Raw genomic sequence first — 44,710 nt, 5'->3', positions numbered from 1 at the left:
GGCGGCACCCCCAGGACCGACCCGGGCCCCACCGGCGAGGCCGGGCGGAGCGAGGGGGCCGACCTCGCCGCCCGCCCCACTCCCGTGCCGGGCGGCGTCGGACCGATGACGATCGCCCTGCTGATGGAGAACACGCTGCGGGCCGCCGCCTGGGCGAAGCACTCCGCATGAGCGGTACGGCCCCCTCCCTCTCCCTCCCCGCGACGTCGTTGCCGAACTCTGCCGACACGTCGAGGAGTTGGCTGCCCGCAGGAGCGACGAGGGGCGGCTCGACCCCGGCCTGGGCACCGGCACCGGCACCGGCTTCGGCCGCGTGGACCGCGCCCCCACGACGGCCTCCGGGAACCTGATCAAGATTGGCCGCCGCGACATCGAGAAGACCGGGCCGTCGGCCCGTACCCATGGTCATGGGGTCGCCCCGCCCCTGACATGGCCGACATTCGAAGAACAGGCAGCCTCATGAACGCATCCGCTTCCATCGGCGTCACCGGCCTCGGAGTGATGGGCCGCAACCTGGCCCGTAACTTCGCCCGGAACGGTTACACCGTCGCCGTCCACAACCGCTCCGCCGGCCGCACCCGCGCGCTGGTGGACGAGTTCGGCCACGAGGGCTCCTTCGTCCCGGCCGAGACGGCCGAGGAGTTCGTGGCCGCGCTCGCCCGCCCCCGCCGCCTCATGATCATGGTGCAGGCGGGCGCCGCCACCGACGCCGTCATCGAAGAGTTCGCCCCGCTCCTCGAGAACGGCGACATGATCATCGACGGCGGCAACGCCCACTTCGCCGACACCCGCCGCCGCGAGGCCGCGCTGCGCGAACGCGGCCTGCACTTCGTCGGCGCGGGCATCTCCGGGGGTGAGGAGGGCGCTCTCAACGGGCCGAGCATCATGCCCGGCGGCTCGGCGGAGTCGTACGCCGTCCTCGGCCCGATGTTCGAGAGCATCAGCGCCAAGGTCGACGGCGAACCCTGCGCCACCCACATCGGCACCGACGGCGCCGGACACTTCGTCAAGATGGTCCACAACGGCATCGAATACGCCGACATGCAGCTCATCGCCGAGGCCTACGACCTGCTGCGCCAGGTCGCCGGGTACAGCCCCGCCGAGATCGCCGACGTCTTCCGCACCTGGAACGAGGGCCGCCTCGGCTCCTATCTGGTCGAGATCACCGCCGAGGTCCTCGCCCACACCGACCCGCACACCGGTGGCGCGTTCGTCGACATCGTCGATGACGCCGCCGGGCAGAAGGGCACCGGCCGCTGGACCGTGCAGACCGCCCTCGACCTGGCCTCCCCGGTCACCGCCATCGCCCAGGCCACCTTCGCCCGCGCCGCCTCCGGCCAGAGCGACCTGCGCGCCGCCTACCGAGGGCTGCCCGGCGGCACGACTCCCCCACTCAGCCGCACCGAGGCCGCACGCTTCACCGCCCAGGTCGAACACGCCCTGTACGCCTCGAAGGTCATCGCCTACGACCAGGGCTGGAAGATGATCCTGGACGCCGCCGCCGAGTACGGCTGGAAGATCGACCTCGGCTCGGTCGCGCGCATCTGGCGCGGCGGCTGCATCATCCGCGCCTCCTTCCTCGACCGCATCCGCGCCGCCTACGCCACCGACCCCGACCTCGTCAGCCTGCTCGCCGAGGACGGTTTCGCCCAGGAGATCAGCGACGCCCAGGTGCCCTGGCGGGAGATCGTCGCCTCCGCCGCCCGGCGTGGCATCCCCGTCCCCGCGTTCTCCGCCGCGCTCGCGCACTACGACACCCTGCGCGCCGACCGCCTGCCCGCCGCCCTCCTCCAGGGGCAGCGCGACTACTTCGGCGCCCACACCTACCGGCGCACCGACCGTGAGGGCTCCTTCCACACCCACTGGTCGCTGCCGGACCGCCCCGAAACCACCGCCTGACAGGGACTCGGGCCGCGCGGGTCACTTCCGTGGGGTGGGCGGCCCACCCATCGGGTTCCTGCCGCGCGCCTGGGTGTGTTCGGGGGTGTGGCAGGGCCCCCACGCGGCTGCCGACCAGGTCACGGCACCGCCACACTGGATCGCATGGCACGTGAGCAGCACAGCGGCAGCACAGGTGGCAAGGGCGGCACGGGACTGGGGCACTTCCTGCGCGCCCGCCGCGCCCGGGTGACGCCCGCCGACGTCGGTCTACCGGAGGGCCCCGGGCTGCGCCGCACGCCCGGACTGCGCCGCGAGGAGCTGGCCACGCTGGCGGGGGTCAGCATCGACTACTACACGCGTCTGGAGCGGGGCAAGGAGACCAATCCGAGCCCGTCCGTCGTCGACGCCCTCGCCGCCGCCCTCCGGCTGGACGGGACCGAGCGCGAGCATCTGCGCGACCTCGCCGCGCGCGCCGCGCGCACCGTCCCGGAGCTGTCACCGGCGCCCGGCGGCTCCGGGCATCCCAGCGGCTCGGTGGATCCCGGTGTCGAGCTGCTGCTAAAGAGCATGCGGCCCCATCCCGCGCACGTGGTCAGCCGCACCATGGACATGATCGCCGCCAATCCGGGCGGCCTGCGCCTGATGGCCGGGCTGGAGGACTGGCCCGAGAAGCAGCGCAACATCGTGCGCTACGTCTTCCTCCACCCCGCCGCCCGCGCGCTCTTCGACGACTGGGAGAACCAGATCCGCGGCTGCGTCGCCCGGCTGCGCACCCTCGCCGGCACCGACCCCGACGCCCCGGACCTCGCCGACCTCGTCGACGAACTCCTGCTCAAGAGCCCGGAGTTCGCGCGCCTGTGGGAGGCGTACGACGTGAAGGGCCATTCCTCGGGCCGCAAGACCTTCCACCACCCCCGGGTCGGCGACGTCACCTTCGGCTACCAGTCCATGACGCTGGAGGGCACCGACGGCCACCGCCTGGTCGCGTACCACGCCCCGCCCGGCACCCCGGAATACGACGCGATGTTCCTGCTCGACGCGGCCGGGAAGGCCAGAGAGCAGTCCGCGCGCCGGGCGGGGGCGGGTCGGCCCGCGGCCGGCTAGCGGCCCTCTTCTCAGGTGCCCCTCGGGTGACCTCGGCACGTGCGGCAGCACCCCGTACGAGGGCTCGGGGGCGCGCCTCGTACGGGGTGGTCTCGGGCGGACGGTGCCGCGGCGGATCAGGCCAGGGTCGCGGTGTCGATCACGAAGCGGTAGCGCACGTCCGAGGCCAGGACACGCTCGTACGCCTCGTTGATCTTCTCGGCCGGGATGATCTCGACCTCGGCTCCGATGCCGTGCTCGGCGCAGAAGTCGAGCATCTCCTGCGTCTCGCGGATGCCGCCGATCAGCGATCCCGCGTACACGCGGCCCTGCATGATCAGCGAGAACACGTTCAGCGACAGCGGCTCCGCGGGAGCGCCGACGTTGACCATCGTGCCGCCCACGGCGAGCAGGCCGAGGAAGGTGTCGAGGTCGAGCTTGGCGCTGACCGTGTTGAGGATGACGTCGAAGGTGCCGGCGAGCTGCTCGAAGGTGGCCGGGTCGCTGGTGGCGTAGTAGTGGTCGGCGCCCAGCCGTAGGCCGTCGTCCATCTTCTTCAGCGACTGCGACAGGACGGTGACCTCGGCGCCCATCGCGTGTGCGATCTTGACGGCCATGTGACCGAGTCCGCCGAGACCGATGACGGCGACCTTCTTGCCGGGGCCCGCGCCCCAGCGGCGCAGCGGGGAGTACGTGGTGATGCCCGCGCACAGCAGCGGGGCGGCCTCGTCGAGGCCGAGGCCCTCGGGGATGGTGACGACGAAGTCGTCGTTGACCACGACGTGGGTGGAATAGCCGCCCTGGGTCAGGGTGCCGTCGGCGTCGATCGAGCCGTAGGTGAGGGTGTTGCCCTTGAGGCAGTACTGCTCCTCGCCCCGCAGACAGGGCACGCACTCACGGCAGGAGTTGACCATGCAGCCGACGCCGACCCGGTCGCCCACGGCGTGCCGGGTGACCTCGGAACCGACCTGGGTGACGATGCCGGCGATCTCGTGGCCGGGGACCAGGGGGTAGGTCGCCGGGCCCCACTCGCTGCGGACGTTGTGGATGTCGGAGTGGCAGATGCCGCAGTACTTGATGTCGATGAGGACGTCGTGCGGGCCGACGTCACGGCGCTCGACGGTGGTCGGCGCGAGCGGTTCGGTCGCCGAAGTGGCGGCGTATGCGGGGACGGTAAGCACCGGTTCTCCAGTGGGGGGTGAAGTTGATGGGGTGGTCGGCAGCCGGGTGGGCGCCGAAGTCTGACCAGGCGTGCGCTCCGCCGCGTGGCACCAGTCGCATCGGATCGAGGGCCGGCGCGACGTTGACGACCAGCGCGTCGGGGGTGATCACGAAGAAGCCGGGGACGGCCGCCGCCGGCGTCGGCGCGGGACTCGGGAGGGCTTGCCCCGGGGGATCGCCGACAGGCCGCCGGGCCGGAGTGACGGGGACGGGCATGGGATGCTCCCGGGACATGGGATCTTCAACGAGCATCCAGCCTGCTCGCCCGGCCCGCATCCCGGCAGACCGTGATGTTCAGGGGAGCGGTGTTCAGGGGCGTGGCAGGGCCCCCACGGGGCTGTCGCGCAGGTCACGGGGGCGCCGGAGTGGGGCGCACCACCAGTGGGCTGTACCGCGGGAGCAGCGGTGCGGGGCCCCCGGCGCGTCCGGGAGCCCGAGGCCTCCTCGGACGGGCGGTTCGGTCGGCGCCGTGTTCAGGGCTGGACGAGTACCTTCAGTGCCTCCCGGGCGGCCATCGCGCGATAGCCGTCGGGTACCTCGTCGACGCTGACCGTGCGATCGAAGACGCGCCCGGGTTCGATCTTCCCCTCGAGGACGTCGGGGAGGAGTTCCTCGATGTAGGCGCGGGCCGGAGCCACACCGCCGGTGAGGGTGATGTTGTTCATGAACACTTCGAAGCCCAGTGGCGCCTGGTCGTACTGCGGGGCGCCCACCCTGCTGACCGTGCCGCCCGCGCGCACCACGCCCAGCGCCATCTCAAGGGCGGGCAGCGTACCGACGCACTCCAGCACCGTGTGCGTACCGTCGCCGCCGGTCAGCTCGCGCACGCGCGCGACGCCTTCCTCACCGCGTTCGGCGACGATGTCGGTGGCACCGAAGTCGCGGCCGAGATCGGTGCGGTCCTTGTGCCGCCCCATCAGGATGATCCGCTCGGCGCCGAGCCGCTTCGCGGACAGCACCGCCGACAGCCCGACCGCTCCGTCACCGACCACGGCCACGGTCGTCCGCGGGGTGACGCCCGCCGTCACCGCGCAGTGGTGGCCGGTGCAGAACACGTCCGACAGGGTCAGCAGCGACGGCAGCAGGGCGGAGTCCTCGCCGACGGGCAGCTTCACCAGCGTGCCCTGGGCCTGCGGTACCCGCACCGCCTCTCCCTGGCCGCCGTCCACCCCGTCCGTGGCCCAGAAGCCCCCGTGCCGGCACGAGGTGTGCAGGCCCTCGAGACAGAAGTCGCAGGTGTTGTCCGAATAGACGAAGGGGGCCACCACCAGGTCTCCGGTCCTCAGTCCGGACACCTCCGCGCCGATGTCCTCGACGACACCCAGGAACTCGTGGCCGATGCGGTCGCCCTGCTCGGAGGGCGGGCGCGACCCGTACGGCCACAGGTCGCTGCCGCAGATGCACGACCGCAGCACGCGTACGACCGCGTCCGTGGGCCGCTGGATCTTCGGGTCGGGAACCTCCTCCACACGCACGTCACCGGCACCGTAAATCAGAGTTGCTCGCATGAGTCTTTCCGATCGAGTCGTCCTGTACTTGCTCGCAGAGCGTCCAGAGCGGCGGCAGCGCCGTGTCCAGCTCGGAACAACCGGGAATTCAGGCGACTGTCCCCTTCGGCCGAAGGGACATTCCGGCCGTTCGAAAAGGGCCGTTCAAAAAGTATGGGTCCCGATATCGGGGCGCGCACTCTCACGCCTGCCTGCGATGACGACTCCGGGGCGCCCTCTCAGACCTTCCAGGAGCGCAGTTGGTCGGCGACTGCGGGGACGCCGACGCGGGTGTCGCGGATCTTGCGGACGAGGTCGGACAGCGCTCCGTAGGGCGGGTCGATTCCTTCGCCCGACTGGTCCATGTACTGGGCGGCGACGAACGCCGCGAACAGGCTGTTGCGGTGCGGCAGCGGCTCCAGGCGCACGATGGTGTGCATCAGCGCTGCGGCGCGCCAGGCCGCGTCCGGGTCGGCCGCGGCGAGCGTGGGCAGCTTGGTCTTGTGCCGGGCGACGGCCGCGACGAGCGCGGAGTAGTCCGACACGGACATGTCCTCGCGGGCGAGGGCGGCCTCCTGGACGTCGAGCAGCCAGGCGACATCGATGGTCAGGTGCATCAGGCGGCCGCGGATCCGTCCCGGCGCTCGGCGGGCGGCACCTCGTCGGGGAACGCGTCGTCGAACTCGCCGCGCAGCCGGTCGGCCCAGGCCGTGGCGCCTGCGACGAACTGCCTGCGCTGCATCTCCCGGACACCGAGGTCGTGCAGATACTGCTTGAGGCTCTTGCCGTCGGCCGCGGCGGCCGCACGCACTCCCTCGAGCTCCTCTTCCGTGAAGGTCACGTTCAGTGATGGCATACAGGGATGGTACCTGGTTGGTACCAGGGGTGCGAGGCCTCAGGGTCGACCGAACGAATGGCCATGGGGCGAATCGACAGGTCCCCGACGCCGCCGATCTAAGCTCGGCGCATGGCCAAGTACTTCGACGTGCACCCCGAGAACCCCCAGCAGCGCACTCTCAGCCAGGTGGCGGACATCATCCGCGGCGGAGGGCTCGTCGCCTATCCGACCGACTCCTGCTTCGCCCTCGGGGCTCAGCTGGGCAACCGGGACGGACTCGACCGGATCCGTTCGATCCGCCGGCTGGACGACCGGCACCACTTCACCCTGATGTGCCAGGACTTCGCGCAGCTGGCCCACTTCGTACGCCTGGACAACGCGGTGTTCCGTGCGATCAAGGCCTCGACTCCGGGTAGTTACACCTTCATCCTCCCGGCGACGAAGGAGGCACCTCGCAGGCTGCTGCACCCGAAGAAGAAGACGGTCGGTGTCCGGATTCCCGACCATGTCGTCGCCCGGGCGCTCCTCGCCGAGCTCGGCGAGCCCCTGCTGTCGAGCACCCTGCTCCTCCCCGATCAGGAGAAGCCGCTGACCCAGGGCTGGGAGATCAAGGAGGAACTCGACCACGTGGTGGACGCGGTCCTCGACTCCGGCGACTGCGGCGTCGAGCCGACGACCGTCATCGACTTCTCGCAGGGCGAGCCCGAGATCGTACGACGAGGAGCGGGCGATCCCTCCCGGTTCGAGTGAGCGGGGCGACGGAGCCGGTCAGAGCGCGGGGCCGCTGACTTTCCAGATCCGGGTGGCGACCTGGAGGTTGAAGCGGCTGTCCACCTCGTCGAGCCGACGGCCGCTGACCTCTCTGATGCGCTGCAGACGGTAGCGGAGCGTGCTGCGGTGCACGGCGAGGGCCTGCGCCGTCTCGTCGTAGTTGCCGCCGTGGTCGAAGTACCGGGTGAGGGTGTGCACCAGGTCGGTGCCGTGGGCGTCGTCGTAGTCGAGGAGCGCGCCGAGCCATTCGCGGACGAAGTCGGTGACGTCTCCCGCGTCCTTGTCCCGGGCCAGGATGCGGTAGAGGCCGAGTTCCTCGCAGGTCGTGGTGCCGTCCGCGGGGTGGGACTGGCGGCGTACGGCGAGCGCGCGGACGGCCTGGTCGAAGGAGCGCGGGATGTCCGCCACCGCCTCGCACAGGCTGCCGATGCCCACCGCGCCGTGCGGGGAGCCCACTTCGTCGGCGAGGGCCTGGTACAGACCCGAGTCGCGCGGCTCGCCCCGGACCACGAGCACCGCCATGTCGCCTCGTCGGGCCAGCAGCGACCGCAGGCCCCGTCCCTGCGCGGCACGTCCCACCGCTCCCAGGAAGCGGTCGTCGGCGGCCGTTCCCCGCCACTGTGCGACCGTGACGTGGTGCGGTCCGTGCAGGTCGTGGCCGACGGCCTCGGCCCTGGCGTACGCGCCGCCGGCGTCGGCGCCGGTGAGCAGATCGTCCACAAGTTCCCGGCGCAGGCGCAGTTCGGCCTCCGCCAGACTGCGGCGGTGGGCCAGTTCCAGGGACAGCGCCGTGCACGCGTGTTCAAGAGCGAACTTTTCGGCCTCGCCCGCCGTGCCGTCGGGGTCGATCAGCTCGATGCTGCCGAGAGGCTCCCCGTGGTGGCGGGCCAGTCCGATGAGGCGTCCCTCGTGGCGGATCGGACCGAGCTCGCGCATCGCGTCGTGCATGAGTTGCTCGCGCTGGAGCGGACCGGGCTTGGTGTCGGGCTCGGGCGGGACCGGCCCCGCGCGGGCGAGGAGGTTTCCGAAGCGGTCCTCGACACGGGTGGCGAGGCCGGTCAACTCGTACACGGCAGCGGCGATGCCGTGCTCCCCCTCGTCGGTGAGGGAGGTCCGGGCGAGGACGTCGTGCACGGTGCGCTGCTCCTCCAGTTCCGCCACCAGCGCGGTGAGTCGTTCGTTGACCGCGTCCCGCTCCTCGATCGCCCGGAACAGCTGTCGGGCGTACTCGCGGTCGCGGCGGCGGGCTTCGGCGTTGTAGAGCGCGGCGCCGGTCGGCTGGGCAAGGGCGTAGACGAGGAAGCGGTCCTCGTCGGGAGGCGGTTTCCCGGCGCTGACCAGCAGGTAGCCGAGCAGCCCGCCGGAGCTGCGCAGGCCCACGGCCCAGCCCCAGCCGCCCTCGCGGAAGTGGACGGCGCCGTCCTCCCCTTCCAGCGCGGTCAGCTGTTCGACCGGGTCGGTCAGATCGCGCGGTGCCCGGCCGCCGAGGGCCCGCGTGCTGGGCGTGGCCTCGAGCTCGAAGCGGCCGTCCCTGAGCATGTAGCAGCCCTCGGGCCAGCAGTCGAGGAGGCGTGGCACCTCGTCCATGGCCAACTGGAGGATCTCGTCCACCGGGCGGCCGTCGAGCATGGTCACGGCCAGGACGAACACGTCGTACAGGCTCGCCGACTGCTTGCGCCCCCAGCCGGTCAGTGCGGTGGTCGGCGCCCGGCTGCCGAGGCCGCGTGGTGCGATGCTCCGGTGCGCCGCACTGGTCGCGTCGTCGGCCGTGCCAGACATGCCGTAATACTAGCTTTCGCCCCGTTTAGTCGCTTCTTGCGCCGGGCACCCCTGGGGGTGGCGCATGCCGCGTGGCCTCCTGCACTCCCAGGGGCAGAGGAGGGGCCGAATTTCGCCCCGACGGGAGCAGGCGTCGCCCTTCGTCCCGTAACACCCTGGCAAGGACGGAACCCACGACCCGTGTCCGCCCGCTGACGCCCGCGGACACGCGACCTCACCTGAAGACAACCGCCGCCACCGGAGACGCGCGGACGCCGGGGGTGGCAGGCGAAGGAGTTCCTCATGGGCAAGGCAGTCGGAATCGACCTGGGCACCACCAACTCGGTGATCGCCGTGTGGGAGGGCGGTGAAGCGACCGTCATACCCAATGCCGAGGGCTCGCGCACCACGCCCTCCATCGTCGCCTTCACCGACAGCGGCGAACGGCTGGTGGGTCAGCTCGCCAGGCGCCAGGCGATCCTCAATCCCAAGGGCACCATCTACTCGGCCAAGCGGTTCATCGGCCGGCACTTCGACGAGATATCCGACGAGGCCAAGGCGGTGGCGTACGACGTCGTCGAGGGCGAGGGCGGAGTCGCGCGCTTCAAGGTGCGCGACAAGCTGTACGCGCCGGAGGAGATCAGCGCGCTGGTGCTGCGCAAGCTCGCCGACGACGCCGGCAAGCAGCTGGGCGAGAAGGTCACCGAGGCCGTCATCACCGTGCCCGCGTACTTCAACGACGCCCAGCGCCAGGCGACCAAGGACGCGGGGCGCATCGCGGGGCTCGAAGTGCTGCGGATCATCAACGAGCCGACGGCGGCGGCACTGGCGTACGGCATGGAGAAGAAGCAGCACGAGACGGTGCTCGTCTTCGACCTCGGTGGCGGCACCTTCGACGTGAGCATCCTGGACGTCGGTGACGGGGTCGTGGAAGTGCGCTCGACGGCGGGCGACAGCCACCTCGGCGGCGACGACTTCGACCGTCGCCTCGTCGACCTGCTCGCGGACGGCTTCCAGAAGGAGAACGGGATCGACCTGCGCAAGGACCCGCAGGCGCTGCAACGGCTGTTCGAAGCCGCGGAGAAGGCCAAGACGGAGCTGAGCTCGGTCACGCAGACGCAGGTCAGCCTGCCGTTCATCACCGCGGACGCCGCCGGCCCCAAGCACCTGACCGAGACGATCATGCGCTCCACGTTCGAGAAGATCACCACCGACCTGGTCGAGCGGACCATGGAACCGGTCAAGCAGGCGATGGCCGACGCGAAGACCAGCGCGAACGACATCGACGAGGTCATCCTCGTGGGCGGCTCGACCCGCATCCCGGCCGTGCAGAGCCTGGTCCGCCGGCTCACCGGTGGCAAGGACCCGAACATGAGCGTCAACCCCGACGAGGTCGTGGCGCTGGGCGCCGCGATCCAGGCGGGCGTGCTCAAGGGCGAGGTCAAGGACGTCCTGCTGCTCGACGTGACCCCGCTGTCGCTGGGCGTGGAGACCCGCGGCGGTGTGATGACGAAGATCATCGACCGGAACACCACGATCCCGGTCCGCCGCTCGGAGACCTTCTCCACCGCGGAGGACAACCAGGAGGCCGTGGACGTCGTCGTCCTGCAGGGCGAGCGCGAGATGGCCGCCGACAACCGGGTACTGGGCCGCTTCCAGCTGAAGGACATCCGCCCGGCACCGCGCGGCGAGCCGCAGGTCGAGGTCGTCTTCGACATCGACGCCAACGGGATCCTGAACGTCACCGCACGGGACAAGGACACCGGCAAGGAACAGACCATCACCATCAGCGAGGGCTCCAACCTCGACCAGCGCGAGGTGGAGCGGATGGTCCAGGAGGCCGAGCAGCACCGCGGCGAGGACCAGGCGCTGCGCGACGCCGTGGACGCCCGCAACGAACTGGACGCCGTGGCCTACCAGGTGGAGCGCCGGCTGAACGAGCTGGGTGAAGCGGTGCCCTCGCACGAGCGGGCCCGGGCGGACATGCTCGTCGCCGATGCCCGTGAGGCGGTCCAACAGGAGGCCTCGCCGGACAAGGCCAGGCCGCTGACCTCCGAGCTGCAGCAGGTGCTGGCGTCGCTCGCCCAGTACCAGGCCGGTGCGGCCGCACAGGCCCAGGCCGGAACCGGAACCGGGACGGGGGACACCGCGAGCGCCTCGGCAACAGCCGGCGACGACGTGATCGACGCGGAATTCGACAAGAGCTGAGGAGCGGTCATGGCCACCGAGCAGGAGCCGATGACGCCCCCGGAACAGCCGGGCGAGACCCCCTCGTCCTCGCAGGTGCCGGAGGCGGACGAACAGACCGCCGCCCTCGACGAGATGCGCGACCGCTGGCGCCGCGCGCTCGCCGACCTGGACAACCTCCGTAAGCGTCACGCGAAGGAACTGGAACGCGTGCGGGCCGAGGAGCGCGCCCGCACCGCCGGGGCCTGGCTGCCCGTCCTCGACAACCTGGAACGGGCGCTGGCCCACTCCGACTCCGACCCCTCCGCCGTGCTGAAGGGCGTCGAAACCGTACGCGACCAGGCGGTCGAGGTGCTGCGCGGCCTCGGGTATCCCCGCTACGAGGAGACCGGGGTGCCCTTCGACCCGACCCGGCACGAGGTCGTCGGAGTCGTCGACACCCCCGACGCCGAGCCGAACACCGTGGCCCAGGTGGTGAGCCCGGGCTACGGGGCCGACGGGAAGCAGTTGCGTCCCGCCTTCGTCGTGGTCAGCAAGCGGCAGGAGTGACGCCCCATGGCACGGGACTACTACGACGTGCTCGGGGTGCCGCGCACCGCGAGCGCGGAGGAGATCCAGCAGGCCTTCCGCAAGCTGGCGCGCAAACACCACCCCGACGTCAACAAGCACCCGGGAGCCGAGGAGCGCTTCAAGGAGATCAACGACGCGTACAGCGTGCTGTCCGACCCCAAGACCAGGCAGCGCTACGACCGCTTCGGTGAGAACTTCCGGCAGGTCCCGGAGGACTACGACGAGCGGGTGGCCGCGGGAGCGGGTGCCCGGGGCGGCTGGAGCGCGGGCGTCGGAGGGGCCGGAGGAGGCGGCGGACGTGGGGTGCGCTTCCGTACTGCGGACGGTGTCGACTTCGACGGCTCCGGCGTCGACTTCGAGGACCTGTTCGGCGGGATCTTCGGACGCGGCGGGGGCGCGGGGGCGGGGGGCGGCTGGGGTCCGGTGCCGGGCGCCGACCAGGAGGCCGAGATCCAGCTCGGCGTCGAAGAGGCCTACCGGGGCGGCAAGCGCGGCATCACCCTGGGCGGCCCCACGGGGCAGCGCACCTACGACGTCAACATCCCGCGCGGGGTGGTGGACGGGCAGCGCATCCGGCTGGCCGGAGAAGGCGGCAGGGGCAGCCCCGACGCCCCGCCGGGCGACCTGTATCTGCGCGTGCGGATCAAGCCCGACGGGCGGTTCCGGCTGGAGGGCCGCGACATCCACGTGGTCCTCCCGGTGACACCGTGGGAGGCGGCACTCGGCGCGACCGTGCCGGTGTCCACCCCCGGCGGCACGGCCAAGGTCACCGTCCCCCCGGGCTCCTCCAGCGGCCGCCGGCTGCGGCTGCGCGGCGAGGGCATGCCCAACCCGCGCGGTGAGGACGGCAACCTGTACGCGGAGGTCCGCATCATGGTGCCGCCCGAGCCGACCGCCCGTGAGCGTGAGCTCTTCGAGGAACTGGCCGCCGCGTCCGCCTTCGACCCGAGGAGGCCCCGATGACCACAGCCCCCCGTCCCGGCGGTGCGCACCGCCGTACCGCCACCCCGGTACCCCGGGCGACCCTGAACATCGTGGTCCGCGCCGCCCCGCTCGGACCGGCCCATCGGCTCGGTCTCGACGCCGTCGCCACCCGTTCCGGTCTCCATCCGGATCTCGTACGCCGGTTCGTCACCCTTGGCCTCGTCGACGCCACCCGGGACGCCACCGGGCGACTGTGGTTCGAGCCGTCCGCTCCCGCCACCCTCGCCCGCATCCAACGACTACGGGCCGCGCTCCCCCTCAACTACGCCTCCCTGGGTCTGGTGCTCGATCTGCTCGACCGGATCAGTGAGTTGGAGGACGCTCTGAGGCGCAGCAACGCCGGCTCCAGGAGTGATGAATCGTGGATATGAACCGGCTCACCCAGAAGTCCCAGGAGGCGCTCCAGGAAGCGCAGACCATCGCCGGCCGGCTGAACCAGACCGAGGTCGACGGCGAGCATCTGCTCCTCGCCCTGCTCGACCAGCCCGACGGCCTGATACCGCGGCTGATCGACCAGTCGGGCGCCGACACCCGGGGCCTGCGCACCGCGCTGAACGAGGAGTTGGCCCGCAGGCCGAAGGTGACGGGCCCCGGTGCCACGCCCGGGCAGGTGTACGTCACCCAACGGCTGGCGAGGGTACTGGACTTGGCCGCGCAGGAGGCCAAGCGGCTCAAGGACGAGTACGTGTCCGTCGAGCACCTGGTGCTGGCACTCGCCGACGAGGGGTCTCGCACGGCCTCCGGCCGGCTGCTCAAGGAGTACGGCGTCACCAAGGACGGGTTCCTGTCCGCGCTCACCCGGATCCGCGGCAACCAGCGCGTCACCTCGGCGACGCCCGAAGCGGCGTACGAGGCACTGGAGAAGTACGGCCGTGATCTGGTCGCCGAGGCACGCAGCGGCAGGATGGACCCGGTGATCGGCCGGGACGCGGAGATCCGCCGGGTCATCCAGATCCTGAGCCGCAAGACGAAGAACAACCCCGTCCTCATCGGTGACCCGGGTGTCGGCAAGACCGCCATCGTGGAGGGGCTCGCCCAGCGCATCGTGCGGGGCGACGTGCCCGACGGGCTGCGCGACCGGACGATCTTCTCGCTCGACATGAGTTCGCTGGTGGCGGGCGCCAAGTACCGCGGCGAGTTCGAGGAACGGCTGCAGGCCGTACTGAGCGAGGTCAAGGCGGGCGAGGGGCGCATCCTGCTCTTCATCGACGAACTGCACACGGTCGTCGGCGCGGGCGGCGGTGCCGAGGGCGCGATGGACGCCGGGAACATGCTCAAGCCCATGCTGGCACGCGGCGAGCTGCACATGATCGGCGCCACCACCCTCGACGAGTACCGCAAGTACGTCGAGTCCGACGCGGCCCTCGAACGCCGCTTCCAGCAGGTGCAGGTGGACGAGCCGAGCGTCGAGGACACCATCTCCATCCTGCGCGGACTGCGCGAGCGACTGGAGGTCTTCCACGGTGTGAAGATCCAGGACACCGCGCTGGTCGCGGCGGCGACCCTCAGCCACCGCTACATCTCCGACCGGTTCCTGCCGGACAAGGCCATCGACCTGGTCGACGAGGCGTGCGCGCGGCTGCGTACCGAGATCGACTCCATGCCCGCCGAACTGGACGAGATCACCCGCCGGGTGACCCGTCTGGAGATCGAGGACGCGGCGCTCGCCAAGGAGACCGACGCCGCCAGCCAGAAGCGACTCGACGAGCTGCGCCGCGAACTGGCCGACCTGCGCGCCGAGGCCGACGCCATGCACGCCCAGTGGGAGGCCGAACGCCAGGCCATCCGCCGGGTGCAGGAGCTGCGCCAGGAACTGGAACAGGTCCGGCAGGAGGCCGAGGAGGCCGAACGCAGCTACGACCTCAACCGGGCCGCCGAACTGCGCTACGGCAAGCTCACCGAACTCGAACGCCGCCTCACGGCGGAGGAGGAGGCGCTCGCCGCCAAGCAGGGCGAGAACCGGCTGCTGCGCGAGGTCGTCACCGAGGACGAGATCGCGGAGATCGTCGCCGCCTGGACCGGCATCCCCGTCACCCGCCTCCAGGAGGGCGAGCGCGAGAAGCTGCTGCGCCTCGACGAGATCCTCACCGAGCGGGTGATCGGCCAGGACGAGGCGGTCAAGCTGGTCACCGACGCGATCATCCGGGCCCGCTCCGGGATCCGGGACCCGCGCCGGCCGATCGGCTCGTTCATCTTCCTCGGCCCCACCGGCGTCGGGAAGACCGAGCTGGCCAAGGCGCTCGCCGCGGCGCTCTTCGACTCGGAGGAGAGCATCGTCCGCCTGGACATGAGCGAGTACCAGGAACGGCACACCGTCAGCAGGCTGGTGGGAGCGCCTCCCGGATACGTCGGCTACGAGGAGGGCGGCCAGCTCACCGAGGCGGTGCGCCGCAAGCCGTACTCCGTGGTCCTGTTCGACGAGATCGAGAAGGCCCACCCCGACGTCTTCAACATCCTGCTGCAGGTGCTCGACGACGGCCGCGTCACCGACTCCCAGGGCCGCACCGTCGACTTCCGCAACACCGTGATCATCATGACCTCCAACATCGGCTCGGCCCACCTGCTGGACGGGGTGACCGCCGACGGCGAGATCAAATCCGACGCACGGGCGCTGGTGATGAGCGATCTGCGGAGCCACTTCCGGCCCGAGTTCCTCAACCGCGTCGACGACATCGTGCTGTTCAAGCCGCTGGGCATGACGCAGATCGAGCGGATCGTGGAGCTGCAGTTCGACGACCTGCGCCGACGGCTGGCCGAACGGCAGATCACGGTCGAGCTCACCGACACCGCCCGCGAACTCATCGCCGAGCAGGGCTTCGACCCCGTGTACGGAGCCCGGCCGCTGCGCCGGTACATCTCGCACGAGGTCGAGACGATGGTCGGCCGGGCGCTGATCCGCGGTGACGTGCAGGACGGCACGACGATCCGCGTCGACGCCCAGAACGGCGAACTCGTCGTCACCTACGGCGGACAGGCCGCACCGGACGTGCGGAAAGCCGCGTGAGTGCGGTGACCACGAGTACGGGCACGAGCACGACGGTCGTCTGCGACCACTGCGGTCGCAAGAACCGGGTGCCGGCGGCGGCCGACGGCACGCCGCGCTGCGGGAACTGCGCGTCCCCGCTCGCGTGGATCGCCGACGCCGGCGACGCCGACTTCGCGGAGGTCGCCGCACAGGCGAAGCCGTACGTCGTCGTCGACCTGTGGGCCACCTGGTGCGGGCCCTGCCGGATGGTCAGCCCCGCGCTGGAGCAGGTCGCCCACGAACTCGCCGGGCGGGTCAAGCTGGTCAAGGTCGACATCGACCAGAACCCGCGGCTCGCCCAGCGGTTCCAGGTGCAGGCCGTACCGACGCTCCTGCTGCTCGACAAGGGAGAGGTGATCGCACGCAAGACGGGAGCGGCGCCCGCGCCGACGCTGAGGCAGTGGGTGGAGGAGACCCTGGCCGCTCGTCGTTGAACCGGACTGGCGCCGGCCGCCACCTCCTACGGAGCAGCGGTCTCTCTCGCCTCATTCCTGCCCTGGGCGAGATCCGTTCGAAGACGGACGCTAGTCGGAGAAGACCCGCGCCTCCGCGTCCGCGGTGATCTCGGCAGGCGTGGGCGGGGCGTTCAGCAGGGCGGTGATGCGTTCGGCGGCGGGGTCGCCCGTGCGGGGCCCGGCGGCACGGGCCGCGTCGACGTCGTACGAGGTCTGCCTCAGCTCGACGTCCGGTCCGAGCAGGGCCCAGAAGGCGGTACCCGGCGGGCCCTCGTGGAAGGGGAGCCCGACGCTGCCCGGGTTGATGCTGCGCCGTGCGGCGACGGTGCGGTCGAACTGGAGGTGCGTGTGCCCGGTGACGATCACCGCCTCCTCGACGTCCGCGGCCAGTTCCGCGAAACGCTCGGCGGGCGTGGCGGGTGTGACCAACTCCGTGTCGCCGCGCGGCGATCCGTGGCAGAACCGCACGGGTCCCAGCCCGACGACGTCCACGACGACGCTGAAGGGGATCCCGGCGACGAACGCGACACTCGCGTCCGAGTGCTGCCGCGGCACCCACGCCTCACGCTCGGTGCTGGGCCGACGGACCCCGCGGTGAATGTCCACGACGGCGCGCTCCCCGTTGCCCCGGACGAACAGGGCCCGCGGCAGCCCGGCCATCAGCTCCACCGTACGGTCGGGTTCGGCGCCCCAGGTCAGGTCTCCGCACGAGACCACCAGATCGACGCCGACCTCCTCGATCTCCGCCAGGACCGCGGTCAACGCAGGCACGTTCGCGTGGACGTCGGAAACGACCGCGACCCGTCGTATCGGACCGTAGTGGCGCGTCGGCCCCTCCCAGGCCCCGGGGCCGTACAACGTCGTGTCCATGATTGACGGTAACAACTGCGGCGGGTGCCGGACCGGCCGTTCCGCCGAAACCGTCGCCGGCGAACCGGTCAACGCCAGTCGGGAGCGCCCGAGGCGGGCGACAGCAGGGACTCGAGCTTCATCCTCATCTCCCGCATGACGGCGACGATACGGGCCTCGTGCTCCTCGGTGAGCCGGGCCACCGGAACCGAGCAGCTGATCGCGTCGACGGCCGGCGTGTCGTAACGCAGGGCGAAGCCGAAGCCCGCGATGCCGGGCACCGTCTCCTCGCGGTCGATGGAGTAGCCGCGCTCCCGTACCTCCGCGAGGTCCGCGAGCAGGGTGGCCGACTCGGTGTGCGTGTTCTCGGTGAGAGCGGTCAACGGCTGTGCCGGAAGGGACAGTTCGCTGTCCGGACGCTCGGCGAGCAGGGCCTTGCCGAGGGCGCCGGCGTGCGCCGGGACCCGGCGGCCGACCCGGCTGAGGGTGCGCGCGTACTCGTGGGACTCGCGGGTCGCGAGATAGACGACGTCGGCGCCGTCGAGGCGGGCCAGGTGAATGGTCTCCCCGAGCGCGTCCGAGGCTTCGTCGAGGTAGGGGCGGACCACCCGTACGTGCCGGTCGCTGTCGAGATAGCTGGTGCCGGTGAGCAGGGCACGGATCCCTATGCCGTACAGCGAACCGGTGGTGTCGGCGCGCACCCAGCCGCGGTCGACGAGGGTCTGCAGCAACTGGTACATGCTGCTGCGCGGCACCCCCAGTTGCGCGGCGAGTTCGTCCAGCCGGGCCGGCCGGTCGCCCCGCCCGGCGAGCAGTTCCAGCAGCGCGACCGTGCGGGCCGCCGACTTCACTTCTCGCACACCACTGCTCTCCGGCATGGGGCCCATCGTAAATCCGCCGCGCCGCACCCATTGACCCCGCGCGTTCACGAACCTAGCCTCCATCTTCATACATAGATGCCATCTGCATATGAGGACAGACTTCATGACACGGTTCAGTGCGGCGGCCGAGGACGTGGCCAAGCGACTGCGGGACGGCATGGTGGGCGGGGTGCTGTCCTTCCCGCTCACGAGCTTCCGGGAGGACGGCGGGCTGGATCTGGAGGCGTACCGGGCCTACCTGTCCGCCCAGTTGGACAGCGCGCCGGGCGCGGTGTTCCCCGCCTGCGGTACCGGAGAGTTCTTCTCGCTGGACGAGGACGAGTACCGCGCGGTCGTCGGGGCCACCGTCGAGATCGCCGACGGACGGCTGCCGGTCGTCGCGGGCATCGGCTACGGCTGGGCGCAGGCCCTGCGTTTCGCCCGGATCGCGGAGGAGGCGGGCGCGGACGCCGCGCTGGTACTCCCCCACTACCTGGTCGCCGCCCCGCAGGACGGGCTGGTGGAACAGCTGCGGCGGATCGCCTCCGGCACCTCTCTGCCGCTGATCGCCTACCAGCGCGGCCAGGTCGCCTTCACCGCCGACAGTCTACGCCGGATCGCGGAGATCCCCACGGTCATCGGCCTCAAGGACGGACACAGCGACCTCGACCGCCTCCAGCGCCTCACGCTCGCGGCGCCCGACGGCTTCCTCTTCTTCAACGGCGCCTCCACCGCCGAGATCCAGGCCCGCGCCTACGCCACCGTGGGCGTCCCCGCCTACTCCTCGGCGGTCCACGCCTTCGCGCCCGAGATCGCGAACGCCTTCTTCGCCGCCCTGCGGGACGGCGACGACGCGGGAGTGACCAAGCTCCTGCGCGACTTCTACGTCCCGCTCGTCGAACTGCGCGACCGCGTCCCCGGCTATGCGGTGTCGCTGGTCAAGGCTGCCGCCCGGCTGCGCGGTCTGCCGGTCGGGCCGGTGCGCGCGCCGCTCACGGACCCGGGGCCGGAGGAGCTCGGCGCGCTGGCGAAGGTGCTCGACGACGGTCTGAAGGTGGGCGGGGCCGTACGGCGATCCGAATGACAGATGACGTCATCTGTCATCCGTCACCTGTCACCTGTCACCTGTCATCCGCAATCCGTCATCTGCCCTCTGTCATCCGTCATCCGTCATCCGTCGCCCATCACCCGGTCCAACCAGTTCAAAGGGGAACTGAGACGTGCCGCTCCTCGTAGTCGGGATCACCGTGCTGGTCCTGCTGCTGCTCATGACCAAGCTCAAACTGAACGGCTTCGCCGCCCTGCTGCTGGTGGCGGTCGGTGTCGGTCTGGTCCGTGGGATTCCGCTGGAGAAGATCCCTGACGTCCTCTCGGAAGGCATCGGCGGCCAGGTCGGCGACACGATGCTCACCATCGGACTGGGCGCGATGGTCGGCCGTGTCATGGGGGATTCCGGCGCCGCCCAGCGCATCGCCGGCAAGCTCCTCGACGCCTTCGGCCCGCGCGGCGTCCAGGTCGCCATGGTGGTGACGTCGATGCTCATCGGCGTGACGATGTTCTACGAGGTCGCGTTCATCATCATCGTGCCCATCGCGTTCACCCTGGTACGGGTGACCGGCGCGAAGCTGCTGTGGGTCGGGCTGCCGATGTCGATCGCTTTGTCGACCATGCACAGCTTCCTGCCGCCCCACCCCGGTCCCACCGCGGTGGCCGCGACCTTCCACGCGTCCGTCGGTCTGACGCTGTTCTACGGCCTGTTCATCGCCGTCCCGGTCGGCGCGCTCATCGCCCTGGTGTGGCCACGGCTGCCGTTCATCAGGGCGATGAATCCCTCGATCCCCCCGGGCCTGGTCAGCGAGCGGGTCTTCGAGGACGAGGAGATGCCCGGGCTCGGCTGGTCACTGGGCGTGGCCCTGTTCCCCGTGGTGCTGATCGCCGGCGCCGCCGTGACCGACATGGCCACGTCCGGTTCGAGCCCGTTCCTGCACTTCGTCGCCTTCATCGGATCCGCGCCGATCGCGCTGCTGCTGACCCTGCTGCTGGCGGTCTGGGCGTTCGGTCCGCGCATCGGCCAGAGCCTCGCGGAGGTCAGCGCGTCCTGCAACTCCGCCGCCCAGGCGATGGCCATGATCCTGCTGGTGATCGGTGCCGGCGGCGCCTTCAAGAACGTCCTCGTCGAGGGCGGGATATCCGACTACATCAAGGACCAGACGCACGGCTGGTCCATCTCGCCGATCGTCCTGGCGTGGCTCATCGCGGTCATCCTCCGGGTGGCACTGGGCTCGGCGACGGTCGCCGTCGTCACGGCCTCCGGCGTGGTGCTGCCGCTCCTGGCGGGCGGCGGGGTACACCCCGAGATGATGGTGCTCGCCGTCTGCTGCGGTTCGATCGCCTTCTCCCACGTCAACGACCCCGGATTCTGGCTGTTCAAGGAGTACTTCGACCTCTCGGTCGTCGAGGCGATCAAGGTCCGCACCACGTACACCACCGTGCTGGCCGTCCTCGGTCTGGGCGGTGTCCTGGCGGTCGAACGGGCCCTCGACGTCCTCAGCCTCTGACCGCAGCCCCTGTCACCCCCCCGTACCCAAGGACATTGAGACGCATGAGCAAGAGCCAGCCGACCGTCACCGCCTTCTCCGTGTACCCGGTCGCCGGCCGGGACTCCATGGAGCTGAACCTCTCCGGCGCGCACGGCCCCTACTTCACCCGCAATGTCGTCGTCCTGACGGACTCCGAGGGGCGTACGGGTCTCGGTGAGGTCCCCGGCGGGGAGAAGATCACGCGGACGCTGCGGGATGCCGAGTCCCTGGTCGTCGGAGCGAAGGTCGGTGACCACAAGCGCGTCCTGCGCGAGATCGGTGACCGTTTCGCCGACCGCGACGCCGGTGGGCGCGGCGCCCAGACCTTCGACCTGCGGACCACCGTCCACGCCGTCACCGCGGTCGAGTCGGCGCTGCTCGACCTGCTGGGGCAGCATCTCGACGTACCCGTCGCGGCGCTCCTGGGCGACGGACAGCAGCGCGACTCCGTACGGGTCCTCGGCTATCTCTTCTACGTCGGTGACCCCGGCCGCACGGAACTGGAGTACGTCCGCGAGCCGGACGCGGCCGAGGACTGGTACCGGATCCGGCACGAGGAGGCCCTGTCGCCGGAGGCGATCGTCCGGCAGGCCGAGGTGACCCACGACCTGTACGGCTTCCGGGACTTCAAGCTGAAGGGCGGTGTCCTCGCGGGCGCGGAGGAGGTCAAGGCCGTACGGGCGCTCAAGGACCGCTTCCCCGAGGCGCGGATCACCCTGGACCCGAACGGCGCGTGGTCGCTGCGCGAGGCGATCGAGCTGTGTACGCCCCTGGTGGGCACGCTCGCCTACGCCGAGGATCCGTGCGGAGCCGAGGGCGGCTACTCCGGTCGGGAGATCCTGGCCGAGTTCCGCCGCGCGACGGGCCTGCCGACCGCGACCAACATGATCGCCACCGACTGGCGGCAGCTGACCCATGCCCTGGCCCTGCAGTCGGTGTCCATCCCGCTGGCCGACCCGCACTTCTGGACCATGCAGGGCTCGGTGCGGGTGGCGCAGTTGTGCAACGCGATGGGGCTGACCTGGGGTTGCCACTCGAACAACCACTTCGACATCTCGCTGGCGATGGTGACGCACTGCGGGGCCGCGGCTCCGGGCGCGTACAACGCCCTGGACACGCACTGGATCTGGCAGGAGGGTCTGGAGCGCCTGACCGTCGAACCCCCGCGCATCGTCGACGGGGAGATCGCCGTGCCGGACGCGCCCGGTCTCGGTGTCCGGCTCGACAGGGAGCGGCTGCTGGCGGCCCACGAGCTCTACCAGGAGAAGGCGTTGGGGGCGCGTGACGACGCCGTCGGGATGCGCTACCTGGTCCCCGGCTGGGAGTTCGACAGCAAGCGTCCGTGTCTGGTGCGTTGAGCCCTTCTCATTTCCGTCGTGGGACCGACTGTTGTCCATTCACCCTTCCGGGTGAGGACTTCGGCCTGACACACTCCGGAGGGTGCGCGACTTCGACATGCTTGTCATCGGATCCGGCCCGGGTGGTCAGAAAGCCGCCATCGCCGCGGCCAAGCTCGGCCGCCGGGTCGCCGTCCTCGACCGCCCCGACATGGTCGGCGGGGTCTCCATCCACACCGGGACCATTCCCTCCAAGACCTTGCGCGAGGCGGTCCTCTATCTCACCGGCCTCACCCAACGCGATATGTACGGCCAGAGTTACCGCCTCAAGGAGGACATCACCGTCGCCGACCTGACCGCGCGCACCCAGCACGTGGTCAGCCGCGAGGTCGACGTCATCCGCAGCCAGCTGTCCCGCAACCACGTCTCCCTGTTCGCCGGCACCGGCCGTTTCGTGGACGACCACACGGTCGCCCTGGTCGAAGCGAACGGCAACGAAAAGCTGTTGACCGCCGAGCACATCGTGATCGCCACCGGCACCCGGCCGGCACGTCCCGCGAGCGTCGCGTTCGACGGACGTACGATCATGGACTCGGACAACGTTCTCAACCTGGAGCGGGTGCCGCGCTCCATGGTCATCGTCGGGGCCGGGGTGATCGGCATGGAGTACGCCTCCATGTTCGCGGCCCTCGGCAGCAAGATCACGGTGGTCGAGAAGCGGGCCGGGATGCTCGACTTCTGCGATGTCGAGGTGATCGAGTCGCTCAAGTACCACCTGCGGGATCTCGCCGTCACCTTCCGCTTCGGAGAGACGGTCGCCGCGGTCGAGCATCATCCCCGGGGCACGCTCACCGTCCTGGAGAGCGGCAAGAAGATCCCCGCGGACACCGTGATGTACTCCGCGGGCCGGCAGGGCCTCACCGACGAACTCGACCTGGACAAGGCCGGGTTGTCCGCCGACCCGCGCGGCCGCATCAAGGTCGACGAGAACTACCGCACCGAGGTGCCGCACATCTACGCGGTGGGCGACGTCATCGGCTTCCCGGCGCTGGCGGCGACCTCGATGGAGCAGGGCCGTACGGCCGCGTACCACGCCTTCGGCGAGCCGGTGCACCCGATGCACGACCTCCAGCCGATCGGCATCTACACCATCCCGGAGATCAGCTTCATCGGGCGCACCGAGGACCAGCTCACCGAGGAGTGCGTGCCCTTCGAGGTCGGCATCTCCCGTTACCGGGAACTGGCCCGAGGCCAGATCATCGGTGACTCGCACGGCATGCTCAAGCTCCTGGTCTCCCCGGACGACCGCAAGCTGCTCGGCGTGCACTGCTTCGGCACCGGGGCCACCGAGCTGATCCACATCGGGCAGTCCGTGATGGGGTGCGGCGGCACGGTCGACTACCTCGTCGACGCGGTGTTCAACTACCCCACGCTGGCCGAGTCCTACAAGGTCGCCGCCCTGGACGCCACCAACAAGATCCGCCAGATAGACCGTCTGAGGGACTGACCACCGCCAGGGCCCGGCGAGGCCCGTATCGAGGTCCGGCACGGGCGAGGCCCGGGATGCCTTGTGAGGCACCCCGGGCCCGCTCACGCCGAGGTCATTCCTTCGCACCGATCGCCTCGACCGGCCGGATCCTCAGCAGCATCCGTGTCGGCAGCATCGTGCCCGCGGCCGCGAGGGCCGCCGTCGCGCCGGCGATCGCCAGGTAGCCGAGGCCGGGTACGGCCGGGATCGGGGTGCCGCTCACCGCCATCGACACGAGGACGAGCGGGAACGCGGACAGCAGGGTCCCGATGCCCACCCCGGCCGCGATGACGATGACGCTCTCCCGCCGCATCATGCCCACGACCTGCCCGCGGGCCGTGCCGGACAGCCGCAGCAGAGCGAACTCGCGTCGGCGCGCGGCCGTGCTCATCGCCAGCGTGTTGACGACGGTGATCGCCGTGTAGGCGATGATCACGCCGACGACGAGGTAGTTGACCCACGCGTTCGCCCGCTGTTCCGCGAGCTGGTCGTCGACGGCGAGGCCGTCCCGGAGCACCGTGCCGGGGTAGGCCGCGGCCAGGTGCGACAGGGCCTGGGTCAGGTCGGGTGCCGAGGGGGCGGAGCGTACGAGGACGGACTCGTCGACCTTCCCTGTGGTGTGGGCGAGCAGCAGGTCGTGGTCCATGGTCACGTCGGTGAATCCGAAGCCGCGTTCGTACACGGCGACGACCTTGGCCCGCAACGAGGTGCCGTCGCCGAGGTGGAGCCGGGCGGTGTCCCCGACGCCGAGCCCGAGCCAGGAGGCCGTGGTGGTGCTGATCGCGACGGTGTTCCGCGACAGGGCCTTCATGTTCCCTTCCCGCGGCCGCAGATCGAGGGCACTGCCGAGCGCCCGGGGATCCACGCCCTGCGCGCTGAGCGAGACGGACTCCTGGGCGCCCAGCATCCTGCCCATGGCGACGACCTTGGACCTGACCAGTCCGGTGGCCGACGCCACCTGCTTCATGTCCCTCACCTTCTCGGCGAGATCGGGTGACACTCCGGACGGCGCGGTGAGGACGTGGTCGGCGACGAGCCCGGCCCGCAGCTGGTCGGCCGACTCCCTGAGCCCGGTGGTCTGCGCGAAGACGACGGTCGACGAGAAGGAGACGGCGAGCACGAGCGGGGTGATCGCGCCGGCCAGCCGGGCCACGTTGGCCCGGGTGTTGGCCGCCGCGAGGTAGCCGGTGACACCGGTCCGGTTCAGCAGCGGGGCGAGCAGGCGTACGGCGGTACGGGAGACCAGCGGGCCGAGGACGGCGACCGCGACGACGAGGACGAGGACGAGGGAGTTGGCGAGCCCGACGAGGGTGAAGAAGTCGGCGTCCTGCGCCAGTCCGGTGACGAAGATCCCCGACGACAGCACGAGCAGCACACCGCCGGTGATCCGGCGTCCGCGGCCGAGCCCCGGGGTCTCCACGGCGGCCTCGCCGAGCGCCTCGGTGGGCCGGATCCGGGTCGCTCGATGCGCGGCGGACAACACCGCGACCAGCGCGGTCAGAACGGTGACGAGCACCGCCGCGAGGAAGGGCAGGGGGCTGAGGGCGAGCCCGAAGTCCGACGGCACGATGCCGTGTCCGGCGAACCGGTCGCGCAGCCAGTACACGAGGAGCAGACCCGCCGGGCAGCCGACCACTCCGGCGAGCAGGCCGGTGGCGGCGGCCTCGGCGGCGACCATGCGCCGGATCTGGCCGGGGGTGGTGCCGATCGCGCGCAGCAGGGCGATCTCCCGGCGGCGGTGTCGGATCGACAGGGACGTGGTGGCGTACAGGACGAAGACGGCGACGAGCAGGACGTTGCCGCCGATCGCGGCCGCCAGGACGACGAGGTTGGAGCCGCTGACGGTGACGTCGAGGAACTCGGCCCGTCCGCGCCCCTCCCCGGTGTGCACGGCGAGGGTGTCGTCGTGGAGCGTGGACTTGATGGCGTCGGCTAGTCGCTGCGGTGATGTGCCGGGCGCGGCGAGGACGCCGAAGGCCTGGACGGAGGCTTCGGGAACCGACTGGCGCAGGGTCGCGTCGGCCAGGAACGCCACGGACCGGCGGGGGGCTCCGCCGTCCTTCAGGGCGACCAGTCCGACGACCTGGAAGGTACGGGGCACCGAGGTGGTCATCAGACGGATGTCGTCGCCGGGGCGGACGTCCGCCTGCGCGGCGAGTTCGGTGTCCAGGACGATCTCTCCGGCGGCGCGGGGCGCGTGACCGGTGGTCAGCCGGAAGTCGCCGAGGCCCAGGCTCGACCAGTTGTGTGCCTCCACCCCCGCGCCGTGGTGTCCAGGCACCGGCTGACCGGCATCGGTCACCAGCCGCACCGGGGCGCCCACGTCCGTGATCACCGCCTTCGCCCCGTCCACGCCGGTGATCCGGTCGGCCGACGAGGCCCGCAGCGGTACGCGTTCGGGCAGCGGCTGGGACTCCTTCACGGTCGATCCGTCGAGGTCCTTGAAGGTCAGTTCGACCTCCTGACGGCCCGCGACGAGGACGTCGGCCGCCGCGTACCGCTCGGCGGAGGATCCGGCCCGTATGCCCGACTCCAGCAGGATCCCGCACGCGCTCAGGACGGCGGCGCCCAGCAGCAGGGCGACGAAGCTGCCGACGAAACCGCCCTTGCGGGCCTTGAGCGTCTGCAGGGCGAGACTCAGCATCAGGCGGCCCTCCGCAGGCCGGCCATGACGTCCGCGACGCGGTCGGCGCTCGGCTCGGTCAAGGCGTCGACGAGGTGCCCCGCGCTCAGGAAGAGAGCGTGGTCGGTGTGTGCGGCGACCACCGGATCGTGGGTGACCATGACCACCGTCTGATGCAGATCGGTGACCGCCTGCCGCAGCAGCCCCAGGATGTCCCGTGCGGTCTCCGGGTCGAGCGCCCCGGTCGGCTCGTCGGCGAAGATCACCTCGGGCCGGGTGACCAGGGCGCGCGCGATCGCCACCCGCTGCTGCTGGCCGCCGGACAGCTGGGCGGGCAAGCGCGCGAGCCGGTCGCCGAGGTCGACGGCTTTCACGATGTGGTCGAACCAGCCCTCGTCGACCTGCCGTCCGGCCAGCCGCAAGGGCAGCGTGATGTTCTGCTCGACGGTCAGCGAGGGCAGCAGGTTGAAAGCCTGGAACACGAAGCCGATGCGGGTGCGCCGCAGCTCCGTGAGCCGTCGCTCCTTCAGTGTCGACAGGTCCTGTGCGCCCAGCCGGACCACGCCCGAGGTGGGCCGGTCGAGGCCCGCCGCGCAGTGCAGGAAGGTGCTCTTGCCGGATCCCGAAGGGCCCATCACGGCCGTGAACGTGCCGGGTGCGATGCCCGCGCCGACCTTGTCGAGCGCCAGGACGGCCGAGGGGCCGTCGCCGTACCGCTTGGTCACGTCCGTCAGTTGCACCGCGTACCGGCCGTCGGCCGGCCCGTCCGGTTGTTGGCCCCAAGACCGCACTGTGACTCCTCGACTTCTCAAATTCCGACTTCTCAAGTTCCGGCTACTCAAGTCCGGGCTACTCAAGTTCCGGCTTCTCGCACGGCGTTCCGTGAGTGGTGCTCCCAGTCCAGCGGCGGCAACGGGCCGCGGCCTCGGCCGCACCGGCGAACCGTGGTCTCCGCCGGTCGGGCGAGATCCCCGATGCCCTCCGCCGTACGGAGGAGGACAGGGTCTCCTCGCGCCGCCTGTCGCGCGGGGCGCCTCCTCCTTGCGGAGGATGCCGCCGCGGAGGAGACCGGTCTCGCGCTCTCACCCTCAGGGCAGATCAGGGCACCGGGTGAGCCGTCTAACGTGGGGCGCATGGACCTGATGGACTCGTTCGCCGGGCGCCGTGTGCCCCCGGCCGTCACCGACGCGGGTCTGGCCCTGCTGCTCATCGCCGGATGCGCGGCCACGCCGCTGGCGATCCCGCCCGGCGGGCCCGAACTGCGTTCGCCGGACGCCTGGTTCCTGGTGCTCGTGCTGGTGTCCGCGCTGCCGCTCGCCGTCCACCGCCGATCTCCGTTGCCCGCGCTGCTGGTGATGTCGGCGTCGGCCGCCGCGCTCCAGGGCCTCCACTACATCCCGCAGCTCTCCGGGCCCGAGGGCACCTCCATCGGACCGACCTACGTGGGCGTGGCCACGGGCGTGTTCCTCACCGCCGTACGGTCCACCCCCCGTACGGCGACCCTGGTCGTGGCGGTGCTCATCCCGGCCGCGGCCGTCACCGAGTCGCTGATCGCGCCGGCCGGGTACCGTGTCACCACGCTGCTGATCGAGACGGTGCTGCTGGTCGCCGCGTGGGCGCTGGGCCGGCTCTCCAGGGCGCGCGCCGCCATCCGGAACGAGGCGCTGGAACGGGCCGCGGCGATCGAACGCGAACAGGTCGCCAACGCGCGCGCCGCCGTGATGGAGGAACGGGCCCGGATCGCCCGCGAGTTGCACGACATCGTCGCCCACAACGTCAGTCTCATGGTGGTGCAGACCATCGCCGCCGACCGGGTCCAGGACCGCGACAGCACCAAGGCCCACGAACTGCACGGCACCATCGAGGAGACGGGACGGGCCACCGTCACCGAGCTGCGCAGGCTCCTTGACGTGCTGCGGACCGACGAAGAGGCGGAGAGCGACCCGAACAAGGAACCGCCCCAGCCCACCATCGACGCCCTGCCGTCACTCGTGGAGTCGGTGCGCGCCGCCGGTCTCCAGGTCGAGTTCGACACCAGGGGAACCCCCGCCGAGCTCCCGGCGGGTTCACAACTCGCCGTCTACCGCGTCGTACAGGAAGCCCTGACCAACACCCTCAAGCACGCCGGTCACACGCACACCGCGCTGACCGTCTCCTGGGAGCCGGAGCAGCACCGGCTCAGCCTGCGGCTCTGCGACGACGGGCCGCGGCAGGGCGGCGAGACATCGCGACCGCCCAAGCCGGCGAGGGGTTCCGGCCACGGTCTGGTCGGTATGCGGGAACGGATCGGCGCCGTGGGCGGCTCCCTGCACACCGGCAACCGCCCGGGCGGCGGATACTGCGTCCACGCGGTCGTCCCGCTCCCCTCCCCCGAACCCGACCCCCAGCACGAAGGGCACTCCCCGCATGCAAGCCATCCGCGTCCTGCTGGTCGATGACCAGCCCATGATCCGGACGGGATTCCGGCTCATCCTCGAGGCCGAACCGGACATCGTCGTCGTCGGCGAGGCGTCGGACGGCGTGGCCGCCGTCGAGAGCGCCGAGGCCCTCACCCCGGACGTCGTCCTGATGGACATCCGGATGCCGCACATGGACGGTGTGGAGGCCACCCGCCGGATCGTGGGGGCGGGTTCGCCCAGCCGGATCGTCATCCTCACCACCTTCGACCTGGACGCGCACGTCGTGGACGCCCTGCGCGCCGGGGCCAGCGGTTTCCTGGTCAAGGACGGTCCCGCCGACTCCCTGGTGGGCGCCATCCGTACGGTGGCCGGCGGTGAGGCCGTACTCTCCCCGCGCGTCACCCACCGGCTGCTGGACCGCTTCACACACCTCGCCGCGCCCGCGACGCCGGCCGTGCCGACGAAGCTCGACGCCCTGACCGGGCGCGAACTCGACGTGCTGCGCGCCCTCACCCGTGGTCTGTCCAACGCGGAGATCGCGCTCGAACTCGGCGTGGGCGAGACCACGGTCAAGACGCACGTCGCCCACATCCTGGAGAAGTACCAGCTGCGCGATCGCGTCCAGGCCGTGATCCTGGCGTACGACTGCGGCCTGGTCGTCCCGCGCGGAACGTCCTGACGGGGGCCACGGGGAGCGGGCGCCCGGCCATCATGTGACACGCGGGCGTGATCACCGATCGCGGGCACGGGGAGCGCCGGGGTCAGCGTGGGCTGTGCCGGTCCGCGGTCACGCGCAGGTACTCGATACCGGTGTCGAGCGCGGCCTTCAGGTGGGTCGAGTCGCCCGTGGACATCATCACCGCCACACCTCCCTGGACTCCGGCCAGCAGTGCGGCGGCCGTCGTGTCGACGTCGAGGGTGGGCGACACCAGGCCACGTGCCCGGAGCGCGCGCATGCCCCGGGCGAGTTGCTCCTGCCACTGACGCATCAGCTCGGCCACGATGGCCCGTGCGCCCGGCCGGGATCGCCCGACCTGGAGGAACAGGGATCCCAACGGGCACTGATCACCCTGGCGTTCATAGCGCTCCACGACCGCGTCCCGCCACTGGTACCAGGACTCCCAGGAGTCCAGGCACCCAAGATGCGGCTGCTGGTCCTCCAGGACGCGGTCCGCCTCGAACTGCGCCACCGCCAGCAGTAGCTCGTCCTTGCCTTCGGGAAAGTAGTGGAAGAGCTGGCTCTTGCTCGTGCCGGTCCGGGCGCGGATGTCGTCGAGGGTGGTGAAGGCGACACCCCTTTCGCGGAGCACCTCGGCGGCACCCTCGATGATGCGGGCCTGCGTGGCCCGGCCTTTCGTGGTCGGCGCGTGCGACATGGCGCGCTCCCTCCATCCCTGGACCGGCGTACTGAACCGACTCGCTGAACCGACTCACTGGACTGACTCACCGATGACTCACTGGACCGAAGAGTCCATTTTACGTCCTCGCAGGCGCCCCAGACTGGACTTGCTGGTCCATTTTTGCCGATGCACAGTGGGTCGCGCGGTTCAACCCACTGGTGGACCGCCGTACGGAGCCGGTCGGCCTGCCCGGCCGCGGAGAGCGGGACGAGGGACCACATCATGGGTGAACGACTGCACAACAAGACCGCGCTCGTCACGGGATCGACGAGCAATATCGGGCGGGCGATCGCCGAGGCGTTCGCCGCCGAGGGGGCCCATGTCATCGTGTCGGGGCGCGATCGGGAGCGGGCGGCCCGGATCGTCGAAGGCATCCGCGCCGCCGGCGGGCGGGCCGATTTCCTCGTGGCGGATCTCGACGGCAGTGCCGGGGCCTCCCGGGACCTGGCCGAGCGGGCACGTAGGTCCCTCGGCGGGCGCATCGACATCCTGGTCAACAACGCCGGCATCTACCCGGGCGCCGTGACCACCGCCACGGACGAGGAGACCTTCGACCGGGTCTACGCCGTGAACGTCAAGGCACCGTTCTTCCTGACCGCCGCCGTCGCACCGGCCATGGCGGAGGCCGGAGGGGGCAGCATCATCAATCTCGGGTCATGGGTCGCGCGCCTGGGTATTCCGGTCGGCGCGCTCTACAGCTCCACCAAGGGGGCCATGGAGACCCTCACCCGGGCATGGGCCGCGGAGTTCGGACCGCGGGGAGTGCGGGTGAACGCCATCTCGCCGGGCGTGATCCTCCCCCGCACCGCGGAAGGGAGCGAACCGCACCCCGGCGAGGTCATGATGAAGGGGACACCGGCCGGCGAAGTCGGCAGCCCGGACGCCGTCGCGCGCGCCGCCGTCTGGCTGGCCGGTGACGAGGCCTCCTTCGTTCACGGATCGGTGGTGGACGTCGACGGCGGCCGCGTGGGCGCCGCCGTCATCGCCGCGTGAGTCACCGCACGCCGTTTCCTGTCACTCCACGGCAAGGACCTTCACGTCCCGGCTTGGTGTCCGTGGCTGAAGACGCACGGAGCTGAACACGCGTATCGGCTTGTCTCTCCGCACAGTTGGGGCCCTGCATGCGCGGCGGACAAATGTTCGGGGCCAGCATCGCGATCAGCGGTTAGGCTCCCCCAGCGCGCATCGGGCGCGGACCGGCAGGGTGGGGGACATGACCGAGGATTTCGCCGAAGCCAAGCAGGGCCCGAACGCATGGGCCCAGGCCATCGCGGCGGTGGTGGTGGTCGGTGGACTGGGGGCCGGACTGTTGGTACTGCAGGGGGTCTCCGAGCGGAACTCCGGTGACAGGGACCCGGCCACCTGCTCGTCCTCGAAGCCCACGCAGGACACCGGGTCGTCGAAGCACGTCTCCGGAGCCCAGCTGTGCACGGCGCTGAACCGCTCGGACCTGCCGACGCTCCTCGGAACCCCGGCAGAGCAGGCGGAGACGGCCGGAGGCAACGAGAGCTCGGTCAAGCTCGCCGGCGGCACCGAGATCGCCACCCCCGAGGCCACTGTCACGCTGAAGACCTACTCGGTGAAGATCTCGGCGTCCTACGACCGTCTCCCGGTCGCCCAGATGGCCGATCTCCTGAACACCGCGCAGAAGAGAACGGTCCTGGGACACCCGGCGGTCCTCTACTCGGACCAGACCATCGCCATCACCTTCAACGGCGACGGCAAGACCGACACCGGCCCTGGCGGCATCGCCCGCAGCCTGCTGGTCGCCCAGGACTCGAAGGACGGCGGCGGCTCCTACGAGATCGCCATCTGGCGCCAGGACTCCGTCGTACCCGACGACGCGGCACTGCTCAGCGTCGCCGAGAGGGTGCTGCCGACGATACCGGGCTGGGTCAACGGCTGACCCGGCACACACCGACCACGTCGAAGGCCGGCCCCCGCTCGCTCGGGTGCCGGCGGCGTGCCGAGCACGGCAGACGCAACAGTGGCGATCACCGCGACAGCGACGCCCAGTTGACGCGGTCGGCGACCGGCGACCCCGCGGCGTTCACTCAACTCGTGGAGAAGTACTCGCCCGCCCTGCACGGTCACTTCGCCCGGCGCATGCCCGGCGCGGCGGACGATCGGCCGGCCGAGGCGTGGTTGCAGGCGTTCGCCGCGCGGCGCACGTTCGACCCCTCGCGCGGGTCGGCTCGGGGCTGACTGTTCGGGGTGGCCCACAACGTGCTCGCCGGGTACCTGCGGCGGGCGGGACGGAAAGACCCCGTACCGGGCCCGGATGTCACCGACCCCTGGCAGGCGGTGGACACGCGGGTTGACCAGAGTCACTGTCACGTCGTCGCGCCGCGTCAGGCGATTGGCCGTCATGACGCCGGCGTGTCCGCCGCCGATCACGACCACATCGGTGTTCTCCGTCATGGTGTCTCCTTCGTTGCCGGGGGTTCGGCCTCAAGACACCGCGGAATCGATCGCTGTGACAGCATGTGAGACAGGTCACTCCACAGACCAACAGGGCAAATCCGCGCTCCCCTCCACACCGTGACGCAGGCCATCGCGCCCAGCGGAACCGTAGGAGGAGTGGCAGTCGTCTCCTCAGCGATCAAGCTTGAGGAGTGTCCGCAGTGCGGATCTACATCAGCGCGGACATGGAGGGCGTCACAGGGCTCGTCGACGCTGACGATGTACAGCCCGGCGGCCGGCCGGTGGGCGAGATCGGCCTGGCCCACGCCACCGCGGCGGCCATCGGCGTTCCGGTGGCGGTCCTCACCGGTGACGACTGCGCCTGCGCGGAGATGGCCGAATGGGACGCCTCCGTCACCACCGTGGCCGTGAAGAATGCGCGGGACAGATTCGCGGCGGATCTGCGACCCCCCGAGGAAGCACGTGCCGCGATCGAGGAGGCGGTCGCCGCCGGCCTGTCCGCGCAACGACCGGCCACGGTGGTCCCATCGGGCCCGTCCACGCTCACCGTCCGCTGGCAGTCGGCCTCAGTGGCCTCCACCCTCCTGGGAATTCCAGGGGTCGCCTCGACGGACACGCGGACCGTCCAGGCGCAGGGCCCTCTGCCCAGCCTCTACCGGCTGTTCGGAGTGTGGATGCGAGTAGCGGCTTCCCTCACCAACCAGCCACCGTACTGCTGATTACTTGGATTCGACTCGTCCGAGCGGGTCGGGGTCGGCCGCCAGCGCGTCACGCGCCGCCTGCCAAGCGGAATCCCCGGGGTGGAGCTCGGTGCGGAGGTAGGCCCAGGTGAGCCGCTGGACCGCAGCCACTCGCTCGGGCTTCTCGTCCGTGGTCTCGGCGACGTCGTATCCGGAAACCCCGCCGAGCCCGTGCTCCGCGTCGAACAGGGTGAGCAGGGACTTGGGGCCCGGGGAGAGGAAGTACGGATCTGCGTGCCAGTCCGGGCCCCGAACCGTCAGGTGGGTGGAGGCGTCCTTGTCGCCGGCGACCACGAGCGTGGGCGTCGCCATCTTGGAGAAGTCCATGGTCGAGAAGAACGAATAGTTCTCGGCCACGAACTCGGTGACGGCATCGCCGCCCCTGCCGGGCGCGGCAAGCAGTACACCCGCCTTGATCCGGGGCTCGGCCAGGTTCACTTCCGTTCCGTCGTCCGGATCGGTGAGCCGGGCGCCGAGCAGCAGGCTCGCGGTGTGCCCGCCCATCGAGTGCCCGGCCACGGCGACCTTGTCGTGGTCCAGGCGCCCGAGAAGCTGCGGTACGGCGGCCTCGATCACGTCGAGTCGGTCGAGGATGCGCGTCATGTCCTCGGCCCGTGAGCGCCAGTGCAGAGGCCCCCCGGGGGTACCGGGATCCAGGCTCAGCGTCCTCGAGCTCAGATGGGTGGGCTGGATCACGACGAAGCCGTGCGCCGCCCAGAAGTTGGCGAGGGGGGCGTAGCCGTTCAGCGACGAGAGGTGGTTCGAGAAGCCCTGGCCGTGCGAGAGGAGGATGACCGGCAGGTCGCTCCCGGTCACGGGCGCGGAGACGCGCACCTCCAGGTCCACGGCTCGACCGGGAGCCGGCAGCACTACGGGACTGACCGAGAGCACTGGAGTGGGCGGACCGAAGGTGTGGGCGGGGTACGTCGATTCACTCATGATGCGTATTTCCCTTCAATGACCTGTGCTGCCGGTCTCATTCGGCTGACGGCGGGGGAGGCGGTCAGGCCCCGTCAGGGGCGTCCGGCATCGACTCCACATCAAGCGGAGCGTCGTTCCGATTACGATACGGAGCAACGTTCCGCTTTGTCAACGGCCGCCAGAGGGAGAGCGGGGTGCGCGTCGGCGAACGTGGCCGGTCCGGCGAGTTCCGAATCCTTCTCCTGGTCGGTCGCCCCGTTGTCGGATTCGTCGCCCCTGCACCCGACGAGGCGTGTTGAATGGCGTGGCTGAAGGTCCGTCACTCAACTGTTCATAGGGGATGTGGATGTTGCCGGAAATCTTGGTCGGACTTGCCGCTTCGGGAGGAACGGCGGTCGTGACGGCGGCCGGCACCGATGCCTGGTTAGGGACCCGAACAACAGTGGCCCGGCTCCTGGGACAAGAAGGGCAACGAGAAGAGGCGGTGTTGCAGCGCCTTGACCAGACCGCCGCCGATCTCGCACGGGCATCCGACGAAGACGCGCAGGGAGCGCTGGAACGGGTACGTGTCGCACAGTCCCTGTCCTGGGAAACGCGTTTCACGGACCTGCTCCAGGATCTGCCGGAACCCGAAAGGGACGAGGCCGTCAGGGCGCTGCGTACCCTGGTCGAGCATGTCCGGCAGCACGCTTCCGCCTCGGGTACCTCGGCCGGTACCGGTGGGTTCGCGGTCACCGGCGACGTCGTCATGAAGGCCACAAACGGATCGGTTGTCGCCGGTGTGGTCAACGGAGGTGTGCGCGTGGACCCTCCGAAGCCGGGGCCGGTCCAGGACTGACCGCCCCCGGCTCCTCACATCCACAGCGCCGTAGCCGCGGCGTGTTCCTGGGAAGATTGCTGCACATGGCGGGCTTCGGCGCCGCCGGTGACAGCCGGGTCCCGTACGTCACCGCCTCCCATGGGTCGGTGGCGGTCGGCCACGCCGACCATGTCACGTACATCCGCAAGCAGCGTGCACGCCGCTTGCGGATGCTGGTCGTGCCCGTCGTCGTGGCGGGCGGGACGATCACGGCCATCACTCTCGGGCCGGACTCGTCCTCGTCGGGCCCGGGGCGGTCCTCCACGGCACCGTGGTTCTCCGGGACACCGTCGCCTTCCGGGCCGCCGTCCGCCACCGGTTCCCCGTCGGCACCGATCGTGCGCGCGTCCGGCTCCGCGGCAGCCGTGGCCCAGCCGGAGCGGACCGGTGCGGCGGCCACGCCCGAAGCCGGGGCGCCGCCCTCCGCGGAGTCCGGGGCAACCAAGCTCTCCCCGGGGTCCGTGTCGCACCTCCGGAACGTCTCGACCGGCCAGTGTGTTTCATCCGGCGACGGCACCGTCAACCCCGGCTTGGGGACCTGCAGTTCCAGCGATGCCTACTCGTGGACGTTACGCTCCTCCGGCAACACCTTCGAGCTGGTCAACCGCGCGAGCGGAAACTGCCTGTCAGAGCCCTTCTACGGCAACGCGGCCGTGCTGGAAAACTGCAGCGGCATCGGAGGAACTGGTCACGTGAAATGGCGTATCGGAAGCAGCACCACGGCAGGTCAGACCCTGAAGAACACTGAGACCGGGCGTTGCCTGGAGATCGGCTCCGCGCCCAATGGCGGCGGCAAGGAGCTGATGTTGATCGCCTGCAACAGCGACCAGCCCCAGCAGCTGTGGAACAACGGCGGGACCGTCTAGGACTCGTCCGGTCAATCATGGGGGGGCTCGCTGGGAAGCCTACGGACGTGCGGCGCGGCGGGTGCCACGTCACGCCGTCGTCCGGCGTGGGCCCGGCGCGCAGGAGAGACATCATGGACACCCGGCCATGGGGCGCCCTGATCCGCCCGCCCGCTGGACCGGCCGACCAGGTCACACAGCGCCGAGAAAGCCCGCATCAACCCCGTCGAACTGCAGGCGCGAGTCCCGGGCGACGCCGAGCAACTCCGTCAGGGGCACGGCGCGACGACTGGTCGCGGAGAGATCTTGGCGTGCCTCGGCGGACCACAACGGGGGGAAAAGTGACAGGCCCTGATCGCCGTTCAGCACCCGGACCTCGTCCTGCCAGCCCGGCCAGCGGAGATCCGCGTAGAAGTCACCGAGTGCCCCGGACGCCAGCCAGGCCATCCACGCCGAGTGGCCGACGCCCAGAGCCTCCCAGCGAAGGGAATCCGGGGCGAAGTAGACAACCTCCCCGAGGGCTCCGGGACGGCCGGCGCCAGCGGGATCTTCTCCGTTGAGAGCGAAGACGCCGCCCAGCACGTCGTGTGCCACCACCAGGCCGGTATCGGCTCGCCACCCGGGGTCGAACGTTCCGGGAAACTGATTGACCCGGGCCAGGCTCGGCACCCCGCGTGCCGCCCCTTCCACGGGGCTGCCGAACACCCGCAACCATCCGTCGTCCACGAGGAGACCGCCGCAGTGCAGCACCATAGCGCCCAGGTACGACCGCGCCGTGACCTGCAACTGGAGAAGCGACGCCTCACCCAGGTCGCTGTCAGGAGAAAGCACCTCGACGGACAGTGGCCCGGCAGCGAGTGTCTCCCTGAGTTCCGGCCAGGCCGGTTCCTCGACATCGATCAGCTGCCTCAACTCGCGCATGTCCGCATCGTTGCATCCTCACCCTCCGCCTCAACCGCCAGGGCGCTTCGACGAACCACCCGCCGCTCCATGGTCAGGCCGGTACGTGCGAGGCAACCGTCGCCGCATACCTCACGGCAGCTGAGGATGAAGGCGTCGACGACGTCAGGTGCGTCTCGGGCGCCCGTGCTAGCATCGCCCCACCAATTGCCAGGAATCCTGTTGATTGGCGACGCGGCTCGACGATCGGAACCGTATGTCTCTCCTTGCCCGGCCCGGAGTGGCCTCCTTCGCCGCCAAGTCGATGCAGCGCCTCGCCATGGCGGCCGACCGGCGCCCGAGCGGACGCGGTTCGGCGGCCGCCTCGCACAGCCGCTTCCCCGAGTTCCCGCGCTCCGTGAGCGAGTTGACGGTCCCGACCTCGGTCGCTCCGGCCCGGGTCGTGGTGTACCTGCCGACGTCCGAGGGTCCGCCGCCGCCGGTTCACGTCAACTTCCACGGTGGCGGGTACGTGTTGCCGCTGACGGAGATCGACGATCCGCTCTGTCGTTTCCTCGCCGCCGAGGCGGGGGTGGCCGTGGTCAACGTCGACTACGTGGTGGCCCCGCAGCACCCGTTCCCCGCCCCGCCCCGGCAGGCCTTCGAGGTCGTCCGGTGGATCGCCGAGCACGGCGGCGAGCACGGCTGGGACGGCAGCCGTCTGTCCGTGGGCGGACAGAGCGCCGGAGGTGGTCTCGCCGCGGCCGTCGCACGCCAGGCACTCGAGGAGGGCGGGCCCAATATCGCCCTGCAGGTCCTGCACTACCCGCCGTTGGACCTCGCGACGAGCGCCCGGGACAAGCGCGCCGCCATCGCCAAGCCGGTGCTGCGCCCCTGGATGGGAGAGATCTTCGACAGCTCGTACGTCCCCGACCCGCGCGAGCGCGCCGACCGGCTGGTGTCCCCCGCGGGCGCGGCCGACACCGCCGACCTCAAGGGCATCGCCCCGGCTCTGGTCGTCACGGCGGAGTACGACCTCCTCAAGGCGGAAGCCGTGCGCTACGCCGAGCGTCTTCAGCGGGCGGGCGCCCTCGTCGAGCACCACGACGTGCTCGGAGTCGATCACGGGTACGACGGCAAGGACGACAAGAAGGCCCTGGAGACCTACGCCGTGATCGCCCGTCATGTGCGGCGGGCCGTCAACCCCGAGGCGCGCGAGGCTGGTTGAGCAGCGTCGCACTCCGGGATGGGCAAGGCGGCCCGGAGGCGGTTGAGCGGGCGGGCCCGGGACGGACGAGGCGCCCGCCGCACGTCGGACGCCCCGACCACCCGCTCCTCCATCCCCCTCTCCATGGAGGTGACTGTCAGCCCTGCGAGCGGGCCTCGGGTGGCGTGATGCCCAACTTGTCAGCGCTCTCCGTCAGTTCACGCCACACCTTCGCCGCCACGGGTACCCCCTTCTCGGCACGCCGCACACTCACGGCGGCACTGCGCTCACCGGGGTAGAACACCCCCTCGGCGCCGTCCGCCGCGGCCAGGCCCTTGAGCGTGCCCAGAGTGGCGTCGACGGCCGCGGTGAAGGCGTCCGCGTCGCCGTAGGCCGCCGGGTCGATGGCGATGATCAGGGCGTTCTGGCGGTGCCCCCGGCCCTGGGGATCGTCCGAGTGGAAGGCGGCGAAGATCGGCGCTCCGACGAGCACGCTGGTGAGCAGTTCGAACGCCAGCGACATGCCGGACCCCTTGGCGCCACCCAGCGGCAGCGGCATGACCGCCTCCTCCGGGTCGGTGGTGGGAGTGCCGTCCGCGGTGGCGGCGGCCCCCTCCGGCAGCGGGGTGCCGCTCGCCCTGGCCTGGCGGATCTTCCCCAGGGCGATCGTGGCGGTGGCCATGTCCAGCAGGAGCGGCGCGTGGCTCGCGGCGGGTACGGCGATGGCGAGCGGGCTGGTGGCCACGGCCGCGCCCTTGACCCCGGTGTAGCCCATGTTGGGCATCCCGGCGACGAAGGCGATCCCGACCAGGCCCTGTTCGGCGATCTTCGACACGTAGTAGCCGATGGCACCGGTGTGGACGGTCCGGCGCACCCCCACAGCCGCGACACCCCCCGCCCTGGCCCGGGTCACCGCCTCCTCGGCGGCCGCGGTCAGGGCCACCGGGCCGGGCGCGCGATCGGCGTCCAGGACGGCGACCGCCGTCGCGCTGGACTCGAACGTCATCTCGGGCTGGGCGTTGGCCACCCCCTTGGCGAGCAGCTCCAGATAGGCGGGGACCCGCGCGGTGCCGTGGGAGTCGACGCCGCGCAGCGCGGCCCAGACGAACACGTCGGCCGTGGTGCGGGCGTGCTCGGGGCCGAGTCCGCCCTTCTCCAGGAGGGCGGCGGCGAAGGCACGCAGGTCGTCGGCGGGGACAAGGACCTTGCCCGGCTTGGGCGTTGGGGCGTCAGACATGGTGGCGGGGGCCTCCTGGGTCAGCGGGTGACAAGAACGTCGACGACGGCGGTGGTGCCCTCCGCCACGGCCTTGAGCGCGCGCTCCAGGGCGGGGGCGAGCGCGTCCGGCGCGTCGACGGTCTCGGTGTGCATGCCGAACGGCTCGGCGAACTGGGCCAGTCGGGGCAGCCGGTGCAGGTCGGTGCCGAGCCACTCGCCGGTCTCGGCGGCCGCGCCCTCGGGGTAGAACCTGCGGTGGTTGAGGTTCATCGACTTGTAGACGCGGTTGTTGAACACCACGATCAGCAGCGGCAGGTCGTACGCCTTGGCGGCGTCGTACGACGGGATGACGGGGTTGTACGCGAAGGCCCCGTCGCCGATGGTGAGGACCACGGGCCTTTCCCTGGCGGCGAGTTTGACGCCGAGGGCCACCGCGATGCCCTGGCCGAGTCCGCCCTGCACATAGAAGTACGAGTCGGGGTCGGAGGTCTGCACATGGCGTTTCACGACGCGGCTGTGGGTGATCGTCTCGTCGACGACGATCGCGTCCCGCCCGTCCAGCAGCCCGCGCAGGGTCGCGGCCACGAGCACCGGGTCGATGCCCTCGGCCCCTGCCGCCTTCGCCTCGGCCGCGGCGATCGCGGCCTGTTCGTCGGCGTGCCGCTCCTCCTGCGCGCAGCGCCGCGCGGTGGCGGCGGCCACCGCTGTCTCGTCGGCGTGGGCGGCCTTCGCCCGCTTGGTGAGCTGGCGGAGGGTGTTGGCGGCGTTGCCCTCCAAGTACCGGTCGGCGAAAAGGACTTGGTAGACGACGTGCGGGCGCTGCGGCACCTCGTCGATGACGACGATCCGCGCTTTCGACGGGCGGCGCGAGGGCGGGTAGAAGGGCGCGCGGCAGTTGACGAGGAGGATGAGGTCGGCCTCGTCCATCCATGGGCCGATGTCGCTGCCGGCGTGCAGCGGGTGGGTGCGCGGGAAGTTGCCGCACACGGCAGAGTCGGGCTCGACGACCGGGATGTTCCAGGCTTCGGCGAAGGCGAGGAGTGCCTCGAAGCCGCCCGCCTCACGGCCCGCCGTCTCGGTGACGATCACGGGGCTGTCCGCCTCGCGGATCAGCTGGGCGACGAGGTCGACCTCTTCGGGTGAGCTGTGCGTGGAGCCCGGCGGGACGACGGGCACAGCCTCGCGGCCGTCCCACTCCTCCAGCAGGATCTCCAGGGGGATGTTGAGGTAGGCCGGGCCCGCCGGGGCCCGCCAGGACAGCTCCGCCGACCGCGTGATCATCGTGGGCAGGGTGTGGACGCTCGCCGCCTCGTTGGCCCACTTGGTGAAGGGCCTGGCGACGCCGTGCGGGCCGCCCACGAGGGACAGGTTGCGGTACCACTGGCCGCCCGGGTCCTGACCGGGGCCGTCGCCGTACGTGGTCGACTCCGAGGAGGCGACCACCATCGGGACGCCGGCGAGGAGCGCGCCGTGGACGGCCATGGAGCCCTGCAGCAGTCCGGGCGCCGCGTGCAGCAGTACGCCCTGCGGCCGGCGCTCGATCAGTCCGTAGCCGGTGGCCATGCCGACGGCGACGGTCTCGTGGGTCAGGTCGAGGTAGCGCGGGCATGGCAGTCCGTCACGGTGGCGGCGGGCGAGGGACTCCCACACCGGGGCCCATTCGGACCCCGAGGAGCAGAAGAGGTAGTCGGCGCCGACGGCGTTGAAGGCGGCCACGAAGGCATCGCCGCCGTCGCCTCCGGCGGCGTCCGGTGTGTTTCGGGTGTCCGTCATCTCGTGTGCTTCCTCAGCCCTCGATCGGCCAGTTGAGGACCTCGGAGATACCCCGGCCCATGATCCACTCAAGCTCCTCGGGGGTGAAGTCCCAGTGCTTGGTGAACTGTTCGATGGTGTCGGTGTAGGTGATGCCGTGGCCGAGCAGCCGGGTGATGTCGGTGCCGTAGAAGCAGCGCTGCGGGCCCATCTTGTCGACCATCTCGCGCACGTACTTCTCGATGTTCTTGTTCGGGAAGGGCTGCGTCGAGTAGCCCGGCAGGGCCGAGACCTTGACGTAGATGTTGGGGTGCTCGGCGAGGTCCGCGGTCTCCTGGACCCAGTAGCCGATCGCGTCGTCCACGCAGCGGGCCATGATGCCCATGTGGTCGATGATGATCTTCAGCCCGGGGTGCTTGGCGGCGATCTGGCCGAGCTCACGCTTCCAGATCGGGGCGTGGACCATGGTGGGGATGGAGAGTTCCTCGGCGATCGGCCAGTACCAGTCGTTGGTCCCGTCGATCATCCAGTTGCGGTCCTGGGGACGGTGGAAGGTCAGCCGGGTGCCCTTGATGTACGGGTTCTGCGCGAACTCCTTCAGCAGGGCGGTGCCCTCGACCGGGTCGTCCTGCGGGACGCGGGCCATGATGCCGAAGCGGTCGGGGTGCGCCTCGCAGGCCTCGAGCGCGTAGTCGATGCGGTTGCCCTCCCACGACGGGGGCAGGATCAGCGCCCGGTTGACGCCGGCCTCGTCCATCAGCTCGAGGGCCTCCTCGTAGGAGAAGGGGTCCTCGCGGTGGCCGTTGAGGCGGATGCGCTCACGCGCGCCCGGGACCCAGGGGCGGTCCGGGGTCTCTTCCTTCCAGATGTGGATCTGCGTGTCGACAACGAACATGTCCTCGGCTCTTTCTCTCGAAGGGGAAGTGCTTCCCTCGAAGGGAAGGGGGTGGCGGGGTGGTGTGGAAGGAACGCTAGGCGGGTGGTGGGGCGTTGCCGAGTCCCCGGGATGCAAGCACTACTTGCGCGAAAGTCCCCCGTACGCAGGGCATTTTCAGATTGCGGAAGCGTTGCCGAGCACGGCGTCCACGAGGTGCTCGGCGATCGCCATGGAGGCCGTGGCGGCCGGGGAGGGCGCGTTGCGGACGGCGGTGATCCGGCCCACCTGGTGGATGCGGAAGTCGTCCACGAGCGTGCCGTCCGGGTCCAGGGCCTGGGCGCGTACGCCGGCTCCGCCGCGGACCACGTCCGAGACGCCGACGCCGGGGACGTACAGCTGGGCGTCCTTCATGAACGCCGCCCTGGACAGCGAGCCGCGGTACTCCCTGATGCCGGTCCTCCAGTGCTGGGCGGCCATCCTCCAGGAGCCGGGGTAGGCCGCGAGTCCGGCGAGGTCCTTCGGTGAGATCCTGCCGAGCGTGTAGCCCTCCCTGGCCAGGGCCAGGACGGCGTTCGGACCGACCTCGACGGAGCCGTCGACGCGGGGGGTGAAGTGCACGCCGAGGAAGGGGTAACGCGGGTCCGGGACCGGGTAGATCAGCCCGCGCACCAGGTCCGTCCGCTCCGGCCTGAGCAGCATGTACTCGCCCCGGAACGGGACGATCCTCGGCTCCTTCTTGTCCTGGGCGAGCCGGGCGACGGAGTCCGAGTGGAGGCCCGCGCAGAGGATCAGCCGGTCGACGCGGACACGCTCCTGCCCGGAGGCCACCTCGATGCCGCCCGGCACGTCGGTGATCGAGGTGACCGGGAATCCGAGCCGTACCTCGCCGCCCGAGGCCTCGATGTCCTTGGCGAACTCCCGGGCGATCGCCGGGTAGTCGGTGATCGCGGTGCGCGGGGAGTGCAGGGCCGCGATGCCCCCGGCGTGGGGCTCCAGCTCCCTGATCTCCTCCTTGGAGACCTTCCTCAGCTCGGGCACATGGTTGTTCCTGGCCCGTTCGTAGAGGTTCTCCATCCGGCCCAGCTCGTCCTCGCGCACCGCCATGACGAGCTTGCCGATCTCCGCGTACGGCAGGCCCCGGTCCTGGCAGTACTCGCGCAGGACGGACACGCCCCGCACGCACAGGTCCGCCTTGAGGCTGCCCGGCGCGTAGTAGATGCCGGCGTGCACGACGCCCGAGTTGTGGCCGGTCTGGTGGACGGCGACCGCCCGCTCCTTCTCCAGCACCACGACCCGTGTGCCGGGGCGGCGCAGGGCGATCTCACGCCCCGTGGCCAGGCCCACGATGCCGGCTCCGACGATGCCGATCGTCTCGTCAGCCATCGGCTTCCCTCCTGATTCTCGCCGAGGCCGTCAGGCACCGAAGTGGACGGCGACCGTCTTGACCCGGGTGTAGAAGCGCAGGGCCTCCTCGCCCTGCTCCTTGAACGGCGACCCGGAGTCGCGGAAGCCGCCGAAGGGATGGTGGACGTCCCAGCCGGAGGTGGTGGTGTTCACCGCGATCTGGCCGCACTCGGCCTCGTCGACGAAGCGGTACGCGGCGCCCAGGTTCTGGGTGAACACGGCGGCGGCGAGGCCGAAGACGGAGTCGTTGACGGCCTCGACCGCCTCCTCGAAGGAGTCCACCGGGAGCAGGGCGACGACGGGCCCGAACACCTCCTCGCGCCAGATGTCCAGCTCCGGGGTCATGTCTCCCAGCACGGTGGGATTGACGTAGCAGCCGTGGCTCAGTGCCTCGTCCCCCGGCTGGTCGCCGCCGACGAGGACCGTCGCGCCCTGTTTGACCGCGCGCTCGATGTCGGACAGGACGCCGTCGCGCTGACGGGCGCTCACCAGCGGGCCCATCGTGGTGCCCTCGGCGAGGCCCGGACCGACGCGCAGCGCGGTCGCCTCGGCGAGCAGCAGCGCGGTGAACTCCTCGTACACGGGCCGCTCGACGATCACCCGGCTGGTAGCGGTGCAGCGCTGCCCGGCCTGGGCGAAGCCCGCGGCGGCGACAGCTTTCGCGGCGGCGGTGAGGTCGGCGTCGGCGAGTACGACGGTGGCGTTCTTGCCGCCGAGTTCGCCCTGGAAGCGGATGTTGCTGTCGGCGAGCCGGCCGCGCAGGGCCTCGCCGACCTCGTTGCTGCCGGTGAAGGTGAGCGCGCCCAGGCGCGGGTCGGAGATCAGCGCCTCGGAGACCTCCGCGCCGCGCCCCGTGACCACGTTGAGAACGCCCGCGGGCAGACCCGCGTCGTGGAGGGCGCGGGCGAAGTGCAGAGCCGCCTGTGGGGTGTCGGTGGCCGGTTTGAGGAGGGCCGCGTTGCCCGCCGCGAGGCAGGGCGCCAGCTTGCGGGCCGGGGTGATCAGCGGGTCGTTCCACGGGGTGATCGCGAGCACAATGCCGAGCGGCTCGCGCTGGTGGTGGGTACGGGTGTCCGGGCGGACGTCGTGCACGAGGGTGCCGTACCCCTGCCGGGCGAGACCCGCGTAGTACTCCAGGAAGTCCGCGGCCTTGATCGTCTCACCGGTCGCCTCGGCCCGCGTCTTGCCCATCTCGGTCGCCAGGTCCTCGGCGATCTCCGCGAGGCGCTCGCGCAGCAGCCGGGCGGCGTCGGTCATGATCCGGGCGCGCTCGAAGGGGCTGGTGCGCTTCCAGACGGCGAAGCCCCGCTCGGCGTGGTCGTAGGAGCGGGTGACGTCGGCGGCGCTCAGCGCGGGGACTCGGGCGACGGGGGTCCGCAGATCGGAGGGGTCGTGGACGTGGATCCACTCACCGGTCACCACCCACTCTCCGCCGGAGAGGGTTTCCAGGGTTCGCATGGAGATCACTTCCTTCGTCCGCCGCGGTGCGGGATCCGCGGTCTGCACAGGGAGCGGCCGCAGGGGGCCGGATGCGACAACACACCATGTCGGGGCGGTGCCACCAGACCCGCACAGGCAGTCATTGCTTGCGCCGCGCGCAGGTCGGCGGGCGACTGATCCGTGCTGGAATCTGCAGGCCGGACGGTGTGTACGACGCCGCCGGGAGCCGGAATCCCGCTAAGGAGAGACAGACATGGCCTACGCAGTTGTCGCCCACTACCGCTGCGAGCCCGCCGACGAGGACACGGT

General features: G+C 70.8%; 41 protein-coding genes and 2 pseudogenes (1 of these 43 cut by a window edge). 25 read left to right on the top strand and 18 right to left on the bottom strand.

The features are described from left to right. From KVT44_RS31610 to KVT44_RS31595, 4 genes and pseudogenes are all read left to right on the top strand, one after another. A pseudogene (locus KVT44_RS31610) lies at positions 1–171 on the top strand (bifunctional 5,10-methylene-tetrahydrofolate dehydrogenase/5,10-methylene-tetrahydrofolate cyclohydrolase); the annotation flags it as partial. 67 nt (positions 172–238) lie between these two features. Continuing rightward, complete coding sequence (locus KVT44_RS31605) at positions 239–463, top strand: hypothetical protein (protein WP_217570443.1); 225 nt, start codon at positions 239–241, stop codon at positions 461–463. Beyond that, complete coding sequence (gene gndA, locus KVT44_RS31600) at positions 460–1,899, top strand: NADP-dependent phosphogluconate dehydrogenase (protein WP_217570441.1); 1,440 nt, start codon at positions 460–462, stop codon at positions 1,897–1,899. Before KVT44_RS31605 ends, gndA begins: the two co-directional genes overlap by 4 nt. A 144-nt stretch (positions 1,900–2,043) precedes the next feature. Beyond that, positions 2,044–2,985, top strand: coding sequence for a helix-turn-helix transcriptional regulator (locus KVT44_RS31595; protein ID WP_217570439.1), 942 nt, complete (start codon positions 2,044–2,046; stop codon positions 2,983–2,985). A gap of 116 nt (positions 2,986–3,101) precedes the next feature. Here KVT44_RS31595 and KVT44_RS31590 read toward each other — a convergent pair whose 3' ends face one another. The 4 genes from KVT44_RS31590 to KVT44_RS31575 all read right to left on the bottom strand — a co-directional run bounded on the left by KVT44_RS31590 (position 3,102) and on the right by KVT44_RS31575 (position 6,528). Continuing rightward, positions 3,102–4,145 carry an NAD(P)-dependent alcohol dehydrogenase gene (locus KVT44_RS31590; RefSeq protein ID WP_075029444.1) on the bottom strand — a complete coding sequence of 348 codons (1,044 nt, stop codon included), beginning with the start codon at positions 4,143–4,145 and terminating at the stop codon, positions 3,102–3,104. 513 nt (positions 4,146–4,658) lie between these two features. After that, on the bottom strand, positions 4,659–5,693 hold the full coding sequence (locus KVT44_RS31585; RefSeq protein WP_099924774.1) for a zinc-dependent alcohol dehydrogenase family protein: 1,035 nt from the start codon (positions 5,691–5,693) through the stop codon (positions 4,659–4,661). Between the two features lie 218 nt (positions 5,694–5,911). Further along, a complete protein-coding gene (locus KVT44_RS31580) occupies positions 5,912–6,289 on the bottom strand; it encodes a hypothetical protein (RefSeq protein WP_054229421.1) in 378 nt (125 codons plus the stop codon). Beyond that, positions 6,289–6,528 carry a hypothetical protein gene (locus tag KVT44_RS31575; protein WP_067374823.1) on the bottom strand — a complete coding sequence of 80 codons (240 nt, stop codon included), beginning with the start codon at positions 6,526–6,528 and terminating at the stop codon, positions 6,289–6,291. The genes KVT44_RS31580 and KVT44_RS31575 overlap by 1 nt, the downstream gene beginning before the upstream one ends. Before the next feature lie 111 nt (positions 6,529–6,639). Here KVT44_RS31575 and KVT44_RS31570 point away from each other — a divergent pair, with 111 nt between their 5' ends. Further along, complete coding sequence (locus tag KVT44_RS31570) at positions 6,640–7,260, top strand: L-threonylcarbamoyladenylate synthase (RefSeq protein WP_060900152.1); 621 nt, start codon at positions 6,640–6,642, stop codon at positions 7,258–7,260. 18 nt (positions 7,261–7,278) lie between these two features. Here KVT44_RS31570 and KVT44_RS31565 read toward each other — a convergent pair whose 3' ends face one another. After that, a complete protein-coding gene (locus tag KVT44_RS31565) occupies positions 7,279–9,060 on the bottom strand; it encodes a CdaR family transcriptional regulator (protein WP_217570438.1) in 1,782 nt (593 codons plus the stop codon). A gap of 282 nt (positions 9,061–9,342) precedes the next feature. On the opposite strand from KVT44_RS31565, the gene dnaK reads away from it, so the two are divergent. From dnaK to trxA, 6 genes are read left to right on the top strand one after another with little or no spacing between them, the layout of a single operon-like run. After that, positions 9,343–11,247, top strand: coding sequence for a molecular chaperone DnaK (gene dnaK / locus KVT44_RS31560; protein WP_217570437.1), 1,905 nt, complete (start codon positions 9,343–9,345; stop codon positions 11,245–11,247). Between the two features lie 30 nt (positions 11,248–11,277). Beyond that, positions 11,278–11,775, top strand: a complete 498-nt coding sequence (locus KVT44_RS31555; protein ID WP_254650145.1) for a nucleotide exchange factor GrpE — start codon at positions 11,278–11,280, stop codon at positions 11,773–11,775. 6 nt (positions 11,776–11,781) lie between these two features. Then, positions 11,782–12,759: a DnaJ C-terminal domain-containing protein gene (locus KVT44_RS31550; RefSeq protein WP_217570435.1), complete on the top strand. Its 978-nt coding sequence runs from the start codon at positions 11,782–11,784 to the stop codon at positions 12,757–12,759. After that, entirely contained in the window at positions 12,756–13,151 is a 396-nt protein-coding gene (locus tag KVT44_RS31545; protein ID WP_190171748.1) for a chaperone modulator CbpM, read from the top strand. Before KVT44_RS31550 ends, KVT44_RS31545 begins: the two co-directional genes overlap by 4 nt. Beyond that, complete coding sequence (gene clpB / locus KVT44_RS31540; RefSeq protein WP_217570434.1) at positions 13,142–15,784, top strand: ATP-dependent chaperone ClpB; 2,643 nt, start codon at positions 13,142–13,144, stop codon at positions 15,782–15,784. Before KVT44_RS31545 ends, clpB begins: the two co-directional genes overlap by 10 nt. After that, a complete protein-coding gene (gene trxA, locus KVT44_RS31535) occupies positions 15,781–16,239 on the top strand; it encodes a thioredoxin (protein WP_229889227.1) in 459 nt (152 codons plus the stop codon). Before clpB ends, trxA begins: the two co-directional genes overlap by 4 nt. Before the next feature lie 90 nt (positions 16,240–16,329). Here trxA and KVT44_RS31530 read toward each other — a convergent pair whose 3' ends face one another. Both KVT44_RS31530 and KVT44_RS31525 read right to left on the bottom strand, forming a co-directional pair. Beyond that, complete coding sequence (locus KVT44_RS31530) at positions 16,330–17,130, bottom strand: metallophosphoesterase (RefSeq protein ID WP_217570433.1); 801 nt, start codon at positions 17,128–17,130, stop codon at positions 16,330–16,332. Positions 17,131–17,198: 68 nt separating this feature from the next. After that, a complete protein-coding gene (locus KVT44_RS31525; RefSeq protein ID WP_217570432.1) occupies positions 17,199–17,987 on the bottom strand; it encodes an IclR family transcriptional regulator in 789 nt (262 codons plus the stop codon). 106 nt (positions 17,988–18,093) lie between these two features. Here KVT44_RS31525 and KVT44_RS31520 point away from each other — a divergent pair, with 106 nt between their 5' ends. The 4 genes from KVT44_RS31520 (at position 18,094) to sthA (ending at position 23,392) form a co-directional block, all read left to right on the top strand. After that, entirely contained in the window at positions 18,094–19,053 is a 960-nt protein-coding gene (locus tag KVT44_RS31520) for a 5-dehydro-4-deoxyglucarate dehydratase (protein ID WP_217570430.1), read from the top strand. Positions 19,054–19,189: 136 nt separating this feature from the next. Continuing rightward, positions 19,190–20,527, top strand: coding sequence for a gluconate:H+ symporter (locus tag KVT44_RS31515; RefSeq protein WP_217570428.1), 1,338 nt, complete (start codon positions 19,190–19,192; stop codon positions 20,525–20,527). A gap of 44 nt (positions 20,528–20,571) precedes the next feature. Then, positions 20,572–21,906 carry an enolase C-terminal domain-like protein gene (locus KVT44_RS31510; RefSeq protein ID WP_217570426.1) on the top strand — a complete coding sequence of 445 codons (1,335 nt, stop codon included), beginning with the start codon at positions 20,572–20,574 and terminating at the stop codon, positions 21,904–21,906. A gap of 82 nt (positions 21,907–21,988) precedes the next feature. Next, positions 21,989–23,392, top strand: coding sequence for a Si-specific NAD(P)(+) transhydrogenase (gene sthA / locus KVT44_RS31505; protein ID WP_099924762.1), 1,404 nt, complete (start codon positions 21,989–21,991; stop codon positions 23,390–23,392). A 94-nt stretch (positions 23,393–23,486) separates the two neighbouring features. On the opposite strand, the gene KVT44_RS31500 is transcribed toward sthA, so the two are convergent. Both KVT44_RS31500 and KVT44_RS31495 read right to left on the bottom strand, forming a co-directional pair. Then, positions 23,487–26,057, bottom strand: a complete 2,571-nt coding sequence (locus tag KVT44_RS31500) for an FtsX-like permease family protein (RefSeq protein WP_217570418.1) — start codon at positions 26,055–26,057, stop codon at positions 23,487–23,489. Continuing rightward, the gene (locus KVT44_RS31495; RefSeq protein WP_308314166.1) at positions 26,057–26,827 is read right to left on the bottom strand and encodes an ABC transporter ATP-binding protein; all 771 of its coding nucleotides are present in this window, start codon (positions 26,825–26,827) and stop codon (positions 26,057–26,059) included. Before KVT44_RS31495 ends, KVT44_RS31500 begins: the two co-directional genes overlap by 1 nt. A 342-nt stretch (positions 26,828–27,169) precedes the next feature. On the opposite strand from KVT44_RS31495, the gene KVT44_RS31490 reads away from it, so the two are divergent. Both KVT44_RS31490 and KVT44_RS31485 read left to right on the top strand, forming a co-directional pair. Further along, positions 27,170–28,474: a sensor histidine kinase gene (locus tag KVT44_RS31490; RefSeq protein WP_217570416.1), complete on the top strand. Its 1,305-nt coding sequence runs from the start codon at positions 27,170–27,172 to the stop codon at positions 28,472–28,474. Then, positions 28,443–29,114 carry a response regulator transcription factor gene (locus KVT44_RS31485; RefSeq protein ID WP_190171756.1) on the top strand — a complete coding sequence of 224 codons (672 nt, stop codon included), beginning with the start codon at positions 28,443–28,445 and terminating at the stop codon, positions 29,112–29,114. The genes KVT44_RS31490 and KVT44_RS31485 overlap by 32 nt, the downstream gene beginning before the upstream one ends. A gap of 82 nt (positions 29,115–29,196) precedes the next feature. Here the strand turns inward: KVT44_RS31485 and KVT44_RS31480 are convergent, their stop codons facing one another. Then, the gene (locus KVT44_RS31480; RefSeq protein ID WP_217570414.1) at positions 29,197–29,811 is read right to left on the bottom strand and encodes a TetR/AcrR family transcriptional regulator; all 615 of its coding nucleotides are present in this window, start codon (positions 29,809–29,811) and stop codon (positions 29,197–29,199) included. A 246-nt stretch (positions 29,812–30,057) separates the two neighbouring features. Here KVT44_RS31480 and KVT44_RS31475 point away from each other — a divergent pair, with 246 nt between their 5' ends. The 3 genes from KVT44_RS31475 (at position 30,058) to KVT44_RS31465 (ending at position 32,040) form a co-directional block, all read left to right on the top strand. Beyond that, entirely contained in the window at positions 30,058–30,828 is a 771-nt protein-coding gene (locus KVT44_RS31475) for an SDR family NAD(P)-dependent oxidoreductase (RefSeq protein WP_217570412.1), read from the top strand. A gap of 220 nt (positions 30,829–31,048) precedes the next feature. Further along, a complete protein-coding gene (locus tag KVT44_RS31470) occupies positions 31,049–31,741 on the top strand; it encodes a DUF6215 domain-containing protein (protein WP_217570410.1) in 693 nt (230 codons plus the stop codon). A gap of 110 nt (positions 31,742–31,851) precedes the next feature. Continuing rightward, a complete protein-coding gene (locus KVT44_RS31465) occupies positions 31,852–32,040 on the top strand; it encodes a hypothetical protein (RefSeq protein WP_217570408.1) in 189 nt (62 codons plus the stop codon). Positions 32,041–32,145: 105 nt separating this feature from the next. Here KVT44_RS31465 and KVT44_RS58480 read toward each other — a convergent pair. Beyond that, positions 32,146–32,256 (bottom strand): annotated as a pseudogene (locus KVT44_RS58480) (FAD-dependent oxidoreductase); the annotation flags it as partial. A gap of 203 nt (positions 32,257–32,459) precedes the next feature. On the opposite strand from KVT44_RS58480, the gene KVT44_RS31460 reads away from it, so the two are divergent. Beyond that, positions 32,460–32,978, top strand: coding sequence for a M55 family metallopeptidase (locus KVT44_RS31460; RefSeq protein ID WP_217570472.1), 519 nt, complete (start codon positions 32,460–32,462; stop codon positions 32,976–32,978). On the opposite strand, the gene KVT44_RS31455 is transcribed toward KVT44_RS31460, so the two are convergent. Next, entirely contained in the window at positions 32,979–33,938 is a 960-nt protein-coding gene (locus KVT44_RS31455; RefSeq protein WP_217570406.1) for a chlorophyllase, read from the bottom strand. 379 nt (positions 33,939–34,317) lie between these two features. Here KVT44_RS31455 and KVT44_RS31450 point away from each other — a divergent pair, with 379 nt between their 5' ends. After that, positions 34,318–34,758, top strand: coding sequence for a hypothetical protein (locus KVT44_RS31450; RefSeq protein ID WP_308314165.1), 441 nt, complete (start codon positions 34,318–34,320; stop codon positions 34,756–34,758). Positions 34,759–34,823: 65 nt separating this feature from the next. Further along, positions 34,824–35,645 (top strand): RICIN domain-containing protein, encoded by an 822-nt coding sequence (locus KVT44_RS31445; protein WP_217570404.1) that lies wholly within the window; start codon positions 34,824–34,826, stop codon positions 35,643–35,645. 171 nt (positions 35,646–35,816) lie between these two features. On the opposite strand, the gene KVT44_RS31440 is transcribed toward KVT44_RS31445, so the two are convergent. Then, positions 35,817–36,545 (bottom strand): DUF2625 domain-containing protein, encoded by a 729-nt coding sequence (locus KVT44_RS31440; protein WP_217570402.1) that lies wholly within the window; start codon positions 36,543–36,545, stop codon positions 35,817–35,819. A gap of 235 nt (positions 36,546–36,780) precedes the next feature. Between KVT44_RS31440 and KVT44_RS31435 the strand changes: the two genes are divergently transcribed. Continuing rightward, positions 36,781–37,731 (top strand): alpha/beta hydrolase fold domain-containing protein, encoded by a 951-nt coding sequence (locus tag KVT44_RS31435; RefSeq protein ID WP_217570400.1) that lies wholly within the window; start codon positions 36,781–36,783, stop codon positions 37,729–37,731. Positions 37,732–37,867: 136 nt separating this feature from the next. Here the strand turns inward: KVT44_RS31435 and KVT44_RS31430 are convergent, their stop codons facing one another. The 5 genes from KVT44_RS31430 to KVT44_RS31410 form a co-directional block, all read right to left on the bottom strand. Next, positions 37,868–38,947: an Ldh family oxidoreductase gene (locus tag KVT44_RS31430; protein ID WP_217570398.1), complete on the bottom strand. Its 1,080-nt coding sequence runs from the start codon at positions 38,945–38,947 to the stop codon at positions 37,868–37,870. Positions 38,948–38,967: 20 nt separating this feature from the next. Next, entirely contained in the window at positions 38,968–40,701 is a 1,734-nt protein-coding gene (locus tag KVT44_RS31425) for a thiamine pyrophosphate-dependent enzyme (protein ID WP_217570396.1), read from the bottom strand. 13 nt (positions 40,702–40,714) lie between these two features. After that, on the bottom strand, positions 40,715–41,575 hold the full coding sequence (locus KVT44_RS31420) for an amidohydrolase (protein WP_217570394.1): 861 nt from the start codon (positions 41,573–41,575) through the stop codon (positions 40,715–40,717). A 156-nt stretch (positions 41,576–41,731) separates the two neighbouring features. Continuing rightward, positions 41,732–42,940, bottom strand: coding sequence for an L-2-hydroxyglutarate oxidase (lhgO, locus tag KVT44_RS31415; RefSeq protein WP_217570392.1), 1,209 nt, complete (start codon positions 42,938–42,940; stop codon positions 41,732–41,734). Between the two features lie 30 nt (positions 42,941–42,970). Beyond that, the gene (locus tag KVT44_RS31410; RefSeq protein WP_217570390.1) at positions 42,971–44,419 is read right to left on the bottom strand and encodes an aldehyde dehydrogenase; all 1,449 of its coding nucleotides are present in this window, start codon (positions 44,417–44,419) and stop codon (positions 42,971–42,973) included. Between the two features lie 235 nt (positions 44,420–44,654). Between KVT44_RS31410 and KVT44_RS31405 the strand changes: the two genes are divergently transcribed. Then, positions 44,655–44,710, top strand: the start of a protein-coding gene (locus KVT44_RS31405; protein ID WP_067374769.1) for a putative quinol monooxygenase. 232 nt of this gene lie beyond the right edge of the window; the window shows 56 of its 288 coding nt (coding positions 1–56); its start codon is at positions 44,655–44,657; the stop codon falls past the right edge of the window.

It is taken from the genome of Streptomyces sp. GbtcB7 (assembly GCF_019091445.1).
Lineage (GTDB): Bacteria > Actinomycetota > Actinomycetes > Streptomycetales > Streptomycetaceae > Streptomyces > Streptomyces mirabilis.
Note: the sequence above shows the minus strand (reverse complement) of the source record. Positions and strands in the feature narration are given on the sequence as shown.

Coding starts and splice junctions, on each gene's coding strand:
- gndA (WP_217570441.1), top strand. CDS start 460: ATGAACGCATCCGCTTCCATCGGCGTCACCGGCCTCGGAGTGATGGGC.
- KVT44_RS31595 (WP_217570439.1), top strand. CDS start 2,044: ATGGCACGTGAGCAGCACAGCGGCAGCACAGGTGGCAAGGGCGGCACG.
- KVT44_RS31585 (WP_099924774.1), bottom strand. CDS start 5,693: ATGCGAGCAACTCTGATTTACGGTGCCGGTGACGTGCGTGTGGAGGAG.
- KVT44_RS31580 (WP_054229421.1), bottom strand. CDS start 6,289: ATGCACCTGACCATCGATGTCGCCTGGCTGCTCGACGTCCAGGAGGCC.
- KVT44_RS31575 (WP_067374823.1), bottom strand. CDS start 6,528: ATGCCATCACTGAACGTGACCTTCACGGAAGAGGAGCTCGAGGGAGTG.
- KVT44_RS31570 (WP_060900152.1), top strand. CDS start 6,640: ATGGCCAAGTACTTCGACGTGCACCCCGAGAACCCCCAGCAGCGCACT.
- KVT44_RS31565 (WP_217570438.1), bottom strand. CDS start 9,060: ATGTCTGGCACGGCCGACGACGCGACCAGTGCGGCGCACCGGAGCATC.
- dnaK (WP_217570437.1), top strand. CDS start 9,343: ATGGGCAAGGCAGTCGGAATCGACCTGGGCACCACCAACTCGGTGATC.
- KVT44_RS31555 (WP_254650145.1), top strand. CDS start 11,278: ATGACGCCCCCGGAACAGCCGGGCGAGACCCCCTCGTCCTCGCAGGTG.
- KVT44_RS31550 (WP_217570435.1), top strand. CDS start 11,782: ATGGCACGGGACTACTACGACGTGCTCGGGGTGCCGCGCACCGCGAGC.
- KVT44_RS31545 (WP_190171748.1), top strand. CDS start 12,756: ATGACCACAGCCCCCCGTCCCGGCGGTGCGCACCGCCGTACCGCCACC.
- KVT44_RS31530 (WP_217570433.1), bottom strand. CDS start 17,130: ATGGACACGACGTTGTACGGCCCCGGGGCCTGGGAGGGGCCGACGCGC.
- KVT44_RS31525 (WP_217570432.1), bottom strand. CDS start 17,987: ATGCCGGAGAGCAGTGGTGTGCGAGAAGTGAAGTCGGCGGCCCGCACG.
- KVT44_RS31520 (WP_217570430.1), top strand. CDS start 18,094: ATGACACGGTTCAGTGCGGCGGCCGAGGACGTGGCCAAGCGACTGCGG.
- KVT44_RS31510 (WP_217570426.1), top strand. CDS start 20,572: ATGAGCAAGAGCCAGCCGACCGTCACCGCCTTCTCCGTGTACCCGGTC.
- KVT44_RS31500 (WP_217570418.1), bottom strand. CDS start 26,057: ATGCTGAGTCTCGCCCTGCAGACGCTCAAGGCCCGCAAGGGCGGTTTC.
- KVT44_RS31490 (WP_217570416.1), top strand. CDS start 27,170: ATGGACCTGATGGACTCGTTCGCCGGGCGCCGTGTGCCCCCGGCCGTC.
- KVT44_RS31485 (WP_190171756.1), top strand. CDS start 28,443: ATGCAAGCCATCCGCGTCCTGCTGGTCGATGACCAGCCCATGATCCGG.
- KVT44_RS31480 (WP_217570414.1), bottom strand. CDS start 29,811: ATGTCGCACGCGCCGACCACGAAAGGCCGGGCCACGCAGGCCCGCATC.
- KVT44_RS31475 (WP_217570412.1), top strand. CDS start 30,058: ATGGGTGAACGACTGCACAACAAGACCGCGCTCGTCACGGGATCGACG.
- KVT44_RS31470 (WP_217570410.1), top strand. CDS start 31,049: ATGACCGAGGATTTCGCCGAAGCCAAGCAGGGCCCGAACGCATGGGCC.
- KVT44_RS31455 (WP_217570406.1), bottom strand. CDS start 33,938: ATGAGTGAATCGACGTACCCCGCCCACACCTTCGGTCCGCCCACTCCA.
- KVT44_RS31445 (WP_217570404.1), top strand. CDS start 34,824: ATGGCGGGCTTCGGCGCCGCCGGTGACAGCCGGGTCCCGTACGTCACC.
- KVT44_RS31440 (WP_217570402.1), bottom strand. CDS start 36,545: ATGCGCGAGTTGAGGCAGCTGATCGATGTCGAGGAACCGGCCTGGCCG.
- KVT44_RS31435 (WP_217570400.1), top strand. CDS start 36,781: ATGTCTCTCCTTGCCCGGCCCGGAGTGGCCTCCTTCGCCGCCAAGTCG.
- KVT44_RS31430 (WP_217570398.1), bottom strand. CDS start 38,947: ATGTCTGACGCCCCAACGCCCAAGCCGGGCAAGGTCCTTGTCCCCGCC.
- KVT44_RS31425 (WP_217570396.1), bottom strand. CDS start 40,701: ATGACGGACACCCGAAACACACCGGACGCCGCCGGAGGCGACGGCGGC.
- KVT44_RS31420 (WP_217570394.1), bottom strand. CDS start 41,575: ATGTTCGTTGTCGACACGCAGATCCACATCTGGAAGGAAGAGACCCCG.
- lhgO (WP_217570392.1), bottom strand. CDS start 42,940: ATGGCTGACGAGACGATCGGCATCGTCGGAGCCGGCATCGTGGGCCTG.
- KVT44_RS31410 (WP_217570390.1), bottom strand. CDS start 44,419: ATGCGAACCCTGGAAACCCTCTCCGGCGGAGAGTGGGTGGTGACCGGT.